Source organism: Variovorax raffinosi (genome assembly GCF_051216615.1).
GTDB lineage: Bacteria > Pseudomonadota > Gammaproteobacteria > Burkholderiales > Burkholderiaceae_C > Variovorax.
The window spans coordinates 187,789-242,290 of sequence record NZ_JBPJZR010000007.1 but is presented as its reverse complement, the minus strand read 5'-3'; the positions used below and the strand labels follow the sequence as shown (position 1 = coordinate 242,290).

Here is a 54,502-nt window from a genome sequence, read left to right as displayed (position 1 = left end):
AGCGATCTGGCGGGGAGACCCCTTCTCAGGACAATCGGCGCAGCTCCGCCCGCGCGATCTCGCGATGCGGGTACGAAGGCGAGAGGCCGATGAAGGTCGAGTACTTCTCGCGCGCCGCCGCCGTGTTGCCGGCGTCTTCCAGCTCCAGCGCCTCGATGGTGAACTGGGTGAAGAGCCGGTTGGCGTCTTCCTCCCTCGGCGAGGCCGCCAGCGACTTCGGCTGCAGCTCGGGCTGCAGGGCGTAGATGCGCCGCTGCACTTCGATCAGCTCGATCAGCGCGCGGCCGATGCCTTCGATGTTGTCGGAGACGGGTTCCAAATCTGTCGTGCGGACATCGGCCGCGGCCTGGTCCAGAAGGTGCGAAGCAACGCGCAGCAATTGGTGAAGAGACTTGAGCGTCGTCATTGGCAGGCGGCCCGTCGTGGGGTGGCCGTGGTGGCGGGCGCGCGCTGGCTGTCGGGCTTCGCGGCGTTGGCTGCGAAGCCGGTTCGGTATCGATCCATCAGTTGTCCTGTTTGGCGCCGGCGGCTGAGCGACCGGGCTTTTTCTTTGGAGGTGTTTGTTGTTGCTGCTGTTGCCGCTGCCGGCCGGCAGCGGCGGACGACGGCGATTCCTCGCCGCGCAGTTTTTCCGCGAGCTGCTTCGCGCGCTCGGCAATCGCCAGGCTCTTGGCCATGTCGGGGCCGTGCTCCTTCACCGAGAACGCCTTGCTCACCGAGCCCTTGCCCGCCGTGTAGGTGATGGCCAGCCAGTAGCCGGGATGCGCCGCGTGCGGCGACTTGAAATGAACGCCGCTCACGCCGCTGGTGTTGTTGCGCCGGGTGATCTCGGACTTGGAACGCTTGGGCGAGCGCGGGCCGTGCGCATGCGCCGACAGCCCCATGCGGATTGCCTCTTCAGCCGGATGCAGCCGCGCCAGTCCGGTCATGTGCTTGAGTTGCTGCGCGCGTTCGCGGATGGCCAGCGCCTGCGCCGCATCGCCCAGGCCGTCGACGGGAAAGTCGGCGCGCAGGATCTCGTCTTGTGCGATGTAGGTCTTGGCCATCCATCCGCGCACCTTGCCGCCGGCCGCGATCTGGTGGAACACGCCGGGTATGCCGGTGGTGTTGTTGGCCCGGGGCTTTTGCGCCCGCACGCGCCGCTCGACCGGCGGCACGCTCCTGACGATGAAATCGCGCCAGTCCTGCGCGTGAAGCAGCGCCTGCTCGACGCTGCCGTAGCTGGCCTTGCCGAACAGCTTGTGGTGGCGGATGCCGTTGCGAACCAGGGAAACTTCGAAACCCCAGGACCTGGGGTAAATGCCATACATGGCGGCCGGATTGGGGATACCTTTTGGCATTCTCGACGCGCTGATTGCTTCAGCCTTGCTGCTTCTCATGAACTCCCCGGTCCGCGCGGGGCTCATTGGCGCTCGCATTTCGCAGCTATTTTGGCCGAAGCCCGATGACGGTTTTGCGGGCTTCTGTTTTTTGGAAACAAAAGCGGGGGCAAGGCACGGAACTGTCACACGTCCTGCCTTGCTCCGGAGGTGGCCGCGTGTTGCTGGCGAAGCTCTTGCCGGGGCGCAAGACTGGATACGCCTGTAGCGTTCAGTTTCTGTTCGAGCTGCCGTTCGCGCTCGGCGATGGCCATGCGCTTGGCGGTGTCGGGGCCGTGTTCCTTGATGGAAAAAGCCTTGCTCACGCTGCCCTTGCCCGCGGTGTAGGTGATGGCGAGCCAGTAGCCCGGGTGCCCGACGTTGGGCGACTTGAAGTGCACCCCGCTGACGCCGCTGGAGTTGGTGCAACGCCTGATTTCGGACTTCGAGCGCTTGGGCGAGCGCGGCTCGGCAGGGTAGGCCGCAGGGGCCGTGCGGATCGCTTCTTCAGCCGGATGCAGCCTCGACAGGCCCGCCATGCGCTCCAGTTGCCGCGCGCGTTCCTCGATGGCCAGCGTTTGCGCCGCCTGGCCCATGGCGTCTACGGGGAAGTCGGTGCGAAGCACTTCGTCCTGCCCGATGTAGGTCTTGGCGACCCACGCCCGGACCTTGCCGCTGGACGTGACCTGGCAGAAGACGCCCGACACGCCCGTGGTGTTGTTGATGCGCAGCTTTTCGGCCCGCGTGCGCCGCGCCACCGGCGGCACGCTGCGCACGACGTCGTCGCGCCAGTCCTGCGCCTGCAGCAGCGCCTGTTCTTCGCTGCCGTAGCTGGCCCGCCCGAACTGCTTGTAGTAGCGGGTGCCGTTGCGCACGATCGACACCTCGAAACCCCAGGCACGGGGCGAAATGCCATACATGGCGGCGGGGTTGGGAATTCCTCTGGGCATGGTGGCTTCGTGCTTTGCAGCGCTCTCGACGTGAACAACTCCCCGAACCGGTGACCGGGCCCGCTGGCCGAACGATTCCACTGCCGCTCCGGAAGGCCGGTTTGGCGGGTGGAAGACTTGGCTCTCTGAGAGGAATGCTAGGGATTGCGCGGGGGCGGCGGTATCACCGGAATCCGTAGTAGTTGCGGTGGCGGGCGGCCCGGGCGGGTGCACCTACCCAGTTTGCGAAGCCACCGGTTTCAGGATGTATGCCGCGTTCAGGGCACCGCGCGGCGCGGCAGAGTCAGCCTCTAGCGGATCACGCCGAGCTTGCGCGCGATGGCCACCGCCTGCGTCCGGCTCTTCGCATCCAGCTTCATGTTGATGTTTCGCAGGTGCGTGCGCACCGTGCTGTCGGACACAAAAAGTTTCTCCGCCATCGCGTTGTTGGAGTACCCCTCGGCCAGCAGTTGCAGCACGCGGATCTCCTTGCGCGTGAGCGGCTCCTTCATCGCGTCGCCGGTCGGCGCCTCGGCATCGGCCGCTGCCGCCATCGGCCCGATCAGTTGCAGCAGCCGCTGAAGATAGTCCGCCAGGATCGGATCGCTGTTGCCGCCGCGCGACGATGGAGCTTCCTGCATCGCCGTGGCGTAGCGGTGGATCAGCGTGCCCACGGCCGTGCCTTCGTCCAGGATCAGCCGCACGAAACCTTCTTGGCTCGCGGTCTGCAGCACTTCGCCGATTTCTTCGATGGCCGCGGCCATGTCGCCCGCGCGTTGCAGCGCCATCGCGCGCAGCACCTTGAGCTTGAGCACGCGGCGGTTGTGCGCGCAGGCGCGCGCGGCATGGATCTCGGCGTCGAGCACGGCCAGCGCCGCGCGCGGGTCGCCGAACGCGATGTCCCAGCGTGCCCTGGCCAGCGCCAGATAGTCGAGGTCGTGCGCGGGCAGGCGCTGGCGGCGCTCGCGTTCCCACAGCGCGGGGTCGTCGGCGCGCATCAGCTCGTCGCGCGACGCGGGGCCGTTGCCCTGCAGCAGCAGCATGCGCGAGCGCTCCAGCTTGGCGCTGGCCACCACACGCGGCAGTTGCCGGTGGTGGCCCAGGTATTCGAGTTCGGTCAGCGCCTGGAAGGCCGCGTCGATGTCGCCGGCATGGAACGCGATGCGCGAGCGCATCACGTGGCTCAGGATCATGTGGTCGGGCAGGCCCACGTCGCGCGCCAGCGGCAGGTACACGTTCAGCAGATGGTCGGCCTGCACGAGCTGGTGGGTCTCGTACACGGCGCCGGCATACAGCACGCCGGCCCAGGCGTTGCCGTGGCTGTGGTTGTACGACACGGCATGGGTCGAATCGACCGCCATGCGCAGGCGCGCGGTGGCTTGCCGCAGCCGGCCTTCCTGCAGGTCGAACAGGCCGGCCAGCGACTCGGTGTACATGCGGTTGAAGGTGCTGCTGCCTTGTTCGCGCGCGGCTTCGAGCATGCGCCGCGCCTCGTGCTGGTCACCGCGCACGGCCAGGATGTGGGCCATGGCATTGAGCAGCACGCTGTCGGCAAAGGCCAGGCCGGTGGGCAGGCGCGACAGGCTCTGGCGGCCGATTTCATAAGCCTCGTCATGCCGGTCCTGCATGGCCAGCAGCAGCGGCACGAGCGTGTGCGCGCTCGCCCGCACTTCGGGAATGGGGCTGTCGAGGCAGCCCGATTGTTCGAGCATGCGCATCGCATCCCACGGGCCGTGCGTGAAGCAGGTGGCCCACAGCGCGATCGGCTGCAGGAACGGGTGTTCGCGCAGCTGGTGTTCGGGAATGGCCGAGAACCAGCGCGCGAGCATGCGCATGCGGCCCTGTTCGAGGAACTGCGCCGCATAGCTGTCGAGCAGGGTCAGCGCATACGGATGGTCGCCGCCTTCGATGGCATGGTCGATGGCGGGCACCGGGCGGTCCTGCGATTCGTACCAGCCCGAGGCCGCGAGATGCAGGCGTTCGATTTCGCCGGGTTGTTCGCGCGCCAGTTGCGCGCGCAGGAAGTCGGCGAACAGGCTGTGATAGCGCCATGCGCGGCCGTCGCCATCGCCGCCCACGGGCGTGAGAAAGAGGTTGGACGCCGCGAGCTGTTCGAGGATGGCGGCGCAGTCCACGCGCGGGTTCAGCGCCTGGCACACCGAGGCATCGAGCTGGCGCAGGATGCTGGTGCGCAGCAGAAAGTCGCGAATCTCCTTGGGCTGGTGCGCGAGCACGTCTTCGGCCAGGTACTCGGCCACCGCGCGGTCGGAGCCCGAGAAGCGCTCGACAAAACCGGTCTCGGTGCCGTGCCGCTCCAGCGCCATCGACGCGAGCCAGATCGCGGCCACCCAGCCTTCGGTCTTGCGGTGCAGTTGCGACAGCATGTCGGCGGGCAGCGCCTGCATGGCTGGGGCCGTGCGGAGGCCGAAGAAGGCGCTGGTTTCTTCCAGGCTGAAGCGCAGGCGGTCGGTATCGATCTCGATGAGCTGCCCGCGCGCGCGCAGCCGTCCCATGCCCAGGTCGGGCAGGCCGCGCGAGCCGATCACGATCTGCCCGCGGCGAGGCAGGTGCTCGACGATCTCGCGCACGAGGCCCAGCACCGCCGGCTCCTGCACCACCTCGAAGTCGTCGAGAAAGAGGGTGAAGGGCGCGTCGTGCGCGGCCAGCGCCGCCACCGCATCGAGCGGGCCGTTGGCATGCGGCTCTTCCACGCCCAGGCGCAGCGCGGCTTCGGCCAGGCAGTTCAGAAAGCGCGAGACGTCGTTGTCGGCGCGGTCCAGCGTGAGCCAGGCGGTGGCAATGCCCTGCGCCTCCATGCGCTCGCGGATCTGCGCCATGGCCGTGGTCTTGCCGAAGCCGGCGGGCGCGCGCACCAGCACCAGCTTGACGGTGGCCGCGGCGGCGATCTCTTCGCGGATCGCGGTGCGCGGCACCTGCGTGGCGGTGAAGGCCGGCGGGTTGAGCTTGGTTTCGAGAATCCTGGCGGTGGGAGGCGACATCGCGAACGGAAAAGGACAGAGGCGGCGCAAGGGCCGAAGCGGCCCGGATTTCCGTCGTTTCCGACGATGCCGCCGCCGATTCTGCTTCCTAAACTGGCTGGCGACAAACCCATTGCTCCATCGCCAACCACACCTCGCAAGGACCCTTGATGCAACTCGATTCCAGCATTGCCGCCGTCGTCACGGGCGGCGCATCGGGCCTGGGCGCCGCCACCGCGCGCCGCCTGGCCAGCCACGGCGTGAAGGTCGCGCTGTTCGACCTCAACGCGGAGCAGGGCGAAGCGCTGGCCAAAGAACTCGGCGGCGTTTTCTGCAAGGTCGACGTGACCTCCGAAGAGCAGGTCGATGCGGCCTTTGCCAAGGCCCGCGCCGCGCATGGGCAAGAACGTGTGCTGGTCAACTGCGCCGGCACCGGCAACGCGGTGAAGACCGCCAGCCGCGACAAGGCCACCGGCGAGATCAAGCACTTTCCGCTCGCCAACTTCGACCGCATCATCCAGATCAACCTGGTGGGCACCTTCCGCTGCATCGCCAAGTCGGCCGCCGGCATGCTCACGCTCGACATGCTGCAGGACGGCGAGCGCGGCGCCATCGTCAACACCGCCTCGGTGGCGGCACAAGACGGGCAGATGGGCCAGGCCGCCTACACCGCATCGAAGGCCGGCATCGTCGGCATGACGCTGCCGATTGCGCGCGACCTGATGGGCGAGGGCATTCGCGTCAACACCATCCTGCCGGGCATCTTCGACACGCCGCTGCTGCAGGGCGCGCCGGACAACGTGAAAGCGGCGCTGGCGGCGTCTGTGCCTTTCCCGAAGCGGCTGGGCAACCCGGCGGAGTACGCGACGCTGGCCGAGCTGATGATCACCAATGGGTATTTCAATGGCGAGAGCGTGCGGCTGGATGGGGCGATCCGCATGGCGCCGAGGTGAACGACGTGCGCGGGCGCGAATAGCCCACGAAAAGACAAAGGGCGTCCCTTGAATATGGGATGCCCCTGCTTCCTGGCTGTTACTACGATCGCCCAGCGATCGGGGGATCGCGTCAAGGAATGCCATGAGAACAAGAAACGGTGGGAGTTGCGTGTGGGCGCGTCGCGTGCTGCCCGTCTTCGTGGTCGCGGCACTGGCAGGGTGCACCTCGATGAAGCCCCCCACGCCCGAAAAGACCTTCGCCCAAGTTTCCAGGCTGGACAGCACCTCCAAGCTGCAAAAGACGGTGCTCTCGAGTGCCACGGACGATTTCTACGGTCGATACGAAAGCAGCGCGGACCCCACCAGAGCCAGCCCCGAAAATGCCCAGGCGATGCTCAACGCGGGGCGCGTCTTGATCGAGCTCAACTGCGAAGAGTACCTGGATGCCATCGGGCAGAGCGCTCAGGCGGCCGGCAACCTGCGGCAGCAGACCAACCTTGTCGGTGGGCTGTCATCGGCATTGATGGGCGTCGGTGGAGCTTCAGCCGGGGGAATTGCAGGCGTTGCTTCCACCTTCAGCTTTCTGGGGGCGAGCATGGATGCATATTCGGCGGCCTACCTTTTCGCAGATGCGGGGACTTCGGTCATCAAGCTGGTTCATTCCGCGCAAGAACTCTTCATGGACGAAGTCAACAGGAACTTGCAGAACACCGTGTTGGACCATACGGGTGCCATGCACATACTGATGGGCTATCAGTCGATATGTCGGCCCGCAAAGATCCGCGCGCTCGTCAACTCTGCCATCAGCAAGGCCCAGGTCGTGGCTGAAATTGCGCCCGACAACGGTGTCGATGTCGAAGTCACGAACGTGCTCGGACAGCTGAGGAGTGCTCTGAACACACCCGTCTCGGAAGCTGAGGCGATCAAGCTCTACGCTCGCATGCTGAAGCCGGATACAAAAGCTCCGCTGCCTGAAAATGAAAGAAAGCTCAGCGCGGCCCAGCTCGCGGAAATCTCCAACATTTTTCTTCCGCTGATGTTGCAGAACTCCAGGGTGGGACACCGCTGGAGGCTGGCGATTGCGGGTGCACAGCCTGAAACTCCTCTGGCGGTGCAGCAAGTGGCAATCTCTGCAAAAAGTGAAGCCAAGGACGCAGGACCCAAGGGGGTCGCCGCGAATACCGCAGGTGCGCTCGATGTTGCGCGCCAAACGGCAGACGTCGTCGTGAAGTCGAATGAAGCCATCAACGAGGTCCTCCGGGGCGGTAGCCTGGAGAAGGCCAAGGACATCGCAGACGCTGCAAAGATTGCTGCCGACAAAGCCTCGGAATCGCAGGAAACAAGCAGTACGACCCCTCGCGTTGCGCAGGCAGCGAAGACTGCCGCCGATGCGGCCCAACGGACAGCGATTGCCGCGCAGGGCGTGGTGGACAAAGCCATTGCGAGCAGGAACAGTCAGCCGCCCCGAATGAGCCAGTTCTCCTTGCCGATCATTGGCATTGCCCGTTGACGCGCTGAGCCTGTCTTGCGCCGCGGGCGCGCTCTCCAAAATCGTCCATTTCGACGACGCTGCGCATGGGCGCGGCATCAACAATTCTCCGAACCCCTCACGTCCACGGAGAACACCCCATGCCCGAAGCCTATATCGTCGCCGCCGCGCGCACCGCCGGCGGCCGCCGCAACGGCCGCCTTGCCGGATGGCATCCGGCCGACCTTGCCGCGCAGGTGCTCAACGCACTGGTCGAGCGCACCGACGCCGATCCCGCGTTGGTCGAAGACGTCATCATGGGCTGCGTCGGCCAGGCCGGCGAGCAGTCGGCCAACATCGCGCGCAATGCGGTGCTGGCCTCGCGCCTGCCCGAGTCGGTGCCGGCCACCTCGGTCGACCGGCAATGCGGCTCGTCGCAGCAGGCGCTGCACTTCGCGGCGCAGGCCGTGATGTCGGGCAGCATGGACATCGTGATTGCCGCCGGCGTCGAAAGCATGACCCGCGTGCCGATGGGCCTGCCCACCACCTTGCCGCTGAAAAATGGCCTGGGCTTCTACGTGGGCCCGCTCATGCAAAAGCGCTACCCCGACATCCAGTTCAGCCAGTTCACCGGCGCCGAGATGATCGCGAAGAACTACGGCATCGAGAGAGCCGAACTCGACGCCTATGCGTTGCACAGCCATCGCAATGCCATCGAGGCCACCAAGGCCGGGCGCTTCGAGCGCGAGATCGTGCCGGTGGCGGTGCGCATGGCCGACGGCACCGAGCCGGGCGAGTTGCACACCACCGACGAAGGCATCCGCTACGACGCCACGCTGGAGAGCATCGCCAGCGTCAAGCTCATCGCCGAAGGCGGGCGCTGCACGGCCGCCACCGCCAGCCAGATCTGCGACGGCGCGAGCGGCCTGATGGTGGTCAACGAACGCGGCCTGAAGACGCTGGGCGTGAAGCCGCTGGCGCGCATCCATCACATGAGCGTGATGGGGCACGACCCGGTGATCATGCTGGAGGCCCCGATTCCCGCCACGCAGCGCGCGTTGCAGAAGGCCGGCATGAAGATCGAAAACATCGACCTGTACGAAGTCAACGAAGCCTTCGCGCCGGTGCCGCTGGCCTGGCTGCAAACGCTGGGCGCCGACCCGGCGCGGTTGAACGTGAACGGCGGCGCGATCGCGCTGGGCCATCCGCTGGGCGCCTCGGGCACCAAGCTGATGACCACGCTGGTCCATGCGCTCGGCCAGCGCGGCAAGCGCTATGGCCTGCAGACCATGTGCGAAGGCGGCGGCATGGCGAACGTGACCATCGTCGAGCGGCTCTGAACCGCGGCGTGGCGCGGGCTATGCTCGCGGCCACATGCCGTCCACCGACTTTTTATCTTCTTCGCTGGCCACGGGCGTTCTTGCGCTCGTGCTGGCTTTCAGCGGCAATGCATCGGCCATGTCGGGCTGCCTCGACACCGCCGTGCAGATTCCGTCGCCGCCGCGCGCACTGGCCATGGCCGATGCGGCGCTGCTGGAGCACCAGGCCTTCGGCGGCCAGACCATGGATGCCGAAGGTCGCCTGACCGAAGTAGGCGACTACGAGGCCGAAGACACGCGGCGCACGGCGAAGGCGATGCCACCCTGGCAGCGTGTGCTCGGCTACTGGCGGGCCATCGATCCGCAGGACAGCAGGCTGCCGTCGCTGGTGCGGTTCGGCGGCGCGCATCCGGCGGACCGACGGCTGCTGACGCAGGCGCTGAACCAGTCGGCTACCGCCGCCGTCTCCACGCAAAACCCTGGCGGCGGACCCGACCAGGGGCTCGACGACGTTGGCCTGCGCGCCGTCGAAGTCGCGGTGAACCGAGTGGCCGTGATCGACTCGCCCTGGTCCGCCGCGTTCATCAGCTGGCTTGCGCGCCGTGCCGGGCTCAGCGACGAGGAGTTCGTTTTCTCGGAAGCGCATGTCGACTACGCCGGCGCCGCGTGGCAGGCCGGTGTGGCCGAGTCGCTGGGGCAGCCCACGCGCTCCGCGATGCGCGCCTGCGACCTGATGCGAACGCCGCCGCGCGTGGGCGACCTGGTCTGCCAGGCGCGGGGCGACGGTGCCGGGCTCGACACCTACGACAAGATCGGCGAGGTGCTGGCCACGCGCCCCACCGGCGGCGATGCGCTGCCGATGCATTGCGATGTGGTCGTGGCCGTCGATGCCACGGGCTTCGATACCGTGGGCGGCAATGTGGTCCAGTCGGTCACCCTGCGGCGCCTGGACTTTGCGCGCGGAACGAACCTGCTGGACCCGAGCTATCTGCCTGAGGGGTGCGCCGTGAGCGGTGCGGCGGGATGCGTCGACCGGCATATGAGCCGCCAGCCGTGGTCGCTGCTGCTGCAGTGGCGCTGAAGACAGGCCACTGCCTTGCCATGAATGAAGGCTATCGGTAGAACGCTTCGACCTTGCCCTTCAGCTTGAGCAGCAATGGGTGGCCCTTGCGGTCCACGGTCTTGCCCGACGGCACCTTGATCCAGCCTTCGCTGATGCAGTATTCCTCGACGTCGAGGCGTTCCTTGCCGTTGAACCGGATGCCGACGTCATGCTCGAAGACAGCCGCCACATGGTGCGGGCTGCGCGGGTTGGAGGACAGGTGGTCGGGAAGGGGTGGGAGGGGAGTGGCTTCTGTCATGGCGCCCGATGATAGGACCTGACGGCCAGCCGTTTCGCCGGGCGGCCGCGCTAACGCCGTTTCTTTTTCTTCATGACTTTGGCGGCCGGCTTGGGCGCAAAGCCCAGCGCGGCACGTGCCAGCGCGTCGGCCTCGCCATTGCGATGGCGCGGAATCCACCGGATGCTGGCCTGCTCGAAAGTGCCGAGCAGCGCGCGGGCGTCGTCGAACAGCTCGGCCATGCGCGCGATCGGCCTGGCGTGTGCCGCGCCGAGCTGCTCGACCAGGATGCTGTTGTCGCTGTAGGCCAGCACGGCCGTGGCGCCCTGGGCCCGCAACTCCTGCAGTGCCAGGGTCAGCGCCCTCAGCTCGGCTTCGTTGTTGCAGCCCGTGGTGTGCGTGGCCTGCGACAGCGTGCGGCGGCTGCCGTCAGGCGCGGTGATGACGGCACCGATGCCCATGCGGCCCGGGTTCGGCATGGCGCTGCCGTCGCAGTAGACGACCCACGGAAGGCTCTCGCTCATTCGTTCGCTTGTTCGTTCAGCAGTTGCTGCGCTTGATGCCCGCGAGGTTGCAGGGCCGCTGGCCCGGCGGCGGCCCGGGGTCGTGCGCATGCGGCGGCGGTGGCCGGCGCGCGGGGCGCCAGCCGTCGTAGTACGGGTCCGGGCTGAGCACGACGATGCCGGGGTCTTGCGCGGGTTCCTGCGCGGGGCGGGCATCGGGGTTGCGCGGAATGATGGACGGACCCGACGGCGTGGTCTGGGCCAAAGGGGGCGCAGCGTACGGCGCCGGTTGCGGCGCGGCGGCGGGCCGGCGTGCCTCGTCGGAGGGCGCGCGCTGCGCCGGCGGTGGTGGCGATTCGAGGATCGGCACCGGCCGCGACTGCCGGTTGCCCGCCGGACAGGCGCCATCGGTGTACGAGACGGCACCGTTGGCGTCCGTGCAGCGCACCACGTCCGCGTGCGCGCCCGACGCCATCGCGAGGATGGAGAAAAGGAGCGAGAGGGCCGGGATGCGCATGGGCAGAGGTTAGCGGGGATGCGGGGCTGGGGCAATCGGATCGAGGCGCTTCACCGGTCGCTGCGCGGCTACCAGTCCACGAGCTGCGAGGCGAGAACGACGAAGGTGCTTTCACCGGCAGAGGACGCCACATCCCATGGACGGGTCGTGCTGACGCGCGCCAGTGAACGTCCTGCCGCGTCCGTCAGCTCGGCTTCGATCTCGCAGGCGATCGAACCCGGACGCGGGTAGCTGCTTTCCGGACCCAGGGGCTCGGCCGTGACGACGGGGCCTTTCTCGACGAAGAGATGAACCCAACCCTTGGCGTCGACCAGCTTGCATTCAACCCAGCCGGGCTGCGCGTCATCGACCCAGCGGGAGATCTCGATGGCGATGGCTTTCGTCCCCGCTTCCGCGCAGGAGCGGGTCGCAACGCGCGCCGCGCCGCAGGCCGCGCAGTAGTTGGCAACGGGCGTGCGAAGCGGCTTGCCGCACGCGTGGCAAGGCGCTCCGTAAAGACTCAACCGGTGATGCAGAAGTGCATTCGGATTGGTCTCCTTGAAGCCGGTGATGCGCTCATACGCCGCCAACGATTGGTAGCCCAAGCCTCGCTCCTTCGCCTCTGACAGCGTACATCCGGTTTCTTCGCGGTATTGCTTCACTTGGGCGATGAAGCCCATTGGATTGACGATCTGCCATTCGTCTTCCGTGAGCATCGGCATGTCGGCGTTGCAGCGCCAGCAGTAGATCGTTCGGGGCATTCGGGATGGGCTATTCAGGTGTGGTTTGAACGAGGCGTTTCGACACGGGCATCGAAAGCCGCGCCACCAGCGTATCGCACACCTGCGCATAGTCCGCCCAGAACCGATGCATGCCTGCTTCTCCCCGCAACCCGCGCCGGCGTGCATAGGGTGTCTGTTCGATGTACGCGGCGACCTTGCGTGTCCAGTCCGGACCGCGAAATTTGGCGGTGGCTTGCGAATGAACCATGGCGTTGGCAGGTCGCAGGTAGATGAAGCTCGGCTGCAGTGGGCTGACGATTTCTTCGAAGCGCGCGAAGTAGCCCGGGATGCCTTCCCGGTCTTGCTCCAGCATGAAGCGCACCGTGCTTTGAAAGGCACTGCCTTCGAGAATGTGCAGCGTGTCTTCGGATCGGGCCCGGTCTGCAAAGCGTTGCCAGCCTTGCAGGCAGAGCAAGGGGAAGTCGTCATGCGCCTTGCATGCGCCGAGCGCGTGAGGATGCACCGGGTGGTCTGCCGCTTCTTCCAGATGCCATTCGCTGGCGCGGCCGGCCAGCCGTTCGACTTCACACAGGTGCTTGGCCAGCGTGGTCTTGCCGCTTCCGGGCAAGCCTTCGATGAACACTACGCGCTTCACGGTTCACTGCGCCAGGCAGGCCTGGGTCACCGAAAGGATGCGCTTGTCCATGTGTGCCTCGAAGTGATTTTCTGGGGCGCATTCTGCCCGGGCAGCTGCTGCCTTCCGCATCAGGACGGCCTTGCGCGAATTCGCACGGCACCGCTCGCAAGCACGACGCCCGGCACGACAAGTGCCAGAGCCAGCAGCACCGCACCGGTGACCGGTTCGTTCATCCAACACGCGGCACCGAGCGTGGTCAGCACAGGCACCAGCGCGGCTGACAGCGACGCACGCGACGCACCCAGCCGCGCGACCGCCACCATGTAGACCACCAGCCCCAACAGGCCCGCGACCAAGCCTTGCCCGACAGCCTGCAGTGCAACGTCCGGCCATGGGGCGCTGAGCAGCTTCGGCGCACCGGCAAAGAAAAGCACGGGCAGCAGGAGCAGGCTCGACCATCCGTTGACGAACGCCGCGCCCTGCCACGGCGTGAGCCCGCAATGCGCGAAGGCCAGCGAGTGCACTGCCCACAGCATGGCCGCAGCAAGAAAGAGCAGGTCACCCCGCCAGTCGAGCGAGCCGGAACGGAAGCTGCCCGCTGCAAACAGCAGCATGCCGATCGCAATGCAGGCCAGCCCCAGCAAGCGGATGCCGCCGATCTTCTGCCCCTTGTGAAGCCACGCGCCGAGAGCAGTGAAGAGCGGCAGGCTGCCCGCCATGAAGATGCCCATGTGGCTCGCGGGTGCCCAGCGTGCACCGGCCAGCACCAGCAGGCCGAAGGGCAGGCCACCGCCGATGACGAGCAGAACGAGCACGATGCGCGGGGCCTTCGGTGGAACCATTCCTTTGCCGAACCACAGCGGACTGAGCAGCAACGCGGGGATGCCATAGCGCATCAGTGCCAGCTCCATCGGGCCCAGCGTGGTGGTCACGCCGTGGCGCGAGACGAGTTGCCATGCGCTGCCGACGAAGGCAGCCGTCAGTGCGGCGATAAAGCCTGTGAAAAGGTTGCGGTCCATTGCGGCGAGTCTCGCGACCGCGCCGCGTGGCGGCTATCAGATTCGTGCGCCCAGCGTCCGCCGCGCTTCGCCGAGTGTCACGCCAACCTCTTGCCTGAACACCGCGCCCAGATGGCTCTGGCTGCAATAGCCCAGGTCGTGCGCGATGCCCGCCAGCTCATGGTCGCCGTCGACCAGCCGCTCCATGGCCGAGGCCAGCCGCAGGTGCTGGCGGTACTGGTGCAGGCTCAACCCGGTTTGTTGCCGGAAGCTGCGCGCCAGATGAAATGGCGAGCGCGATACCGCGTCGGCGACATCGTGCAGCGACACGCGCGTGCCGCGATCGGCGGTTTCCGCCACCAGCCGCCGCGCACGGGCGACCGCACCCGTCAGTGGCACTTGCGGGCGCGAGGTGCCGAGTGCTTCGACCAGTGCCGCGACGTCCGCTGCGCCTGTGCCGTTCACCAGAAGCTGTCGCTGTGCGACATGGAGCCTGTACAGCGACTTCGGCCGCAGAAAGCTGAAGCAGGGCGCGGCATCCGCAGGCAGCGGTGAAGCGTGTCCGCTGACCACCATGCTTTGCCGTGCGGCGTGGGCGTCGGGGCGCATCTGGTAGACCGTCGCATCGGCGAAGTGCATGGCGGTGAGCCCGTCGACCAGCCAGGTGCCGGTCCCCGAGCGCACATCGAACATGGTGCGGCCCATCGGGAAGACGATGCGTTGCGAGGCCACGGTGTAGAGCGCGCTCCACTCGGCGCGCTGCGCGTGGAAGCGCACGTGCTCCACCGCGAACTCGTGTCCGGTGTAGAGGAGCGTTCGTTCCTTGGGCATCGTGTGGTTTGGCGTGGCGTGGGCGATGGGTTCCGGGCGCATTCTCCTGCCGCGCGGGCCGCACCGCCATCAGGCAAATGGATAGGGGCCTTCCATCGCGCCGATGTGGCTCACATGGCTCACCATGCCGTGCACCTCGTCCCACAGGTGCAGCATGCAGCCCGGCCGTCCCTTGTACGAAGTCGGAGCCGCGTCGGGCGCCAGCCGCAGCGCGATCTCGGTCGTGCTGCTGGGGCAGGAGCACACGACAGTGCCGGCCCAGCGCCGCAGCATCGTGCGATGCACATGCCCGCACAGCACACGCTCCACGTTGTCGAATGCACGCACGATGGCTTCGAGCGGCGCCGTGTCCATGTAGCGGTATGCGTCCATGTAGGGAATGCCGCTCATGAACGGCGGGTGATGCAGCATCAGCAGCGTGGGCTTCTTGCGGTCGGTCGCCAGCGTGCGTTGCAGCCATGCAAGGCCTTCGGCATCGACGCCGCCGTGATGCAGGCCGGGAATGCAGGAGTCCAGCGCGACGATGCGCACCGGGTGGTCGTCGATGCAGTAGTGCAGCGCGCCGGTGCGCGGCAGGTAGGCATGGTCCGCGAAGGTCGCGCGAAAGTTCTCGCGGTGGTCGTGGTTGCCGGGAATGACGAGGTATGGAATCTCCAGCCTGGCGAGCCGGGTACGCACTTCGGCGTATTCCTCCAGCCGCCCTTCATCGACGAGGTCGCCTGTCAGCAGCACCAGGTCGGGTCGACGGTCCAGTGCATGCAGGTGATCGATGGCCTCGTCGAACATGCGGTTCGAGTCGGCAACGCCCTGGTAGAGCTGCCCGGCGGGCCGGACGTGGGGGTCGGAAATCTGTGCGATGAGCATGGAAAGGGCGCCTTGTGGTTTCCCATCATCAAGCAGGTTCCGTTCCTTCCTGCGCCCGCGCGCAGGTTCAGAGTTCAGACCCCGACGAACTGCGCTACGTCGGCCAGCGGCGCGCGCTCGGTCACCAGTGCATCCAGCGGCCTGCTGCGGTCCGCGTAGCCGATGGCCATGCCGGTGAACAGCATGCGTTCGGGCGGCAGCGAGATGAATTGCCCGATGGTCTGCGGGTAGATCGCCCAGCATTCCTGCGGGCAGCTGTCCAGGCCTTCGGCGCGCAGCAGCAGCATCACGTTCTGCAACATCATCCCCAGGTCGGACCACTGCGGCGGCCCCATGCGGCGGTCGACGCTGCAGAACAGCGCGAGCGGTGCGCCGAAGAACTGGTAGTTGCGCGCAAACCATTCGCGCCGCGCCGCCTTGTCTTCGCGCGGAATGCCCAGGCGCGCATACATCGCCTCGCCCACCGCGAAGCGGCGGTCGCGGTAGGGCGCGACCAGCTCGCGCGGGTAGATGTCGTACTCGCTGCCTTCGCCGGCCGGCGCTTCATGCACGCGGGTGCGCATGAGCGCCTTGAGTTCAGCCAGGCTGTCGCCGCCCACCACGTGCAGGTGCCAGGGCTGCAGGTTGCCGCCCGAAGGCGCACGCAAGGCCTGTTCGACCACGCGGCGGATGACGTCGCCCGGTACCGGCGTGTCTAGAAAATCGCGCACCGAGCGGCGGGTGGCCACGGCGTCCTGAACGTTCATGAAAAAAGGTCCTCGTGATGCCCCGGCGCTGGGTCTGGTCCGGCATGGCGCAGCCATGTTAGGGGCAACCCTCGGGTGGCTTCAATCGTCCGTTCCGACGATGGGGCGCACGATGGGGGCTGCCTACCATTTCCGGCGCACAGGAGACACACACATGCTCGGATTGATGCAAGACCGCCCGCTGCTGATCTCGTCGTTGATCGACCACGCAGCCACCTTCCACCCGCACGCGGAGATCGTCGGACGCACCGTGGAGGGGCCGGTGCATCGCACCAACTACGCGGAGCTGCGGCGCCGCTCCAAGCAGGTGGCCAATGCGATGAAGGTGCTGGGCATCGAGCCCGGCGACCGCGTCGGCACGCTGGCATGGAACACCTACCGCCACCTGGCGCTGTACTTCGGCGTCTCGGGCGCGGGCGCGGTGCTGCACACGGTCAACCCGCGGCTCTTTCCGGAGCAGATCGACTACATCGTCAACCACGCCGAAGACAAGGTGCTGTTCTTCGATGCCAACTTCGCGCCGCTGGTCGAGAAGCTCGCGCCCGGCCTGAAGTCGGTGCGCGCCTTCATCGCCATGACCGACCGCGCACACATGCCCGCCATCGACGTGCCCAACCTGCTGTGCTACGACGAGCTGATCGGCGCGCAGAGCGAGGACTACGCCTGGCCCGAATTCGACGAGCGCACCGCCTCGTCGCTTTGCTACACCTCGGGCACCACCGGCAACCCCAAGGGCGTGCTGTATTCGCACCGCTCCACCGTGCTGCATTCGCTGATGGAATGCGCGCCCGACACCTTCGGCGTCAACTCGCGGATGACGCTGTTGCTCGCGGTGCCCATGTTCCATGCCAACGCCTGGGGCATGCCCTATGCGGCGGCGATGACCGGCATGAAGCTGGTCATGCCCGGCCCGCACATGGACGGCCAGAGCCTGTACGAGCTGATGCGCGATGAAAAGGTGGGCTTCTCGCAGGCCGTGCCCACCATCTGGATGATGCTGTTCCAGTACTTCGATGCACACCCTGAAATCGACACGCGCGCCCTGGGCCTTCAGCGCATCGGCGTCGGCGGTGCCGCCACGCCGCGCGCCATGATCGAGCGCTTCGAGCGCGACTTCGGCGCCGACTTCGTGCAGGGCTGGGGCATGACCGAAACCAGCCCCATCGGCGTGATCGGCAACCTGCTGCCAAAGCACTACGCGATGCCGAAGGAAGAGCAGATGCGCGTGAAGATGCGCCAGGGCCGCGGCGTGTGGGGCGTGGAGCTGAAGATCGTCGGCGAAGACGGCCAGCGCCTGCCGCACGACGGCAAGGCCTTCGGCCACCTGCACGTGCGCGGTCCGTGGATCGCGAGTGGTTACTTCAAGAGCGAAGGCGGCCCGGTGCTCGACGCCGAGGGTTTCTTTCCGACAGGCGACGTCGCCAACATCGACGAAGACGGCTATGTGCAACTGGTCGACCGCGCCAAGGACGTCATCAAGTCGGGCGGTGAATGGATTTCGTCCATCGACCTGGAGAACGCCGCGAGCGCGCATCCGGCCGTGGCCGAGGCGGCGGTGATCGGCATTGCGCATCCGAAGTGGCAAGAGCGCCCGCTGCTCATCGTGGTCAAGCGCCCCGGCGTGGAAGTGACGGGCGAGGAACTGCTCACTTTCCTTTCGGAGCGAGTGGTGAAGTGGTGGCTGCCGGACGACGTGGCTTTCGTCGACAGCCTGCCGCATACAGCCACCGGCAAGCTGCTCAAGACCAAGCTGCGCGAACAGTTTCATGGGTATGTCGCAGCCAAGTCAGTTTGATGACTTGTTCGATTTTTCTGTGGACAACTCTGTGGGTTGTCGGGGGAGGCGGGGTGGCAGAGCGAGGATTGACGGGGCTTCCCACCACGTTGCCTGTTGAATAGGCAGTCCCTCCGGCTGGGGAAAAAAGCGTTTGCCGAGGGGCGCGGGTATTCAGGAAAGCGTGATAGGGGATGGGCGTATCAGCTTCTGGCCGATGGTGACCTGGCCCGCGCCAGCGTCGCCCGTCCGAACGGCGTGATGCGCCTGACGATGGCCAGCTCGCACGCAGCGGTGTTGCCTTTCCAGCTCAACACAGGGCTGATCGACGCATCGATGAATCCGGCCTGCTTCAGCGCCTCGACGCAGTGGATCTCTTCGGAGGCTTCCACGCGAAGGGGGAACGCGGAGCGTTCGATGTCGTGCAGGTAGTCCATCGGGACAAGGCTTTTTTTCGCGGGCTTGGGTGGCGGTTCCGCATCGCCGCCGCGCAATCTTGCGATCTCCGCGTACCCCTCGTCGGTGATGCACACGACCAGCGCCGCCTGCGCCAGCCGGTAGTTGCCGTCCGGGTCCAGTGCCGGGTCGATCGCGGCCTCGATGAGGTTCGTCGCCTTCAGGACAGACACGCGCCTGACGTCGTGCGCGTCGGTCACGTGCATCGGCAGTCGAGCGTGCTCCAGATGGAGAAGGTAAGTAAGCGGCACCGAAGACCCCCTGTCTGCGCCTCCCCACTGCCATCGATGCTGTTGCGCATCGCCTTGGTTGAATTGTCAAGAATTGTTATCTGGTGATGATTTTTGTAGGGAGGGTGTGCGGGCGCCATCCCCTGAACTGGGTATACGGGCGGGTGGGTTGCTGGCCGTGGGGGCGTGGAATGTAAAGCCGGCGCCATTGGTGCGGGCAACGACCGCTCAACCGAACGGCACCGCCGTTCGTCGACAAAGGCTTCGATACGGTCAGTCGCCGGTCAGTACGGTTTAGAAACAATTGTTACGACTGACTTCCATCTCGGGACACTGTTCGCAGCAGTGCCTGAGTGCCCATGCAAGCGAAACGCCCATGAACTCGTCGCATCGACAACAGACCGGTTTCACACTCATCGAGATGATGGTCGTGGTCGCGTTCGTGGCCATTCTGGTGGCGCTCGCCACGCCGTCGCTCGTCGGGTTGATGCAGAGCAATCGCGTGAGCGCGGAGGTCAACTCCTTCGTCGGTGATCTGCAGTTCGCGCGCTCCGAAGCGATCAAGCAAGGCATACCAGTCAGCGTGTGCGCGTCTTCCGACGGCCTCAACTGCCTGGGCGCCAACACCTGGCAAAGCGGGTGGATCGTGTTCCTCGACCTGGATGCCTCGGGCACCGTCACCACCGGCGACCAGGTGCTGCGCAAGCGTCCCGCATGGACGGGCGGCGACACCTTTGCCGCCGCGCCTTCGATCACGGCGGTCACCTTCAGCCGGGACGGATTCGCCAACCTGCCGGTCGCCGCCACCGGTGCTTCGATCCTGCTTGCCCTGCGCACCGAGCCTGTGAATGCCAACGCCACGCGCTGCGTTTCCATCAACAGGGTCGGGCACCAGACGGTGGTGGCGGGCGGAACCGGAGCCTGCGCATGACGGCCCGCAACCGACGCCGCGTCCAGGGCTTCTTTCTGCTGGAGATGCTGGTCGCGGTGCTGATCGTTTCACTGGGGCTCTTCGGCCTGTCCAAGATGCAGGCCGCGGCGTTGTCGAACACGCAGACCGCGCGCGTGCGTGCGCTGATTGCCTTGCAGGCAGCCAGCCTGGCGGAGGCGATGCACGGCAACCGTGGTTTTTGGGCCGTCGGTGGCACGGCGCCGTCGAGCGCAACGGCCACCGGCACCACGGTGACCGATGCCTCGGGGGTCCTGAACACCACGGCGGATTGCAGCCCCACGGCCGCTGCGACCTGCACGTCCGCGCAACTGGCGGCCTACGACTTCCAGCAGTGGGCGTCTCGCATGAACGACCGCTTTCCCTCGTACACGGCAGCCATCCAGTGCACCACCGCGGTCGGTCAGCCGACCAGTTGCGTGATCAGCCTGGGCTGGGCCGAGAAGTACATCGCGATCAACCGCAGCACGGCCGCCGCCGCCGGTGCGACGCAGACCGTGGCTGCATCCGCGATGCAGTACAGCCTCTACGTCGAACCATGAACCGCGCAATGCCTTGCCTGTCCGAAAGCTCGCACCGCCAGGCCGGCCTTGGGCTGGTCGAGTTGATGGTCGCGCTTCTCATCGGCCTGTTCCTGCTGCTGGTCATGGGCTCGGTGTTCCTGAACATGAAGCAGGCCTTCACCTCGCAGGACCAACTGGCGCAACTGCAGGACAACGAGCGGCTGGTGCTCACGGTGCTGACCACCACGATCCAGACCTCGGGCTACTTCCCCGACCCGCTGGTGAACACGGCCGCCACCGACCTCCCGGCCGCAACCGGCACCGGCTACGGCAGCTTCCTGGCGGGGCAGGGCGTGGTGGGGTTGGGCAATGCCACCAGCGCAAGCGACACCATCACCTCGCGCTACATGACGGCGAGCGGCGACGGCATCATGGACTGCCTGGGCAATGTGAACCCGGCCACCTCGGGCGCCAACAAGCTGGTGATGAACACGTTCACGGTGAGCGCTGCCCACGAACTGGTGTGCTCCACCGATGGTGGAACGACGACCACGCCGCTGGTCGGCGGCGTCACGTCGCTGAAGGTTCTCTATGCCACCGACACCGCCGGCGATGGCAAGGCCCTGCAATACCTGGACGCGGCCACCGTGACGACCAATGCGTGGTGGCCGCAGGTGCACACCGCGCAGATCACCGTCACGCTGGACAACCCCTTTGCCACCCAGGCGGGACAGCCGCCCACCATCGCCTGGACCCAGATCGTCAACCTGATGAACAAGTCATGAGCCTGCGCGCGCGCCCGTCACCACGTCCTGCCCGATCGCGAGAGCGCGGCTTCGCGCTGATCGTCGGCATGCTGTTCCTGGTCATCCTGACGGTGCTGTCGATCGGCATGTTCCGCAGCTTCAACCTGCAGGAGCGCATCGCAGGCAACACGCGCGAGAAAGAGCGGGCGGTGGAGGCCGCGGAAAGCGCACTGCAGTACGGCGAATGGTGGCTGAGCCAGGGCAACGGCAGCACAGGTGCGGCCTGCTCGGGGGCGCTCAACGCCAACACGCTGTCGCAGATGCAGGTGTGCACCAACATGATCGCGAAACCGGCGGCCCTGCCCTGGACCAACCGTGCCGACTACCTGCCTCCCAGCATGACGGTGGCCGAAGGCGGGGGCATCGTCGCGGCCACCGGGGACATCAACTACTACAGGAAGCCGGGCCTGAGCATCGGCTACCTGGGGCTGTCGCCCAACGGCCAATCGCTGCTGTACCAGGTGTCGGCCTTCGGTTATGGCGGCAGCACGACAGCGGCGGCCGTGGTGCAGAGCATCTACCAGGTCACGGGTGGCAACAAGCCGCTCGACCAACCTTGAGGGACGACCCGAATGAATCGATTGCGCACACTCCTTGCCTGCCTGGTCTGCATGCTGGCCGGCGCGCCGTGGTCGGCCCATGCGCAGCTGATCATCAGCGACACGTTGACGGGGGCTTCGTCCACCTATGACTGGACCGCGCTCAACGGCGCATGCCTGACGGCGGGGAACGACACGGGCCCCATTCCGGCGTGCATCGGCAAGCTGACTTACTACACCGACAGGAACTCGCTGCTCGTGGGCGGCACCACCGGCCGCCTGCCCGACGCCGTGGGCTCCGGTGCGCTGCGCCTGACCAATGGCGACACGCAGAACGGCGGCTCGAACGGCGACAACCAGACCGGCGCCGTGGTGGCGAACAAGCCCTTCTATACCAACCAGGGGCTGCAGGTGACGTTCACCACCGTCACCTATGGTGGGGACGGCAACAACGGGACCGGTGCCGACGGCATCAGCTTCTTCCTGGCGGACGGCGCCAAGGCCCCCTCGGTCGGCGGCCTCGGCGGCAGCCTGGGCTACAGCTGCTCCAACACCAACAGCAGGTACGAAGGCGTGGTGGGCGGCTACCTGGGCATCGGTATCGACGAGTACGGCAACTTCTCGAACCCGGGCGACAACACTGCCACGGGCCCCGGTTTCAAGGCCGGGCGCATCAGCGTGCGCGGCGCGGGCAACATCACCTGGGCGTCGCTGAACGCGCTCGACCCGGTTCACTATCCGTCCTCGCTTTCGTCGGACCAGCAGACCGCCGCGGTCAAGGCCACTTGCAAGAGCGGTGTCGTGATGGACTACAGCACCACGACAACGACGACCTGCAAGAAGGGCAAGTGCACCACGACCACCACGGGGCCGAGCGGCAACGCCACCACGACCTCGCTGCCCGACTACCCCCTGCTCCTCAACGGCACCGCCTACAGCGACCTGCCCTCGGGTGTTTCGATCTCCAACCAGCAGGGCATCAGCAAGCCGCTGCGCGGCAACGCCACGCCGATCACCTACGGGTTGCAGATCACCCAGGACGGGCTGCTGAGCCTGTCGTACAGCGTCAACGGTGGCGCGGCACAGACGGTGATCAACAAGCAGTCGATCACCGAGTCCAATGGGCCGCTGCCGGCTTCGTTCCGCTTCGGCTTCTCGGGCGGCACCGGGGGCTCGAGCAATGTGCACGAGATCACCTGCTTCAAGGCTGCGCCGGTCAACCAGTCGAGCAGCTCCGCCGGCACCAACGTGCAGCAGTCGGCGCGTGTCGAGGCCGGCACGCAGGTGTACCTGTCCTACTACCACCCGACCAATTCATGGGGCGAGCTGACGGCGCAGGACCTGGTGAGCGACCCCACCACCGGCATCGTGTCGATCAACCAGGTGGCCAACTGGGACGCCAGTTGCGTGCTGACCGGTGGCACTTGCCAGGCCACGAGGGGGACCAACACCGCGCAGGCATCGGGCAGCCGCAACATGCTGAGCTGGAGCGGGACCGCAGGCATTGCATTCAAGTGGGACCAGCTCACCGCCGCGCAGACGGCAGCGCTCACCGCGGGCGACAGCAGCCAGACCGACATCCGCCTGCGCTACCTGCGCGGTGACCGAAGCAACGAGCTTGCAAGCACCGGCGGAACCCTGCGCACGCGAACCGGCGTGCTGGGCGATATCGTCGATTCGAGCCCGACCTGGGTCGGCCCGCCTTCGTTGCCCTACAAAGGGGCATGGCTCGATGCGCTGCATCCGACGAGCACGGCGCCCGAAGCGGCGGGCAGCTACGCCACCTTCGCAGGTGCCACCGGCGCCACGGCACAGGGCGGTCGCCAGAACGTGGTCTACATCGGCGCCAACGACGGCTTTCTGCATGGCTTTCGCAGCGGCACCTACGATGCCACCGGCGCGTTCGTCAACACGACCAACGACGGCACCGAAGTCCTGGCGTACATCCCCGCGGCGCTCCTGAACATCATCCACTCCACCACGCCGGCGCTGGATTTCAGCTCGACGCAGTATTCGCACAACCTCTATGCCGACGCCACGCCCGGCACCGGCGACCTCTACTACAACGGCGCCTGGCACACATGGCTGGTGAGCGGCGTCGGGCCCGGCGGCAATGCCACCGGCCCGATCGGCGACAAGACCAGCATTGCCAACGGCGTGATCTACGCACTGGACATCACCGACCCGACACAGTTTTCCGAAGCCAACGCCAGCACGCTGGTGCGCGGCGAATGGACCTCCGGCACGGGCACCGGTGCCATCACCTGTGTCGGCAACGCGAACTGCGGCAACAACCTGGGCAGCACCTACGGCACGCCCATCATCCGCCGCCTGCACAACGGGCAATGGGCCGCGCTGTTCGGCAACGGCCTGAACAGCAGCACCGGCACGGCGGGGCTGTTCATCATGCTGGTCGATCCGGCCAGCGGGGCCATCAGCTTTCGCTTCATCGACACCGGCGCCGGCCCCACCAAAAGCGGCACCACCATCACGGCCCGCAACGGCATGGCCTACGTCGCCTCGGCCGACCTGGACGGCGACCACGTGACCGACTACGTCTACGGCGGCGACGCGTTGGGCAACCTCTGGCGCTTCGACCTGACCGACATCGATCCGGCCAAGTGGGCCGTGTCCAGCACGCCCATCTTCAAGACGGCGACCGGCCAGCCGATCACGACGCGCGTGACGGTTTCCTCGGTGCAGGGCATCGGCCCCGGCGGTCAATCGGGCGTGGTCCTGAGCTTCGGCACCGGCCAGCAGTTTCCGCAGACGCAGACCGGCGGCGTGACCTATCCGTCGGCCACGCAGGCCCTGTACGGCGTTTGGGACTGGAACATGAGCGCATGGAACGCCATGGGCGGCGCGTCGGCCCAATACGCGTCGCTCGTTGCACCGCAGACCGTCGACACCACCACCTTGCGTGCGCAGAGCATCACGGCAACCGCACCTGGCAGCGGCACCATCTCGGGCTACCGCACGATCAGCACCAACAAGGTCTGCTGGAAAGGCTCGAGCAGTTGCAGCGGCGGTGCCAGTGCCAATACGCAGTTCGGCTGGACGCTGCCGCTGCCCAGCACCAACAACGAGCAGGTGATCTACAACCCGACCACGGCGTACGGCATGTTCCTAGTCAACACCACCATCCCTGCCGTGTCGCAGGCATTGACCTGCGACACGCAACCGGCGGCGGGCTACACGATGGCGGTGTCGCTCGACACCGGCGGCGCACCCAATGCCTCGTTCTTCGGCGACCAGAACGGCAACTTCGTGGCCTACAACGGCGGCATCGTGAGCGGCATCGGCTTGAGCGCGACCGGCACGCCGTCCATCGTCACGGCGAACAAGTGGCCCTACCTGGTGCAGCAGACCACCGGCGGCACGGGTGTCGTCACCAAGATCAACCCCGCGGCCAACGGCAAGGGCAGCCGTTTGACGTGGGTCAAACTGCGCTGACTCACATGAAGACGCTTCAACACACCATGGGCAGCCGGCGCACCGGCGCGGGTTTCACGCTGATCGAATTGATGATCGTGGTGGCTGTCGTGGCCATCCTCGCCGCCATCGCCTATCCGTCGTACGTGCGCTATGTGCAGAAGGCGCGCCGCACCGATGCCAAGACCGCCTTGCTGGACCTGGCGACGCGGGAAGAGCGTTTCTTCAGCATCAACAACACCTACGCGGGCACGGCCGCGCAACTGGGCTACGGCGGCACCTTTCCGATCGACGTGCTGACCAGCGGCACGGCCTTCTACCAAATCGCGGTCACGGCTTCCACGGCAGCGGCATTGGCAACGGGATTCACCGCCACTGCCACGCCGGTGGGCGCGCAGACTGGCGACACGCTGTGTGGCAGCTACTCCATCGATCAGATGGGCACCCAGGGCAGCACTGGAACCCTGGGGGCCGCCGGCTGCTGGTAGTGCGCCGCCCGCGCCACCCGCAACGGGCCGATGCGATCAGTGCTTGTGATCGCCGTGCGCCGAAGCACCAGCAGGCTGCGCCGACGCATTCAGTGCCCGCACCGGCGCCTTCACCTCGACCGTTTCGCGCTTGCCGTCTTTCCCCTCGAACACCAGCGTCAGCGGCACCGTGTCGCCTTCCTTCACCTGCTGCTTGAGGTCGAGCAGCATCACGTGGTAACCGCCGGGCTTGAGTTCGACGGTCTTGCCCGCGGGCACTTCAAGGCCCGGGATCTGCCGCATGCGCATCACGTTGTCCTGCATCGCCATTTCGTGGACTTCGACGACCGGCGTGACGGGCGAGCTGGCCGAAACCAGCTTCGTGTCTTTCGCGGCGCTGAGCTGCATGAAGGCGCCGGTGGCCTTTTGCTGCGGAACGGTGGCGCGGACCCACGCCTCCTTGACGGTGACTTGCGCGTGGGCCGTGGCCACCACGAGGAACGAGGCGGCCGAGAGGGCGAGGATGCGTGCGATGGGGGTCATGGAAAGAATCTCCTTGATGATGAATGTGTGGATCGTGTTGTTGAAGCTCAGGCGGACGTCTTGAGAATCTGCCGCAGGTCTTGCGCGCATTCCTCGGCGCTCTGTTCGTGGCGCAGCACCAGCCGGATCTTTCCTTTCGGATCGAACACGTAGCTGAAGGCCGAGTGGTCCATGGTGTACGAAGAGCCGGTGGGCACCTTCTTGTAGAAAACCTTGAAGTCCTTCGCGGTCTCGCTGGTCCTTTGCATGTCGCCGTACAGCCCGATGAAGCTCGGATCGAAGGCCTGGGTGTAGGCCTTGAGCACCACGGGCGAATCGCGCTCCGGATCGACGGTGACGAAGATCACCTGCAGGCGCTCGCCATCGGCGCCCAGCAACCGGCGGATTTCCGCGGCGCGCACCAGCGCGGTGGGGCAGACGTCGGGGCATTGCGTGAAGCCGAAGAACATCATCACGGCCTTGCCCTTGTAGTCGGCCAGCGTGCGCTCGTGGCCGTCGGGATCGGTCAGGCGAAAGTCCTGTGCGTACTTCGCGCCGCTGATGTCGACGCCGTTGAAGCTGGCGGGCAGCACCTTGTCGCAACCCGCCAGCGACAGCGCGGCCAGGCCGCCACCGGTCAACAGCAACAGCAGGTTGCGGCGGCGCAAAGGCGCGCCTGCCCGGGGAGATGCCGCACACGACGGTGCGCGCGGCCATAGGGTCTTGTTCATGAAAGCTATCTCCAGCGCCCGCAAGGGGGCGCCGACTCATTGCAGGAACGCGCGATGCAACGTCCGCCCATGCGGCGGCATCACGCGCTGATGAAGAACCGAAGCAGAGTCAGGAGAAGGCAGGAGGCCCGCGCGCCGGCATCGGTGCGGCGGTGACCGCGGCGATGTGCGTGGACGGAATCGGCCGGGCCGCCTGGGCCATCGGCACGAGCACGGGAAGAGACGACACGGCCGGTGCGGCAGGCGGCGCGCCGGACAGCACGCACAGCGGGCAGTCCATGTGGCCGGCACCCAGCTCCTGCACACCGTCGTCCGTGTAGACGATGGCCTTGATCGAACCGGCACTTGCGCAGACGAGTTCCACGGTCTGCGGGTGCACCATGGGCGATGCCACCGCCACGCCGATCGACAGCGTGAACCACAGCAGCACCCAGCGGATCAGGCCCACGCCCGGACGACGCATGCCTGCGCGCGCGGCGGGCATGGTGCGTGGGGCAAGGGCAAAGGAGCGCATCGGCGCGGATTATCGGCCACCGCCTGAATGAAAGCCCCTTGTTTCAGCGAGGCGGGTTCGCGACATGCCCCAATGCTTCGGGGTCTCGCACCGTCATGGCGTTGTACTCAAGACCGATCGAACCAGAGGCCGCCAATGCCTTGAGTTCCCTGTTCACCGCTTGCCGGTTGGCCTGCAGCAGTGTTGCAAGGCTGGCCTGCGATATCTGCAGGCGAACCACGGCGCCACCTCCTGCGACGGGCGCGCCGTAGAGCGCGGCCAGCCGCTCGATCGTGGAAGCCACCCGCCGCCGCAAGGAGCCTTCGATCTGGCTGCGCAGCGTGCGAACGTGAGCCGCATGCTGGCCCAGCATCATCAAGGCCATCTCCTTCCACAGGGCCGGTTCCTTGTCGAGTGTTTCAACGATCAGGGGTGTGGGCATGTGAACCGCCACGACTTCGTTGTGCGCGCTGAAGTCGAAGGCCGTGCGGTCGGCCTTGCCGAAGACCTGGGTAAGGCCCATGACCACGCCCTGCCCCAGGAGCATCACGACGAACCGTTCGCCTGCCGGCCAGACACGGGCTGCCATGACTTCGCCCGAGATGATCAGAAAGGTCTCTGCCACCGGGTTCAGTTCGCTCGACAGAACATGCCCGCGTGGATGGCGGCCGACGTAGGACGACGAAAGGAGGTGGCTCATCGCCGCGAGCGGCCAGGGCGAAAAGGCCTGCGTTGCGCGCAGTGCTCTTTCCATGAGCATCAGGTCTGCGGCGGAGTTGCGCTTGCGGGGGCCGATCATGTCGCGACACCATCGCCTTGCGGTGCAAGGGGGGTGGACATTCTCTTCAACGCTGCCGGGTCAAGGATCACCACCGCGTTGTATTGCATCCGGACCACGCCCGAGGCGGCCCATGCCGACAGTTCCTTGTTCACGGATTGGCGGCCGACGCGCAGGATGCTCGCCAGGTCTTGCTGGGTCAGGCGCAGGTGGGTCGCGCCCGTCTCGGTGGTCCGGACACCGTAGAGCGCGGCAAGCTGCTCGATGGTGCTGGCAAGCCGTTGCCGGAGTGCGCCGACGATCTGGCCGATGACCATGTCTATCTGTGTGCGCTCCTGGTGCAGCAGCATGCGCCCCATGTGCTTCCATCGCACGGGGTCGCTGTCGAGCAGTTCGAAGACCAGGCGGCCGGGCATGTGAATGGCCACCACATCGTCGTTCGCGAGGTATTCAAGGACGCGGCCCGCAATGTTGAGCATGTAGGCAAAGCCGAGGATGTGGCCCGGCCCGCGAAGCGCCCAGCTCAGGCGGCCGCGCTCCAGAGAGGCTTCCGCGTGCACCACGTGCCCCGACACGATCACGAAGATTTCGGGCGCATCGGCCTGCGTTTCGGCGGACAGCAAATTTCCGCGTGCATGCCAGCCGAGCCTGCAGGACGTCAGCAGTTGGCTCATGGCCGTGGGTGGCCACGACGCAAAACCCTGCATTTTGCGCAATGTGCGCTCTATCAGCTCCTTGTCGCTCTGGCGTGGCTCGACATCGGTCATTTGCATCCCTCTGCGCTCATTGAAGTTAATGGGCAGAGCGGCTGTGTTGCGATGCGTTCCATATCGGCGAAAAGATTCCCGCCAACGCTGCATTCCTTGTTCACCGCTGGCGCGGTGCTCGATGCGTATGACCAGTCAGAAACAAGTGTGTGCCAGAAACTTCACTCGGGCAGCGTTGCGATATGCCTCAACGCTTCGGGGTTCAGCACCGTCATGGCGTTGTATTCGAGGCCGATGGCACCCGCAGCGGCCAGTGCCTTGAGTTCCTTGTTCACCGCTTGCCGGTTGGCCTGCAGCATCATCGCGAGGCTGGCTTGCGACACCTGCAGGCGCACGACGCCATCACCTTTCGCACGCGTTCCATGAAGCGCCGCGAGCCGCTGCACGGTGAACGCCACGCGCTGCTGCAGCGAGCCCGCGACCTGGCCCTGCACCGTGTGGGTGTAGGACACGTGCTGGCGTTCGGACATCAGCAGCGCCTCTTTCCACAGCATCGGTTCGCTGTCGAGAATCTCTAGCAGCAGGGCCATCGGCATGTGGATCGCCACGACGTCGGTGGTCGCGACATAGTCGTAGTGGCCATGGCGAAACGCGGGCAAGGCCTCTTCGCGCACCGGCTTGATGTACGTGAAGTCACCCGGCCCCCAGAGCAGCAGGGAGAAGCGATCGCCCTCGGGCGACACGCGCCCGACCGATGTGTGGCCCGAGACGAAGAGGATGTATTCGGAAACGCCACCCAGGTCGGTCCAGACCACAGACCCGCGCGGATGCCGGCCCACGCGCGACGAACGCAGCAGCCGCGTCATGGTCGTGAAAGACCAGGGCGCAAAGGCTTGCCTGGTGCGCAATGCCCTCTCCATGAACGCGACGTCCTCCAGCGAGTTTTGGCCCCAATTCACGCGGGCAACTGCATCGGTTGCGTGCGGTGCCAGGGCAGGGCGGGCAATGTTCTGCAGTGCCACCGGATCGAGGACAACGATGGTGTTGTACTTCAGCTTGATCACGCCGGAGGCGGCCAGGGCAGCCAGTTCCTTGTTCACGGATTGACGGCCGACGCGCAGGATGGAGGCCAGGTCGTGCTGGGCCACTCGCAGGTGGACATGGCCGTCTTCGCTGCTGCGGGTGCCGTGGAGCGCGGCCAGCTTTTCAATGGTCTCGGCCAATCGCCGTGAGAGCTTTCCGGCCATCTGGCTGGTCGTCAGCTGGCCCTGCTCCACGTCTTGCGATATGAGCATGTGGCCCATGTCGACCCATCGCGCGGGATCGCTGTCGAGCAGTGTGAAGAGTTGATGGCCGGGGATGTGAAGGGCCACGACGTCGTCGCTGGCGATGTACTCGAAGGGGCGCTCTTCGAGTTCGAGCATGTGCGCAAAGCCGAGCAGCACGCCTGGGCCCAGAAGCGTCCAGGTCAACCCGGCGTTGCCGCCAGAGGGCCTTGTGTGCAGCACGCTCCCGCTCACGAGCGTGAGCATTTCGGGCCCGGTGGCCTTGTCGGACAGCAGGTCGCCTCGCGTGTGCCACTGCAACCTGGAGAACGCCAGGAGCCGGCTCATGTCGACCTCGACTTCCACTGGTATCAGCAGCCTTTCGACCTCGACGTCGACGAGCTTGAGTACAACGAACAGCAGCGTTGCGAGCTTGTCAACTTCGGCATCGACTGGCCTAAGCACTGCAACGAGCAGCATCGGCAGCCTGTCGACTTCGACCTCGACAGGCTTGAGCACTGCGACCAGCGGCATCGGCAGCCTGTCTACTGGCCTGAGCACGGCGACGAGCAGCATCGGCAGTTTGTCGACGGGGCTTGCCAACTCATTGCAGTACGACGATGCCACCCATTCGAAGGTGACCCTAGGTGGCGTTGGGGCGCCCAGGCCGGTGATCCTCACCAATGTCGCGGATGGCGTGAGCCAAACCGACGCGGTGAACTTCGGTCAATTGACTTCGTTGTCGACGACGATGTCCAACGGGGTTGCGAGCCTGTCCACCGGCTTGAGCACCACCAACAGCAGCGTCAGCAGCTTGTCGACTTCGACATCGACTGGCCTGAGCACCGCGGCGAGCAGCATCGGCAGCCTGTCGACTTCAGCCTCGACAGGTCTGAGCACAACGAACAGCAGCGTTGCGAGTTTGTCGACTTCGACCTCCACCGGCATCAGCAGCTTGTCAACTTCGGCATCGACTGGCCTAAGCACTGCAACGAGCAGCATCGGCAGCCTGTCGACTTCGGCCTCGACGGGCCTGAGTACAACGAACAGCAGTGTTGCCAGCCTGTCGACGTCCACCTCCACTGGGATCAGCAGCCTTTCGACTTCAGCCTCGACAGGCTTGAGCACAACGAGCAGCAGTGTTGCGAGCTTGTCGACCTCGACCTCCACCGGCATCGGCAGCCTGTCGACCTCGACTTCGACAGGTCTGAGCACGACGAACAGCAGCGTTGCGAGTCTGTCGACGTCGGCCTCCACCGGCATCAGCAGTCTTTCGACTTCGACGTCGACTGGCCTGAGCACGACGAATAGCAGCATTGCCAGCTTGTCGACGTCGACCTCCACCGGAATCAGCAGCCTGTCGACCTCGATGTCGACCGGCCTGAGCGCGACGGCCAGCAGTGTTGCCAGTCTGTCGACGTCCACCTCCACCGGCATCAGCAGTCTTTCGACTTCAACCTCGACGGGCCTGAGCACCACGAACAGCAGCGTTGCCAGCTTCGGTAAACGGCAAGCGGCGTCGTGTCAAAAGACCGGCTTCCGTGCCAAGGGTTTTTCAACTGACTCCCCCGTTCGCCATCAAGCTCACATTGAGCTTGATATTTGCTGTCCCGATCTTGACGACGAGCAAGTCGGTGCAGGCACAGACACTTGGCAATGGCTCATTGATGCTGTGTCGGGCGCCGGGGACTGGGACGAGTGGTGGTAGCTATGGAGTAAGTGCATCGACCTATTCGCTGGCCTGCAGCAATAGTTTTGCTTTCCACCTCGGAAATGCCGGCGCGAACGACGGCAGTCGAGGATTGGGTAATTCCACGGCCTTCGTTCAGGGTACGCAAGGCGGAGCGCTCACCCTGGTGGGGAGTACCGTTTCCGTTGGAGGCCCCACAACATTCAACAGCACTGTAAATGTCGATTCCGGCAGCTTGGGTCTGGGCGGCGGCACCCTCGGCCTTCCCAATAGCGGTGCCATGCGCATTGGCAGCGCAGCCACTCTGGCTGGCGCTTCAGGCCCCCAATCGGTGGCGATCGGAGGGGGCGCAACGGCAACGGAGGCCCGCGGCCAAGACTCGATCGCTGTCGGTACCGGGGCGATAGCGGGGGACGCTGCTGCCATAGCAGTCGGTCTTAACGCCAGTGCAGCTTTCAAGAATGACACGGCTTTCGGCCGCAATGCGACGGCTTCTGGTGACGCGTCCGGGCTAGGCGGTTCAACAGCGTTTGGCAATACCGCAAGCGCCAGGGCTGGCGGTACGGCGTTCGGGTCCTTTTCGAATGCCAACGGCGCGAACTCCGCCGCATTTGGCAGCAGCGCGTTCACTGGTGCCAATGCGGAGAATGGTTTGGCAATGGGGGTCCAGGCGCAATCCTGGGGAGAGCGCAGCATTGCCGTTGGTTCGGGGGCCAATGCTTTTGGTAGTTTCGCTTCCGCCCTTGGCTGGAAGGCGGCCGCTGCCAGCGATGGCGCCACCGCGATCGGTGCGAACTCCAGCGGCGGTGCGTCGGCCGCTGCAAAGGACGCGATTGCGATTGGCGGGCAGGCCACGGTCACTTCGGGCGCCACTTCGGGTGTGGCGATTGGCGTGGGGTCCAACGCCAGCGTTGCGGGGTCGGTTGCCCTCGGGCCGAACGCGACAACCACCGGCACTGCAACGGCGGCCACCGGCGGCACCGGGTCTGTCGGCAGTGCGTCCATTGGTGGCACGACGTTCGGCGGCTTTGCAGGAGCCGGTTCGTCGGCCGGGGTGGTGAGTGTGGGCGCTCCGGGTGCGGAGCGCCGCATCCAGAACGTTGCAGCCGGCCTGGTCGGTGCCGGCAGCACCGACGCCATTAATGGCAGCCAGTTGTTCTCCACCGTCAGCACGGTGACCAGCAACATCGGCAGCCTGTCGACTTCGACCTCGGTGGGTTTGAGCACGACGAACAGCAGCGTTGCGAGCCTGTCGACCTCGACTTCGACCGGCATCAGCAGCCTGTCGACTTCAACCTCGGTGGGCTTGAGCACGACGAACAGCAGCGTTGCGAGCTTATCGACGTCGACTTCGACCGGCATCAGCAGCCTGTCGACCTCAACCTCGGTGGGCTTGAGCACGACGAACAGCAGCGTTGCGAGTTTGTCGACATCGACCTCCACCGGCATCCGCAGCCTTTCGACTTCGACCTCAACGGGTTTGAGCACTACGAACAGCAGTGTTGTGAGCTTGTCGACGTCTACCTCCACCGGTATCAGCAGCCTGTCGACTTCGACGTCTTCAGGGCTGAGTACCGTCAACAGCACTATCAGCAGCATTTCTACCGGCTTGAGTACGTCGGCAAGCGGCATTACCAGCCTTTCCACTGGCTTGAGCACTACGAACAGCAGTGTTGCGAGTCTGTCGACGTCGACCTCCACCGGGATCAGCAGCTTGTCGACTTCGACCTCAACGGCTCTGAGCACGACCAACAGCAGCGTCGCGAGTTTGTCGACCTCGACCTCGACCGGTATCAGCAACTTGTCGACTTCGACGTCAACTGGCCTGAGTACGACCAGCAGCAGCGTCGCGAGCTTGTCGACCTCGACCTCCACCGGTATCAGCAGCTTGTCGACTTCGACGTCGACTGGCCTGAGTACGACCAGCAGCAGCGTCGCGAGCTTGTCGACCTCGACCTCCACCGGTATCAGCAGCTTGTCGACTTCGACATCGACTGGCCTGAGTACGACCAACAGCAGCGTTGCGAGCTTGTCGACCTCGACCTCCACCGCTATCAGCAACTTGTCGACCTCGACGTCGACTGGCTTGAGTACAACGAACAGCAGCGTTGCCAGCTTGTCGACTTCGGCCTCCACCGGTATCAGCAGCCTTTCGACCGGCCTGAGCACGGCAACGAGCAGCATCGGCAGCCTGTCCACAGGCCTGAACACCGCCAACAGCAACATCGGCAGTTTGTCGACGGGGCTTGCCAACTCGGTGCAGTACGACGATGCGGATCACTCGAAAGTAACCCTGGGCGGAGCTGGGTTGAACAAGCCGCCGGTGACTCTCTCCAATGTGGCCGCGGGCGTGAACCCGAACGATGCGGTGAATGTCGGTCAACTGACCTCGTTGTCGACGTCACCCTTCAAGACAACCTCAGTGTCCTGTCCGACATCGGCAAGTCGTTCCTGGCTTCCGGCAGCGTCGACGTGGTGCCGTTGTCCTGCAGCGATCGCGAACTCGAATGGCGACTGCAATTGCTGATGCAGCGAAAGACGGCAATTCAGGTTGATGGTGACGATCTGGTCTGCGGGCCCTATCGTTTTGAAACGAGAAGGCGCGCTGCATGGATCAATGAAAAAAAGGTGTCGCTGAAGCCGTTGGAATTCGAGCTTGCACTTGAATTCTTCCGGCATATGAATTCCATGGTGACGCGTGAGAGGCTCTACGCGGTGCTGTGGGGCGACTCACCCAGTTCGCCGAAGTCCAGAAAACTCGATGTCTGTGTTTCCAATGTCCGTAGAAAGCTGGGGCTGGGAGCCGACAGCGGCTTTCTCTTGAGGTCGATCTACCGGCGCGGCTACGAACTCAATGAAGTGTCGCCGCAAGCCAGGAGCTGAAGCAGGCATCCGGCGTGTCGACCATCATCGCCGGGGACATCGCGAAGACGCCACCGGCCAACGACCTGGCCGAGATCATCCTGATCACGCCAATGAAAAAAGCCTTGCAAGTCGTTGACTTGCAAGGCTTTTTGATTTTGGTGGCTCTTCACGGATTCGAACCGCGGACCTGTGGATTATGATTCCATCGCTCTAACCGACTGAGCTAAAGAGCCGTTCGGAGCAGTTTTGCACCGAGCCCAAGATTATAGCCCAGGCTTTGGGTCGACTTCAACTCCATGCGGGAAAGTTGCCCAAATCTTCTGTCGACCCCGCGCTGTTTTTTGCCGGCGCCAACCCCGATGGCCCCCGCCGCCCGTACAAGCTGAGGTGAAAATCCTCCGATGTCCGCGCTTCCCCGCGCCCCTTCCGCCAAGAACGCCCCCGAGCGACAGGCCATGCCCGACGACCAGTTGATGCTGGCCTACGCGCACGGCGACGCCGCCGCGTTCGATGTGCTCTATGCGCGCCACGAGGGCGGGTTGTTCCGCTTCGTCAAGCGTTTGCTCGGCGCGCGGCTCGTGGCGCAGGCGGATGAAGTGTTCCAGGACACCTGGGTGCGGATCATCTCGGCGCGCGAGAGCTTCTCGCCGCAAGGCGCCACCTGGCGCACCTGGGCATTCACCATCGCCCACAACCTTGCGATGGACCGTCTGCGGGTGAGCGGGCGTGAAGTGGCGCTCGATGCCCACGCGGACGACGACAGCGACCCCGTGCCCGCGCTCGACCGCGGCGTGCGCGGCGCCCTCGATGCGGCAGCGCATCCGTCGGCCGAAGAACTCGCGTTCTGGCGCGCCGCCGGCCGCCGCCTGCTGACCTGCCTCGACGAACTGCCGGCCGACCAACGTGCCGCCTTCCTGCTGCACCACGAAGACGGGTTGACCGTCGAAGCATTGGCGGCGAGCCTGGAGATCGGCTTCGAGACGGTGAAGAGCCGTCTTCGCTACGGACTGCAGAAACTGCGTGGCTGCATGGAGCGCTACCTGTCGGTGCTGGAGCAGAAGGCATGAGCGGCAACGACACCCTCGCCAATTTCGACGGCGATGACGCTCTGCGCGATCCCGCGCTGCGCCGCGCGCTCGACCATGCGCCCGACAGCGAAGCAACGCCCGATCCCCGCACGCGCGAGGCCATCCGCAAGATGGCGCACAACCTGGCCACAACGCCTGTATCGGCGGCAGTTTCGGCCGCCAACAGCGCGAGCGGCGCGCCGTGGTGGCGCCGGTTGCTCGGCGGCGGTGAGCCGCGTTCGCGCATGCCCTGGAATGCGGCCTTTGCGACCGTGCTCGTCGCCACTTTCGTGACGGTGCTGTGGCATCGCGAACCGGTCCCGGATGCACAGCTTGACGGCGAAGCGCGTGTCGCAGGGGCGGCCGCGCCTGCTCAGGCACCGGCGCCGATTCAGTCGCCTGCGGAGATCACGCCGCAGGCCAGTCAGCCGGCAACCTCTGTAGCACCGGAGCCGACGCCACCTTCGGTCGCCGTGCAGCAAGCGCCGGCATCGCCAGCGGCTGTGCCACACGATTCACGCGCCAAAGAGTCGGCCAATGCAAGCACGGCGGATGAGGTCCGACGGCCCGCCGCTGCGCAGCCTTATGCCAGGCAAGCGCCCCGGGCGCCCGAGAGCGATCAGAAGAAGTCGGTGGAAGCATCGGCACCCGTACCTGCACAAGCTGCACCCGCACCCATCGCGCCTTCACCGCCGCCCGCCATTGCCGCCGAGCAATCAGCAGCCCCCGCGCGCGACGAGCAACATGAAAAGCAACTGGACGGCGAGCGGCGTCGCGCGTACAGCGCGGCACCGCCGGCCGCATCGGTCGCCCCTCCACCCACCGTCGACCTTGAGAGAAGCCCGTCTTCACCGCCAGCTCCCGCAGCCGCGCCGCGCCCAGCGATGACGCGCAAGGAAGCGCAAGGCAACAACACATCGTTGCTCGCCGGCCAGGCCAATGCAGATGCACAAGCAACCGGGTCGCTGCGCCAGGCGCCACCACTTGCCGCAGCCAAGGTGGCGAAGCCATCAGGTGCCGCATCTTTCGCAGCGCTGGACCAGTGGACTTCGTTCGACTTCGCGCGCTCCGGCCCTGGCGTGCGCAAGGCGCGCGGTGATGTCGAAGGGCTGGCGGCGCTCGTGAACACCGTGGCCCGTTCGGCCACATCCGCCGATCAGCCGCTGGCCGCGCCGGTCGAGGCACGGCTGGCGCTCTATCGAGGCGACGCGCTCGTCGCCGTGCTCGAGATCGCCGGCGATCAGGTGCGCTGGACGCCGCAGCCCGATGGCATCGCAACCGTCGGCACGCCGCCGGCCCAGGCGCTCGCCGCACTGCGCGCCTTGCTGATGCGCTGACTGCCGGCGACGGCAGCCGCGCGTCGCATTGTTCCCGCGATCAAGCCGATCAGGCGTTCTTGAAATCTGGCTGGCGCTTGTTCAGGAAGGCGTCCATGCCTTCCTTCTGGTCGACCGTGGCGAACAGCGCGTGGAACAGCCGGCGCTCGAACATCACGCCGTCGCTCAGGCCGCTCTCGAACGCGCGGTTGACCGATTCCTTGGCCGCCATCACCGCGATCTGCGAGTAGCCCGCGATGATCAGCGCAGCGCCGAGTGCTTCGTCGGCCAGCTTTTCAAAAGGCACCACGCGGCTCACGAGGCCCGCGCGCTCGGCTTCGGCGGCGTCCATCATGCGGGCGGTGAGCGCCATGTCCATCGCCTTGCTCTTGCCCACCGCGCGCGGCAGGCGCTGCGTGCCGCCGGCGCCGGGGATCACGCCGATCTTGATTTCGGGCTGGCCGAACTTCGCGTTGTCGGCCGCGATGATGAAGTCGCACATCATCGCCAGCTCGCAGCCGCCGCCCAATGCGAAGCCGCTCACCGCCGCGATCACCGGTTTGCGGATCGAGCGGATGGTTTCCCAGTTGCGCGTGATGTAGTCGCCCTTGTAGGTGTCGATGAAGCTGTACTTGGCCATCGCGGCGATGTCGGCGCCGGCAGCGAAGGCGCGCTCGCTGCCCGTGAGGATGATGCAGCCGATGGCATCGTCGGCGTCGAAGGCCTTCAGGGCCTGGCCCAGTTCGGTCATCAGTGCATCGTTCAACGCATTGAGTGCCTTCGGGCGGTTGAGGGTGACGATGCCGACCTTGCCTGCTTCGGTCCGCACTTCGATGTTTTCGTAGCTCATGGTGTCTCCGGGGGAAGGGGAAAAAACGCGCTTCACTATACCCAGCATGGCCACGGGCCGCAGGTTTTGCGCGCGGCGGCGAGTTTCCCTAAAGTCGGCGCCAATGACATCCAACTACGCCTATCTGTTCGTCGCCATCGTTGCCGAGGTGATCGCCACCAGCTTCCTCAAGGGCTCCGACGGCTTTACCCGACTCTGGCCCACGGTGGCGTCGGTGGCCGGCTATGTGGTCGCCTTCTTTTTCCTGTCGCTGACCCTGCGGACCATTCCGACGGGCATCGCGTACGCGATCTGGTCCGGTGTCGGCATCGTGCTGATTTCGCTGGTCAGCTGGCTGTGGTTCGGGCAGAAGCTCGACGGGCCGGCGATTGCGGGCCTCGGGCTGATCATTGCGGGCGTGGTGGTCGTGAATGTCTTCTCCAAGTCCGTCGCGCATTGAGCGACAAGGCAACGCGGGAAATGCATTCCATTTGAGAATTGTTCTCAACTAGAATGCGCCGCATGGAGTTCCCGATGCAAGAACATGCCGTGTTGCTGCGGGCCTATGCCCGCGTGCAGGAGCGTTGCTCGCGCCTGCTGGTCGAGCAGGCCGCGCTCGTCGAAAGGCTCGAAGCGCAGATCGTGCGCCTGCGTGGCGCGCTGGTGGCGCGCGATTCGGCCATTGCCATCGTGCGTGAAGAGCTGGCGGCCCGCGCCGCCGCAGGTGGCGCGCTGCCCAAGCGCCTGCATGCGCTGCTGGCGCCGGCCAGTCGCCGCCATGTCATGCCGCCCGAACAGGATGTGCCCGCCGACCTGCGCGAAAAAGCCGTGCTGTGCGTCGGTCGCGAAGAAGAGGCGCCATCGCTGGCGCGGCAGCTGGTCGAAATCGCCGGTGGCCGCTACCTGCAGCACGACGGCGGCGACGATGCCGACGACCCCGCGCTCGAAGCCGGCCTGCGCGCCGCCGACCTTGTGATCTGCCAGACCGGCTGCGTGAGCCACGGCGCCTACTGGCGCGTGCAAGACCACTGTCGCCGCACCGGCAAGCCATGCGTGCTGGTGGGCGAGCCGCAGCCGATGCTCTTCGTGCGGCACCCCGCCACGGCGGAGCAACCTAGCTAGCTTTTCTGTTCAGCGCTGCGCCACCGGCGCCAGCCAGGCGGCCACCTTCGCGGCATCGTGTGCGAACAGCCGCCATGTGGTCACGCCCGTGGGCAACACCAGCGGCAGCCTGATCAGCTTGCGATCGCGCGCGACGATCGCGGTGAACTTCGTCGCATCGCCCAGGTACAGCGCCAGGTCGTCGAGCTTGGCGATGCGCCAGGCCTGCGCCGGCCGCTGCTGGCCCTTCTTGCCGACGGCGGGCAACTCGATGCCGATCCATTCGTCGTTCGCGGAAAAGCCGGCCTTCTCGGCCGCGCCACCGCGCAGCACCACCTTCACTTGCACGCTGCCATTGGCTTCCGCCACGCGCAGGCCCAGCACCTGTGCCTGTTGCGACGGGTCTTCCAGCGTGGCGACGCCGTGCGCGCGCAGCAGTTGCGCCAGCGGCAGCTCTTCGGTCGAGTGCACCCAGCGCGCGAGTTCCGCCGCATACGAACGGCCGCTCACGGCTTCGAGCGCCGCGGCCACATCGGCTTCGCTGATCGGTCCGCCGCCGCTGTGCGTCCACAGGTGGCGCATCACGTCGTCGAGCGTGCCCTTGCCTTCGTGGCGCAGCGTGAGGTCGAAGCACAGCGCCACCAGCGCGCCCTTGGTGTAGTAGCTCACCGTGCTGTTGGGCGTCTGCTCGTCCTGGCGGTAGTACTTGACCCAGGCATCGAAGCTTGCATCGGCCACCGGCTGCACGAGGCGGCCCGGCGTCTGCATCACCTGGTTGATGGTCTTGTTCAGCAGGCGCAGGTAGGCCGCATCGTCGATGCGTCCGGCGCGGCGCAGCAGCAGGTCGTCGTAGTAGCTGGTGAAGCCCTCGAAGAACCACAGCAGTTGCGTGTAGTTCTCGCGGCTGTAGTCGTAGCGCGCGAACTCCGCCGGCCGCATGCGCTTGACGTTCCAGGTGTGGAAGTACTCGTGGCTGATCAGGCCCTGCAGCGTGGTGTAGCCCTCGGGCTGCTTCTTCTTTTCGCCGCGCTGCGGCAGGTCGCGGCGGTTGCAGATCAGCGCCGTGGAATGGCGATGCTCCAGCCCGCCGTAGCCGTCGTCGACCGCGTTGAGCATGAAGACGTAGCGGTCGATCGGCGGCTTCGGGCCGCCGCGCTTGCCGACCTTGTCGCCATGCCAGAAGCGCATCTCGGCCTCGCAGATGGCCTTGGTATCGGCGATCAGCCGCTCGCCGTCGAACGACGCCGCGGCACCCGCGATCACGAAGCGATGCGGCACGCCGCAGGCTTCGAATTCGGCGCTCCAGAAGGCGCCCATCTCGACCGGGCTGTCGGCCAGCTCGTCGTAGCCCGAAGCCTGGTAGCTGCCGAAGCCGTGCTTGTCGACCTTCGAGGGCACGAGGGCGGTGGCACACGACCAGCGCACGCCGTCTTCGGCCGACCGTGCCGGCGCCACGATGTCGATCGCGTGCGGCGCATCGGTCTGGCCTTCGACCCGCAGGCACACGCTGGTGCCGTTGAAGAAGCCGCGCTCGGCGTCGAGCCAGGCGGTGCGCACCGAGTTGTCATACGCGCAGACCTGGTACTGCAGCACCAGCGGCTGGCCCGGCGTGCATTCGACCACCCAGCTGCACTTGTCGAGCTGCGTCAGCACCGTCTTGCGACGGCCCTGAGTGGCGCGCAGGCCCTGCAGGTTCTTGGCGAACTCGCGCACCAGGTAGCTGCCCGGAATCCACACCGGCAGCGTCACATGCTGTTGCGCGGCGGGCGCGTCGATGGTCAGCGTGACGGAAAAGAGGTGCGCATGCAGGTCCGCGCATTCGACGCGATAGCGCACGCCTGCCACAGGCGCTGCAACGGCCGCGCGCCGCGAGATGGCTTTCGTCGCCATCAGCTGGACGAAGCGGCGAGTTGCTTCTCGACCTGCTCTGCGGGAATGGCACCCGGCGTGCGCGTGCCGTCGCTGAAGATCAGCGTGGGCGTGCCGGTGATGTTGTACTTGCGGCCGAACTCGACGTTGCGCTGCAGCGCGGTCACGTCGCAGCTGCTGGCTGCCGTGGAGGGCTTGGCGCTGGCTTCCATCCAGTCGCTCCAGGCCTTGCCCTTGTCCTTGCTGCACCAGATGTCACGCGACTTGACGGTCGAGTCGGGTCCGAGCACCGGATAGAGGAACAGATAGACGGTGACGTTGTCGACCGTCTTCATGTCTTTCTCGAAGCGCTTGCAGTAGCCGCAGTTCGGGTCCTCGAACACCGCCAGCTTGCGCTTGCCGTTGCCGCGCACGATCTTGATCGAGTCCTTCAGCGGCAACTGGTCGAAGGCGACGGCGGTGAGCTTGTCCACGCGCTCTTCGGTCAGGTTCTTGCGCGTCTTCACGTCGATCAGGTTGCCTTGCAGCAGGTAGTTGCCCTGTTCATCGGTGTAGAAGATCTGCGAGCCGTTCACGCGCACCTCGTACAGGCCCGGCACCGGCGACTTCGAGACTTCATCGATGGCCGGGAACTGCGGAATGCGCGCGGGCAGGTTCTTGCGGATCTCGGCTTCGCCGGCGGTGGCGGCCACGACCGCACCCAGCGTGCAGGCGGCGAGAAGAAGGTTGCGTACGAGTGTCATCGGGAGATCCGTTGAAGAGTTTTGCATCATGCCTTCAGGCCCATGGCCTGGGCGGTGATCCAGTGCTTGACGAGGCGCGTGCGGTCGAAACCGCGCATGCCCCAGTTGCGCAAGGCAGGGAGTGGACCCACGTTGTGCGAGAAAAGTTGCTGCAATCCGTCGGTCGCCAGGCTCATCTGCAGCACGTCGGCGCGGCGGGCGCGTTCATAGCGGCGCAGCAGGCGGGCATCGCCCACGCTGCGCCAGTAGTCGCGGTTGCGGATCACCTCGGCCAGTGCCGCCGCATCGGCCAGGCCGAGGTTCAGCCCCTGGCCCGCGAGCGGATGCACCGTGTGCGCGGCATCGCCTGCAAGCGCCCACGACCGCGCAGGTTGCTCTGGCATCGCGCCGGTCCAGCGATCGGCAATGGCGCGTTGCAGCGGCCAGGCCGCGCGCTCGCTCGTGAGCCGCAGCGCACCGAGCGAGCCATGGCTGGCTTCGCTCACGGCGGCGTTGAATTCCTCATCACCTTGCGCCAGCAGGGCCGGCGCACGCAGTTGGTCGACCGACCACACCAGCGCGAGCGACTTGCCGTGCGTGCCGCCGAGCGGCAGCAGCGCGAGCACTTCGCCCTTGTCGTTGAACCACTGGCGGGCGATGCCGTCGTGCGACTGATCGGCATCGAGGCGGGCAGCCACCGCATGCTGCGGGTAGCGCGTGACTTCGTAGCTCACGCCAAGCGCCGCGCGGCTGGCGCTGGCCTTGCCCTCGCACACCACGGTCAGCGGCGCGGGCACCGGCTCGGTCACGACCTCGATCAGGGGCTGGAAGCGCACCGCGTCGGCCAGTTGCTGTTCGAGCGCGGGCACATCGACGATCCAGGCCAGCGCATCGACCTTCTGGCGCGCAGCGCTGAACTGAACACGACCGCCTTCGTCGCCATGCACCAGCATCTCGCGCACGGCCGTGGCATGGGCCGCATCGGGCCAGGCGCGCAGCGATTCGAGCAGCGTGCGCGAGGCGGTATTGAGCGCATAGGCGCGGATGTCTTCCTTGCCCTGCGTGGCCGGCGGCACCACCAGTGCGACACGCACACGCTCGCGCGCGAGCAGCAGGGCCAGCGTGCGGCCGACGATGCCGGCGCCGCGAATGCAAACTTCTGGGGGGAGGGCCATTTCACAATTGTAGGAGTTGCCCGTTCGCGGGCGGCCGGCGCCTGCCCCCCGGTGCGCGAAGGTCTTCCCGTCGAGGCGATGCGGGACAATCGCAGCCGATTTCCAAGGAACCCCCACCGTGTCCCAGTCCGCTTTCGATCTCGAAGCCACCATCGCGCGCCTGTTCATCTACCCGGTCAAGTCGTGTGCCGGCGTGGAGCTTCCCGAAGTGCTGCTGACCGAGACCGGCCTCGAATTCGACCGCGCCTGGATGGTGGTCGACGCCCAGGGCGAATTTGTCACCCAGCGCCAGTTGCCGCGCATGGCGCTGATCCGGCCGCAGATGAAGCACATGGAAGTGGTGCTGCGCGCCCCCGGCATGCTGGCGCTGCACCTGGCTTTCGACCGCGTCGAAAAGCCCGTGCGCGTGCGCGTGTGGAAAGACGAAGTGGCCGCCTACGACATGGGCGACATCGCCGCCCAGTGGTTCAGCGACTTCCTCTCCGAGCCGGGCAAGCCGCAGACCTTGCGCCTGGTGCGTTTCGACCCGGAGCACAAACGCCTGTCGAGCATGAAGTGGACCGATGGCGTCGAGGCGCAGAACCAGTTTGCCGACGGATTTCCGCTGCTGGTGGCCAGCGAAGGCTCATTGGCCGAGCTGAACGACCGGCTCGCGGCCCAAGGCCATGATGCCGTGGGCATCGAGCGCTTCAGGGCCAACATCGTGCTGGCCGGCATCGAGTCGCACGACGAGGACCGGGTCGACGCGCTGCACGTCACCACGGGCGAAGGCGAGGCCGAACTGCGCCCCGTCAAGCCTTGCACACGCTGCCCGATTCCCGACATCGACCCGGCCACTGCCACCAGCAGCCCGGAGGTCGGCAATACCCTGCGTACTTACCGCGCGGATGCGCGTGTTGATGGCGGCATCACCTTCGGGATGAACTGCATCGTCATTCAGGGCGTGGAGCACATGCTCAAGGTGGGGCAGGCTGTGGGGGCGAATTACCACTTCGAGTGACGGGCGTTCTGGGGGCGGGTTCATTCAGGGCTTGTGCGAATGACACCAGGAGCTCCCCTCCGCGAATGTCCCCCGCTTCGCTCCTCCTTTATTTCGCTGCGGGGAGCACCTGGTGTCATTCGCACAGGGGCACGCTGCTATTGATCCAGCGATCAACGACTGCTCTGTTCAACGCTCGCGCCGATACGGGGCTCTTTTTCGCGAAATAAAGGAGGAGCGAAGCGGGGGACATTCGCGAAAAAGAGCACCGTGTCGGCGGGAGCGTCGCCCCGAACGGTGCGCCCCAATACGAACCTCAGAGCCTCAGAAGCTCACACCCGCAACAAGAATGATGTTGGCGTAAGGCGTGCACTCGCCCGTGCGCACAATGGCGCGAGCCTTCGCACTGCGGCGCTTGAACTCCTCGTGCGACACGGTCTGTGGCGAGAGCCCGAGCGACTGCGGATACCAGTCCGGCAACTTCTTCGCATCGCCCAGTGCTTCGTCAGCCACCACGATGCTTTCCACCTGCATCTCCGACAGCACGGCCTTCAGCACGTCGGTGATCAGCGGCACGCCGCGCATGAGCGCCAGGTCGATGCGTCGTGGTCCATCGGGAATCGGCAGGCCGGCGTCGCCGATCACGAGCATGTCGCCATGGCCCATCGCGGCAATCACTTGGGAGAGTTCGGCGTGCAGCAGCGGGGAGCGTTTCACAGCGTGATCCAGTCGGGTGGCATGGGGCTGCGCAGCACGGCGTCGCGCTGCGGAATGGAGGGCTGGGCGCCAGGTTGCTGGATGCACAGCGCAGCGGCGCGGATGCCCAGGCGCACGGCCTCGTCGAAGGACTGGCCTTCGCCCAGCGCCACGGCGAGCGCGCCCAGGAAAGTGTCGCCGGCAGCTGTGGTGTCGACTGCCTGCACCTTCGGCGCGGGATGATGGCGCGCGCCATCTGCGTCGACTGCCACGGCCCCTCGCGCGCCGAGCGTGACGACCACGCGCGCGATGCCTTTGGCGCGCAGCGCCTGCCCTGCGACGGCCGCTTCCTGCGGGCTGTCGGCCGGCTGGCCGCACAGCGTCTGCGCTTCGATTTCGTTCACCACCAGCGTGTCGATCTGTGGCCACAGTGGTTCGGCAATGGCCTGCACCGGCGACGGGTTGAGCAACACCTTGCAGCCCGCACCGTGCGCCACGCCGATGGCACGCGCCATCTGGTCCATCGGCGTCTCGAACTGCGTCACGAGGAAGGCCGCGCCTTGCACCTGCTGGCGCAGGGCGGCCTCGTCGATCTCGACCTTCGCATTGGCGCCCTGAATCATCACGATGCGGTTCTGGCCGCTGTCCTCGACCAGGATCAGCGCGGTGCCTGTGGGCTCGCCTGCCACCGTGCGCAGCGCAGTGGTATCGATGCCGTCACGCTGGAGCGCATCGCGCAGCGCCGCACCGTGCGCGTCGTCGCCGACACAGCCGATCATTTGCACCTGCCCGCCTTCGCGCGCACAACTCACCGCCTGGTTGGCGCCCTTGCCGCCGGGAATGGTGGCGATCGAATGGCCCAGCAGGGTTTCACCCGCGGCCGGCGCGTGCGGCACGCGCAGCACCAGGTCCATGTTGAGGCTGCCGAGCACCACGATGCGCGGTGGGCGGCTGCCGGTAGTGGGGTTGCTGCTGTGGCTGGAAGAGGACTGCGGACTCACGGGGTGCGGGACTTTCGGGTTTCCGTTGAAGGCGTTGCGGCAGCGGCTGCCGCAGACGAAGCAGAAGCAGAAGAGGGCGCGATGGCTTCGCGAAAACTCGCATGCCGTGCCGTCGATGCGCGCACGCAAAGTTCGGGCTGCAGCACCACCTTGCGCGCGTCGCGGCGCTTGCCGCCCACGCGCTCCAGCAGCATGTCGACCGCCAGCGCGCCGATGCGCTCCTTGGGCTGCGCGACGGTGGTGAGCGGCGGGCTGGTGTAGGCCGAGAGCTCGATGCCGTCGAAGCCGACGATGGAGAGTTCGTCCGGCACGTGCACGCCGCCTTCATGCGCGGCACGCAGCGCGCCGATGGCCATCAGGTCGTTGCAGACGAACACGGCCGAGGGCTTTTCCTCGGTGCGCAGGATGGCGTGCATCGCTTCATAGCCGCCCTGGCTGGTGAAGCCGCCGCGCCACAGCAGCGCATCGGCGTTCGCAATGTCGGGTGTGGCGCCGGTCTCGGCCAGCGCCATGCGCCAGCCTTCGATGCGCTGCTCGCTCGGCATCACGCCCACCGGCCCGCCGATGCAGGCGATGCGCTTGTGGCCCAGCGACAGCAGGTGCCGCACCGCGAGCAGGCCGCCCTGCATGTGCGCGGTTTCCACCAGGTCGCAGGCCGGGTCGGCGATCTCGCGGTCGACCAGCACGGTCGGCACGCGCAGGCCGTGCAGTTGCCTGACCAGCGAGTCGTCGTCGCCCGCACCGGTCGACACCACGATCAGCCCGTCGATGCGGCGCTCGGCCAGCACCTGCAGGTAGACGCTCTGGCGATGGGGCTCGTCGTCGGTGTTGCACAACACCAGCGTGTAGCCGGCGCCGAAGCAGCGGTCTTCCACGATGCGCACGATCTCGGCGAAGTAGGGGTTGGAGCTGTTCGGAATCAGCATGCCCAGCGTCGACGTGGTGTTGCTCTTCAGGCTGCGTGCCATCGCATTGGGCACGTAGCCCAACTCGCGGATGGCGAGTTCCACGCGCTCGCGCACCTTGGCGCTCACATGGCGGGTGTCGTTGACCACGTGCGACACGGTGGTGACGGAAACGTCCGCCTTGAGTGCGACGTCCTTGATGGTGGCCATGGTGCTTGTCTGCTTCCGTTTCGGTTCGGTTCTGTTCTGTTCGATGAATCGTCAGGCCAGGCGGCGATCGGCCCGGCGCTGGCGCAGGGTGTCGATGATGACCGCCACCACGATCACGGCGCCGGTAATGATGCGTTTGCTCGGCTCGCTCGCGCCCACCTGCGCCAGCCCGGCTTCAAGCACCGCGATGATCAGCACGCCGAAGAAGGTGTTGACCACCGAACCGCGCCCGCCCATGAGGCTGGTGCCGCCGATGACCACGGCCGCGATCACCTGCAGCTCGATGCCGACGCCGGCATTCGGGTCGGCCGCTTCCAGCCGCGCCGACTGCATCAGCCCCGCGAGGCCCGCCAGCAGGCCGGTGACGGCGAACACGATGATGCGGATGGGGCGCGGGTCCACGCCCGCCAGGCGCATGGCTTCTTCGTTGGTGCCGATGCCCACGACGTGGCGGCCGAACACCGTGCGCGTGAGCACCATCTGCCCCACGACCACCAGCACCACGGCCAGCACGAAGGCGGCCGAGATGCCGCCGATCCACGGCGCGGCCAGGCCGGAGATGGCGTCGCCCACGTACTGCGTGCGCGAGTCGGTGACAAGGTAGGCGCCACCGCGAACCGCCTCGAGCATGCCCAGCGAGACGATGAAGCTCGGCAGCCGCCATGCGACCGACACCGCGCCCGTCACCGTGCCGCACACGAGTCCGGTGGCCAGGCCGAGCGCAGCGGCCAGCGGCACCGAGAGCTTCCATTCGAGGATCGCGGCGGCCGTCACGGCCGCGCTGAGTGCGAGCACCGAGCCGACCGACAGGTCGATGCCCGCGATGATCAGCACGAAGGTCATGCCGATGGCCATCACGGCCAGCGCGGGGATTTCATTGGCGATCGAGATGAAGGTCTCGCGCGTCAGGAAGTATTCGCTCATCGAGCCGAAGAGCGCGATCATGCCGACCAGCACGACCGTCAGGCCGAGGTAGGTGCCCAACTGGCCCTTGAGCGCGGAAGGCGAGGTGGATGTCGAGGCGGGTGCGGTCATGGTGTGTCTGCGGTGGCCGGGGTCGGCGCGGAGGAGATCGGGGCTGGCGTGAAGGGCGTGGCGGCGCGTCCTGTCGCATCGCTGAATGCGGCGGCCAGCAGCGATTGTTCGCTCCATTCGCCGCGCTCGAACACCGCGACCAGCCGGCCGGCGCTCATGACGCCGATGCGGTCGCACATGGCCATCAGCTCGCGCAGGTCGCTCGACACCATCAGCAGCGCCTTGCCGGCGTCGGTCATGCGGTCGAGTTCGGCATACAGGTCGGCGCGCGCGCCGACGTCCACGCCGCGTGTCGGCTCGTCGAGCAGCAGCACCTTGCATTCGCGGTGCAGCCAGCGTGCGAACACCACCTTCTGCTGGTTGCCGCCGCTCAGGGTGGCAACGGGTTGTTCGATGCTGCGCGAGCGGATGCGCAGCAGCTCCACCAGCCGCTGCGCGATGCCGCGTTCCTTGGCGCGCAGCAGCCAGCCAGCATGCGAGATCGCGCCCAGGTCGCTCAACGTCGCGTTGACGCGGATCGATTGGGTGAGCAGGAGGCCTTGCGACTTGCGGTCTTCCGTGACCAGGCCGATGCCGGCGCGGATGGCCTGCATCGGCGAGCGCCAGCCCTTGCGCACGTGCTGCACCGGCTGCGTGCCGCTCGCTGCGTCATAGAGGGAGATGTCACCGCGATCCGCACGGTCGGCGCCGAACAGCAGCCGCACCAGTTCGGTCCGGCCCGAGCCGACCAGTCCGGCCAGGCCCATGACTTCGCCGGCGCGCAGGTCGATGTCGACATCGCGCACCACCTGTGCCCGGCCCAGGCCGCGCGCACTCAGCAGCACCGGCCCGGCGACACGGCGGTCGCGCCCTTCGTGCTCGTGCACCTCGCGGCCCACCATGCGCTGCACCAGCTCGGATTCGCGCACGCCGGCCATGGCGCGCACGTCCACCAGCTTGCCGTCGCGCAGCACCGCCACGCGGTCGGCGATGCGCTGCAGTTCTTCGAGGCGGTGCGACACATAGACGATGGCCACGCCGCGCGCCTTCAGCAGTTCGATCTGCTCGAACAGGTGCGAGGTCTCGCGCGGGGTGAGCATGGCGGTGGGCTCGTCGAGCACCAGCACGCGCGTGTCGTCCTGCAGGTTGCGCGCGATCTCGACCATCTGCTGCTGGCCGATGCCCAGCCGCGCCACCGGCGTGGCGGGGTCGATGTTCTCCATGCCGATCTTGGCGAGTTGGCGCGCGGCCAGCTCGTGCAGTCTGGCCTTGCGTATCCAGCCGGTCTTGTTGGGCAGGCGGTCGAGCAGCAGGTTCTCGGCCACCGACAGCGTGGTGACCAGCCCCAGCTCCTGCATGACCATGCGCACGCCGAGCCGCTCGGCATCGCGGCGCGAGCCCGGCTGGAACGGCTTGCCGTCGAGCAGCATCTGGCCGCGCGTAGGCTGCACCAGGCCGCAGACGATCTTCGACAGCGTGCTCTTGCCGGCGCCGTTCTCGCCCGTGAGCGCGAGCACCTCGCCGGCATTGAGCAGGAGCGAGACGTCGTCGAGCACCGGCGCCGCATAGTCCTTGCCGAGCGCGCTCAGCGAGAGCACGGGCACGGCGGGACCGGAATTCATGGCGGGTGCTGCATTCAACGTCTTTGCTCTCTCGGTTTACTTGGAGTCTTTGGTGACCAGCACCACGTCGGTCTTCACTTCGGCGGGCATGGCCGACTGCGCCTTCTTGTCGGCGATGGCCTTCAGCGCGGTCTCGATGCCGAACACGGCCTGCTTGGCGGCGAACTGGTCGGCGGTGGCGAGCACGCGGCCGTCTTTCAGCATCGGCTTGATGGCGCCGATGTTGTCGTAGCCCACCACCAGCACCTTGCCGGTCTTGCCGGCGGCCTTGACCGCGGCGACCGCGCCCAGCGCCATGCTGTCGTTGCCGGCCAGCAGCGCCTTGAGGTCCGGGTGTTCGCGCAGCATGCCGGCAGCCACGGTGTTGCCCTTGTCGATTTCCCACTGGCCCGACTGCACGCCCACCACCGTCACGCCGGCCGCCTTCATGGCATCTTGATAGCCCAGCGTGCGCTGCTGCGCATTGAAGGTGGTCGACACGCCTTCGATGATGCCGACCTTGTCGCCCGACTTCAGGTCCTTGGCCAGCGCGTCGCCGACCAGCTTGGCGCCGGCGCGGTTGTCGGGGCCGACGAAGGGCACCTGGATGCCCTTTTCCTTGAGCGCGGCGGCATCGAGCTGGTTGTCGATGTTGACCACCAGGATGCCCTTGTCGATGGCCGCCTTGATCACCGGCACCAGCGCCTTCGAATCGGCGGGCGCGATGACCAGCGCGTTGATCTTCTGCGCCATCATCTGCTCGACCATCTTGATCTGGGCCGAGGTGTCGGTCTCGTCCTTGATGCCGTTGGCCACCAGCGTGTACTGCGAGGCGTTGGCCTTCTGGTGCGCCTTGGCGCCGTCTTCCATGGTGCGGAAGAACTCGTTGGCCAGCGACTTCATGACCAGCGCGACCTTCGGCTTGTCCTGGGCGAAGGCGGGCGATGCGGCAATCGCGCCCAGCAGCGTCAGTGCGGCAGCGCTTTGCAGGGTACGGCGGGTGAACTTCATGGTGTGTGTCTCCTGAGGTGGTTGAGCGGTACGCCGGTCTCTGGCCGGGGCTCCGATGTTAACCACCGGAAACGTTTGCGCAAACGTTTGCTAATCGGTGCTAACCCTGAGATTTCAGGGCTCTGAAAAGCGGCCCGAAGACCTCCCGGGCGGGGCTGAAACCTTGCTCGCCTAAAATCTCGGGTTACCCAAGAGGACCCCCCATGAGTTTGCAATGCGGCATCGTCGGCCTGCCCAACGTCGGTAAATCCACCCTTTTCAATGCGTTGACCAAGGCCGGCATCGCAGCGGAAAACTATCCGTTCTGCACCATCGAGCCCAATGTGGGCGTGGTGGAAGTGCCCGATCCCCGGCTCGCGCAACTGAGCGAGATCGTCAAGCCCGAGCGCGTGGTGCCCGCCATCGTCGAGTTCGTCGACATCGCCGGCCTCGTGGCCGGTGCCAGCACCGGTGAAGGCCTGGGCAACAAGTTCCTGGCCCACATCCGCGAGACCGATGCCACCGTCAACGTGGTGCGCTGCTTCGACGACGAGAACGTGATCCACGTGGCCGGCAAGGTCGACCCGATCTCCGACATCGAAGTGATCCAGACCGAACTCTGCCTGGCCGACCTGGCCACGGTCGAGAAGGCGCTGCACCGCCACACCAAGGTCGCCCGCTCGGGCGACAAGGACGCGCAGAAGCTCGTCGGTTTGCTCGAACGCTGCCAGGCCGCGCTGAACGAGAACACCCCGGTGCGCGCACTGGAGTTCACGAAGGAAGAGCAGCCGCTGGTCAAGTCGTTCACGCTCATCACGGCCAAGCCCGCGATGTTCGTCGGCAACGTGGCGGAAGACGGTTTTGAAAACAACCCGTACCTCGATCGCCTGCGCGAATACGCCGCCAAGCAGGGCGCGCCCGTGGTCGCCATCTGCGCCAAGATCGAAGCCGACCTGGCCGAGATGGACGACGAGGACAAGAAGATGTTCCTGGCCGAAATCGGCCAGGAAGAACCGGGCCTGAACCGCCTGATCCGCGCGGCCTTCAAGCTGCTGGGCCTGCAGACGTACTTCACCGCCGGCGTGAAGGAAGTGCGCGCCTGGACCATCCACATCGGCGACACCGGCCCGCAGGCCGCCGGCGTGATCCACGGCGACTTCGAGAAGGGCTACATCCGCGCCCAGACCATTGCGTTCGACGACTACATCGCGTTCAAGGGCGAGCAGGGCGCGAAGGACGCGGGGAAGATGCGTTCGGAAGGCAAGGAATATGTCGTGAAGGATGGCGACGTGATGAACTTCCTGTTCAGCTCATAACAGGCTCGCCCCCAGGCTGCGCGCACTTCGTGTCGCTGCGCCAACCCCCTACCGGGGGCAACACCTGAGGCCCGGCGAAGCTGGTTCCTCGGTGTTTCGCGAAAAGAAATCCGCGGGTTCTTTGGGGTGTTGTTGGGTAGACTCCGCGCGCCCCGAATTCTTCTCAAGGCCCGCCTCCATGCTCACCGTCCACCACCTCAACAACTCGCGCTCGCAGCGTGTGCTCTGGCTGCTCGAAGAACTCGAGCTGCCTTACGAGATCGTTCACTACCAGCGCGATCCGCAGACCATGTTGGCGCCCGCTTCGCTGCGGGCCGTGCATCCGCTGGGCAAGTCACCGGTGGTAACGACGGATGACGGCATCACGCTCGCGGAATCGGGCGCGATTGTCGAGACGCTGATCGAGCGCTACGGCAACGGCCGCCTGGCGCCTGCGGCCGGCACGCCGGACGCGATCCGCTATCGCTACTGGCTGCACTTTGCCGAAGGCACGGCCATGTCGCCGCTGCTGCTGAAGCTGGTGTTCGACCGGATCGAGACGAGCAAGATGCCTTTTTTCGCGAAGCCGGTCGCCAAGGCGATCGCTGCGAAGGCCAAGTCGGCGTTCATCCTCCCGAACATCGCGAGCCATCTGAACTTCATGGAGGCAGAGCTTGGCAAGAGCGAGTGGTTCGCCGGCGATGCGTTCACGGGCGCGGACATCCAGATGAGCTTTCCGGTCGAGGCCTCGCAGGCGCGCGGCGGGCTCGATGCCAAGCGGCCCAAGCTGATGGCCTACCTGGAGCGCATCCACGCGCGTCCTGCGTACAAGCGCGCGCTGGAACGCGGCGGCCCTTACGGCCTGTTGAGCTGACGCTTCGGCGTCAGGGCGGGAACACGTAGAGCAGCGCGACCGTCATGGTCACGTAGCGCAGGAATTTCCCGATCGCCATGTAGGCCACGCAGGGCCAGAACGGCAGCTTGAGCCAGCCCGCCACCGCGCACAGCGGATCGCCCACGATGGGCAGCCAGCTCAGCAGGCAGGCCTTCGGCCCCAGGCGTTCGAGCCAGCCGAGCACGCGCACATGGTGTTTCGAGTGCGCGTACTTGTCGGCCACCTTGTGGGCGGCGTAGCCCATCCACCAATCGACCGCACCCCCCAGCGTGTTGCCGACGGTCGCCACCGCGATGGCTTGCCAGAACAGGTCGGGGTTGAGCTTGAGCAGGCCGAACAGAATGGGTTCGGAGCCCACCGGCAACAGGGTCGCGGAGATGAACGCTGCGACGAACAGGGTCGAAAGACCGTACTGCGGCAGCGCCAGCAGTGCCATGAGGGAGTCGAGCCAGGCTTGCATAGAGTCGGCGCAGTATAGGCAGCGCTCACGTCGCAACCACGTGGGAGAAAGCCCCGCGAACTACTGGTGTTTACGCCTGTGCCAAAGGCGCAAATCGTTTCAGTCGCTGAAATGCAGGGTGGCTACAATCGTGCCTCATTTTTCAGCAGCCGAGCTCGCACCGCTTCCTTCCAAATGACCTTGCAGATCGGCACCCACACGCTGGAAAACCGCCTGTTCGTCGCGCCCATGGCCGGCGTGACGGACCGGCCCTTCCGCATGCTGTGCCGCGAACTCGGGGCCGGCTACGCGGTCAGCGAAATGGTCACCTCGCGCAAGGAACTGTGGGGCACGCTCAAGACTTCGCGCCGCGCCAACCACGACGGCGAGCCGGGCCCCATTGCCGTGCAGATCGCCGGCACCGATGCGGCCATGATGGCCGAGGCCACGGTCTACAACATCGAGCGTGGCGCGCAGATCATCGACATCAACATGGGCTGCCCGGCCAAGAAGGTCTGCAACAAGTGGGCCGGTTCGGCGCTGATGCGCGACGAGCCGCTGGCGCTTGAAATCGTGCAGGCCGTGGTCGATGCCGCGCAGCCGTACAACGTGCCGGTCACGCTCAAGATGCGCACCGGCTGGAGCGAAGACAACCGCAACGCGGTGAAGCTTGCGCGCGATTTCGAATCGGCCGGCGTGCAGATGCTCACGGTGCACGGACGCACGCGCGAGCAGGGCTACAAGGGCCACGCCGAGTACGACACCATCGCCGCAGTGAAGGCGGCAGTGCGCGTGCCGGTGGTGGCCAACGGCGACATCCGCTCGCCCGAGAAAGCACGCGATGTGCTCGCGGCCACCGGCGCCGATGCGGTGATGGTCGGCCGTGCCGCGCAAGGCCGCCCCTGGATCTTTCGCGAGATCGCGCACTTCCTGGAAACCGGCGAGCACCGCGCGCCGCCGCTGGTGGCGGAAGTGCGGCGCTTGCTGCTCGACCACCTGGTGGAGCACTATGCGCTGTACGGCGACTACAGCGGCGTGCGCACCGCGCGCAAGCACATCGGCTGGTACGTGCGCACATTGCCCGACGGCGAAGCGTTCCGCGGGCGGATGAACACCATCGAGGACTGCGGCGAGCAACTGCGCGCCGTCGGCGACTATTTCGACGGGCTTGCGGACCGTATGGACCGCATGCCTGCACACCAGGCAGACGAAGATCTGTCCGGTGAAGAGGAGGCGGCCTGCGCCGTCGATTGAGAAGAAGAGAAGAAGCAATGAGCAAGAAACACATCGAGGACTGCGTGCGCACCAGTCTTGACAGCTACTTTCGCGATCTGCGCGGCACCGAACCCGACGGCATGTACGAGATGCTCGTGCGCGTGGTCGAAAAACCTTTGCTCGACGTCGTCATGACGCGCGCGGAGGGCAACCAATCCAAAGCCGCGCAATGGTTGGGCCTGAATCGCAACACCCTTCGCAAGAAGCTGGTCGAGCACAAACTTTTGAAATAACTCCACGGCATACCCCATGGCCCAGACTGCACTCATCTCCGTCTCCGACAAAACCGGCATCCTTGAATTCGCCCAGGCGCTGCATGCGCTGGGCATCAAGCTGCTGTCCACCGGCGGCACCGCCAAGCTGCTGGCCGACGCCGGCCTGCCAGTGACCGAAGTCGCCGACCACACCGGCTTTCCTGAAATGCTCGATGGACGCGTGAAGACGCTGCACCCGAAGATCCACGGCGGCCTGCTCGCGCGCCGCGACCTGCCCGCGCACGTGGCCGCCATCAAGGAACACGGCATCGACACCATCGACCTGCTGATCGTCAATCTCTATCCGTTCGAAGCGACCGTGGCCAAGCCCGGCTGCACGCTCGAAGACGCGATCGAGAACATCGACATTGGCGGCCCGGCCATGGTGCGCAGCGCGGCCAAGAACTGGAAAGACGTGGGCGTGCTGACCGACGCCTCGCAATACGCCGTGGCGCTCGCCGAGCTGAAGGCCGACGGCAAGCTCAGCGACAAGACCAAGTTCGCGTTCTCGGTGGCTGCGTTCAACCGCATCGCCGAC

The 54,502-nt window shown here is 66.1% G+C and carries 53 protein-coding genes, 1 tRNA gene and 2 pseudogenes (1 of these 56 cut by a window edge); 24 read left to right on the top strand and 32 right to left on the bottom strand.

Translation table 11 applies throughout. The features are described 5' to 3' along the window. Nucleotides 1-25: 25 nt before the first annotated feature. The 4 genes from ACSFB7_RS21740 to ACSFB7_RS21725 all read right to left on the bottom strand — a co-directional run bounded on the left by ACSFB7_RS21740 (nt 26) and on the right by ACSFB7_RS21725 (nt 5,286). Nucleotides 26-406 carry a hypothetical protein gene (locus ACSFB7_RS21740; protein ID WP_435473826.1) on the bottom strand — a complete coding sequence of 127 codons (381 nt, stop codon included), beginning with the start codon at nt 404-406 and terminating at the stop codon, nt 26-28. A 97-nt stretch (nt 407-503) separates the two neighbouring features. After that, nucleotides 504-1,340, bottom strand: a complete 837-nt coding sequence (locus tag ACSFB7_RS21735) for an AP2 domain-containing protein (RefSeq protein WP_435473824.1) — start codon at nt 1,338-1,340, stop codon at nt 504-506. 164 nt (nt 1,341-1,504) lie between these two features. After that, nucleotides 1,505-2,308 (bottom strand): AP2 domain-containing protein, encoded by an 804-nt coding sequence (locus ACSFB7_RS21730; protein ID WP_435473822.1) that lies wholly within the window; start codon nt 2,306-2,308, stop codon nt 1,505-1,507. A gap of 290 nt (nt 2,309-2,598) precedes the next feature. Then, a complete protein-coding gene (locus ACSFB7_RS21725) occupies nt 2,599-5,286 on the bottom strand; it encodes a winged helix-turn-helix domain-containing protein (RefSeq protein ID WP_435473820.1) in 2,688 nt (895 codons plus the stop codon). 149 nt (nt 5,287-5,435) lie between these two features. Between ACSFB7_RS21725 and ACSFB7_RS21720 the strand changes: the two genes are divergently transcribed. The 4 genes from ACSFB7_RS21720 to ACSFB7_RS21705 all read left to right on the top strand — a co-directional run bounded on the left by ACSFB7_RS21720 (nt 5,436) and on the right by ACSFB7_RS21705 (nt 10,068). Beyond that, the gene (locus ACSFB7_RS21720; protein ID WP_093246642.1) at nt 5,436-6,218 is read left to right on the top strand and encodes an SDR family NAD(P)-dependent oxidoreductase; all 783 of its coding nucleotides are present in this window, start codon (nt 5,436-5,438) and stop codon (nt 6,216-6,218) included. A gap of 211 nt (nt 6,219-6,429) precedes the next feature. Then, complete coding sequence (locus tag ACSFB7_RS21715; protein ID WP_435473818.1) at nt 6,430-7,710, top strand: hypothetical protein; 1,281 nt, start codon at nt 6,430-6,432, stop codon at nt 7,708-7,710. A 119-nt stretch (nt 7,711-7,829) separates the two neighbouring features. Further along, a complete protein-coding gene (locus ACSFB7_RS21710) occupies nt 7,830-9,008 on the top strand; it encodes an acetyl-CoA C-acetyltransferase (protein WP_435473816.1) in 1,179 nt (392 codons plus the stop codon). A gap of 34 nt (nt 9,009-9,042) precedes the next feature. Beyond that, on the top strand, nt 9,043-10,068 hold the full coding sequence (locus ACSFB7_RS21705; protein WP_435473814.1) for a DUF2272 domain-containing protein: 1,026 nt from the start codon (nt 9,043-9,045) through the stop codon (nt 10,066-10,068). 31 nt (nt 10,069-10,099) lie between these two features. On the opposite strand, the gene ACSFB7_RS21700 is transcribed toward ACSFB7_RS21705, so the two are convergent. From ACSFB7_RS21700 to ACSFB7_RS21660, 9 genes are all read right to left on the bottom strand, one after another. Further along, nucleotides 10,100-10,348 (bottom strand): DUF3297 family protein, encoded by a 249-nt coding sequence (locus tag ACSFB7_RS21700; protein ID WP_187112304.1) that lies wholly within the window; start codon nt 10,346-10,348, stop codon nt 10,100-10,102. 50 nt (nt 10,349-10,398) lie between these two features. Next, nucleotides 10,399-10,851, bottom strand: a complete 453-nt coding sequence (locus ACSFB7_RS21695) for a ribonuclease HI family protein (RefSeq protein ID WP_435473811.1) — start codon at nt 10,849-10,851, stop codon at nt 10,399-10,401. A gap of 16 nt (nt 10,852-10,867) precedes the next feature. After that, a complete protein-coding gene (locus ACSFB7_RS21690; protein WP_435473810.1) occupies nt 10,868-11,347 on the bottom strand; it encodes a DUF4124 domain-containing protein in 480 nt (159 codons plus the stop codon). 68 nt (nt 11,348-11,415) lie between these two features. After that, nucleotides 11,416-12,087 (bottom strand): hypothetical protein, encoded by a 672-nt coding sequence (locus ACSFB7_RS21685; protein WP_435473808.1) that lies wholly within the window; start codon nt 12,085-12,087, stop codon nt 11,416-11,418. Between the two features lie 10 nt (nt 12,088-12,097). Continuing rightward, nucleotides 12,098-12,703: a P-loop NTPase family protein gene (locus tag ACSFB7_RS21680; RefSeq protein ID WP_435473806.1), complete on the bottom strand. Its 606-nt coding sequence runs from the start codon at nt 12,701-12,703 to the stop codon at nt 12,098-12,100. 110 nt (nt 12,704-12,813) lie between these two features. Further along, nucleotides 12,814-13,704, bottom strand: a complete 891-nt coding sequence (locus ACSFB7_RS21675; protein WP_435473804.1) for a DMT family transporter — start codon at nt 13,702-13,704, stop codon at nt 12,814-12,816. Between the two features lie 36 nt (nt 13,705-13,740). Further along, entirely contained in the window at nt 13,741-14,514 is a 774-nt protein-coding gene (locus ACSFB7_RS21670) for a helix-turn-helix domain-containing protein (protein ID WP_435473802.1), read from the bottom strand. Nucleotides 14,515-14,583: 69 nt separating this feature from the next. Next, nucleotides 14,584-15,378 (bottom strand): phosphodiesterase, encoded by a 795-nt coding sequence (locus tag ACSFB7_RS21665; protein ID WP_435473800.1) that lies wholly within the window; start codon nt 15,376-15,378, stop codon nt 14,584-14,586. Nucleotides 15,379-15,452: 74 nt separating this feature from the next. Then, the gene (locus tag ACSFB7_RS21660; protein WP_435473798.1) at nt 15,453-16,124 is read right to left on the bottom strand and encodes a nitroreductase; all 672 of its coding nucleotides are present in this window, start codon (nt 16,122-16,124) and stop codon (nt 15,453-15,455) included. A 154-nt stretch (nt 16,125-16,278) separates the two neighbouring features. Between ACSFB7_RS21660 and ACSFB7_RS21655 the strand changes: the two genes are divergently transcribed. Beyond that, nucleotides 16,279-17,919: a 3-(methylthio)propionyl-CoA ligase gene (locus ACSFB7_RS21655; protein WP_435473796.1), complete on the top strand. Its 1,641-nt coding sequence runs from the start codon at nt 16,279-16,281 to the stop codon at nt 17,917-17,919. Nucleotides 17,920-18,101: 182 nt separating this feature from the next. Here the strand turns inward: ACSFB7_RS21655 and ACSFB7_RS21650 are convergent, their stop codons facing one another. Further along, a complete protein-coding gene (locus tag ACSFB7_RS21650; protein ID WP_435473794.1) occupies nt 18,102-18,560 on the bottom strand; it encodes a hypothetical protein in 459 nt (152 codons plus the stop codon). A 400-nt stretch (nt 18,561-18,960) separates the two neighbouring features. On the opposite strand from ACSFB7_RS21650, the gene ACSFB7_RS21645 reads away from it, so the two are divergent. From ACSFB7_RS21645 to ACSFB7_RS21620, 6 genes are read left to right on the top strand one after another with little or no spacing between them, the layout of a single operon-like run. Next, nucleotides 18,961-19,515 carry a GspH/FimT family pseudopilin gene (locus tag ACSFB7_RS21645; RefSeq protein WP_435473792.1) on the top strand — a complete coding sequence of 185 codons (555 nt, stop codon included), beginning with the start codon at nt 18,961-18,963 and terminating at the stop codon, nt 19,513-19,515. Then, nucleotides 19,512-20,075, top strand: a complete 564-nt coding sequence (gene pilV / locus ACSFB7_RS21640) for a type IV pilus modification protein PilV (protein ID WP_435473790.1) — start codon at nt 19,512-19,514, stop codon at nt 20,073-20,075. The genes ACSFB7_RS21645 and pilV overlap by 4 nt, the downstream gene beginning before the upstream one ends. Continuing rightward, on the top strand, nt 20,072-20,821 hold the full coding sequence (locus tag ACSFB7_RS21635; RefSeq protein WP_435473788.1) for a PilW family protein: 750 nt from the start codon (nt 20,072-20,074) through the stop codon (nt 20,819-20,821). Before pilV ends, ACSFB7_RS21635 begins: the two co-directional genes overlap by 4 nt. Next, nucleotides 20,818-21,402 (top strand): pilus assembly PilX family protein, encoded by a 585-nt coding sequence (locus tag ACSFB7_RS21630; protein ID WP_435473786.1) that lies wholly within the window; start codon nt 20,818-20,820, stop codon nt 21,400-21,402. The genes ACSFB7_RS21635 and ACSFB7_RS21630 overlap by 4 nt, the downstream gene beginning before the upstream one ends. A 12-nt stretch (nt 21,403-21,414) precedes the next feature. Then, the gene (locus tag ACSFB7_RS21625) at nt 21,415-24,834 is read left to right on the top strand and encodes a PilC/PilY family type IV pilus protein (protein ID WP_435473784.1); all 3,420 of its coding nucleotides are present in this window, start codon (nt 21,415-21,417) and stop codon (nt 24,832-24,834) included. A gap of 5 nt (nt 24,835-24,839) precedes the next feature. Then, nucleotides 24,840-25,301 (top strand): type IV pilin protein, encoded by a 462-nt coding sequence (locus ACSFB7_RS21620; RefSeq protein ID WP_435473782.1) that lies wholly within the window; start codon nt 24,840-24,842, stop codon nt 25,299-25,301. Between the two features lie 36 nt (nt 25,302-25,337). Here ACSFB7_RS21620 and ACSFB7_RS21615 read toward each other — a convergent pair whose 3' ends face one another. The 6 genes from ACSFB7_RS21615 to ACSFB7_RS21590 form a co-directional block, all read right to left on the bottom strand. Beyond that, a complete protein-coding gene (locus ACSFB7_RS21615) occupies nt 25,338-25,823 on the bottom strand; it encodes a copper chaperone PCu(A)C (protein WP_435473780.1) in 486 nt (161 codons plus the stop codon). A 47-nt stretch (nt 25,824-25,870) separates the two neighbouring features. Further along, the gene (locus ACSFB7_RS21610; protein ID WP_435473778.1) at nt 25,871-26,533 is read right to left on the bottom strand and encodes an SCO family protein; all 663 of its coding nucleotides are present in this window, start codon (nt 26,531-26,533) and stop codon (nt 25,871-25,873) included. A 109-nt stretch (nt 26,534-26,642) separates the two neighbouring features. Continuing rightward, nucleotides 26,643-26,996, bottom strand: coding sequence for a DUF2946 family protein (locus tag ACSFB7_RS21605; RefSeq protein ID WP_435474127.1), 354 nt, complete (start codon nt 26,994-26,996; stop codon nt 26,643-26,645). A 94-nt stretch (nt 26,997-27,090) separates the two neighbouring features. Further along, entirely contained in the window at nt 27,091-27,825 is a 735-nt protein-coding gene (locus tag ACSFB7_RS21600) for a Crp/Fnr family transcriptional regulator (protein ID WP_435473776.1), read from the bottom strand. Beyond that, complete coding sequence (locus ACSFB7_RS21595; protein WP_435473774.1) at nt 27,822-28,577, bottom strand: Crp/Fnr family transcriptional regulator; 756 nt, start codon at nt 28,575-28,577, stop codon at nt 27,822-27,824. The genes ACSFB7_RS21600 and ACSFB7_RS21595 overlap by 4 nt, the downstream gene beginning before the upstream one ends. 155 nt (nt 28,578-28,732) lie before the next feature. Continuing rightward, nucleotides 28,733-29,758 carry a Crp/Fnr family transcriptional regulator gene (locus tag ACSFB7_RS21590; protein ID WP_435474125.1) on the bottom strand — a complete coding sequence of 342 codons (1,026 nt, stop codon included), beginning with the start codon at nt 29,756-29,758 and terminating at the stop codon, nt 28,733-28,735. 121 nt (nt 29,759-29,879) lie between these two features. On the opposite strand from ACSFB7_RS21590, the pseudogene ACSFB7_RS21585 reads away from it, so the two are divergent. The 3 genes and pseudogenes from ACSFB7_RS21585 to ACSFB7_RS21575 form a co-directional block, all read left to right on the top strand. Continuing rightward, nucleotides 29,880-31,274: pseudogene (locus ACSFB7_RS21585) on the top strand (hypothetical protein); the annotation flags it as partial. A gap of 523 nt (nt 31,275-31,797) precedes the next feature. Beyond that, nucleotides 31,798-33,939: pseudogene (locus tag ACSFB7_RS21580) on the top strand (beta strand repeat-containing protein); the annotation flags it as partial. Continuing rightward, a complete protein-coding gene (locus ACSFB7_RS21575; RefSeq protein ID WP_435473772.1) occupies nt 33,939-34,349 on the top strand; it encodes a winged helix-turn-helix domain-containing protein in 411 nt (136 codons plus the stop codon). The pseudogene ACSFB7_RS21580 and the gene ACSFB7_RS21575, both read left to right, overlap by 1 nt. 138 nt (nt 34,350-34,487) lie before the next feature. Here ACSFB7_RS21575 and ACSFB7_RS21570 read toward each other — a convergent pair. Then, nucleotides 34,488-34,564, bottom strand: a tRNA-Met gene (locus tag ACSFB7_RS21570). 168 nt (nt 34,565-34,732) lie between these two features. Here ACSFB7_RS21570 and ACSFB7_RS21565 point away from each other — a divergent pair. Then, on the top strand, nt 34,733-35,398 hold the full coding sequence (locus tag ACSFB7_RS21565) for a sigma-70 family RNA polymerase sigma factor (RefSeq protein ID WP_435473770.1): 666 nt from the start codon (nt 34,733-34,735) through the stop codon (nt 35,396-35,398). Beyond that, a complete protein-coding gene (locus ACSFB7_RS21560; RefSeq protein WP_435473768.1) occupies nt 35,395-36,735 on the top strand; it encodes a hypothetical protein in 1,341 nt (446 codons plus the stop codon). Before ACSFB7_RS21565 ends, ACSFB7_RS21560 begins: the two co-directional genes overlap by 4 nt. Before the next feature lie 49 nt (nt 36,736-36,784). On the opposite strand, the gene ACSFB7_RS21555 is transcribed toward ACSFB7_RS21560, so the two are convergent. Further along, nucleotides 36,785-37,564, bottom strand: coding sequence for an enoyl-CoA hydratase (locus ACSFB7_RS21555; RefSeq protein ID WP_435473766.1), 780 nt, complete (start codon nt 37,562-37,564; stop codon nt 36,785-36,787). A gap of 103 nt (nt 37,565-37,667) precedes the next feature. Here ACSFB7_RS21555 and ACSFB7_RS21550 point away from each other — a divergent pair, with 103 nt between their 5' ends. Further along, complete coding sequence (locus ACSFB7_RS21550; protein ID WP_435473764.1) at nt 37,668-38,003, top strand: SMR family transporter; 336 nt, start codon at nt 37,668-37,670, stop codon at nt 38,001-38,003. Nucleotides 38,004-38,077: 74 nt separating this feature from the next. Continuing rightward, nucleotides 38,078-38,665: a DUF2325 domain-containing protein gene (locus ACSFB7_RS21545; protein ID WP_435473763.1), complete on the top strand. Its 588-nt coding sequence runs from the start codon at nt 38,078-38,080 to the stop codon at nt 38,663-38,665. A 9-nt stretch (nt 38,666-38,674) separates the two neighbouring features. Here ACSFB7_RS21545 and ACSFB7_RS21540 read toward each other — a convergent pair whose 3' ends face one another. From ACSFB7_RS21540 to ACSFB7_RS21530, 3 genes are read right to left on the bottom strand one after another with little or no spacing between them, the layout of a single operon-like run. Continuing rightward, nucleotides 38,675-40,534, bottom strand: a complete 1,860-nt coding sequence (locus ACSFB7_RS21540) for a M61 family metallopeptidase (protein WP_435473761.1) — start codon at nt 40,532-40,534, stop codon at nt 38,675-38,677. Continuing rightward, the gene (locus ACSFB7_RS21535; RefSeq protein WP_435473759.1) at nt 40,534-41,256 is read right to left on the bottom strand and encodes a DsbC family protein; all 723 of its coding nucleotides are present in this window, start codon (nt 41,254-41,256) and stop codon (nt 40,534-40,536) included. The genes ACSFB7_RS21540 and ACSFB7_RS21535 overlap by 1 nt, the downstream gene beginning before the upstream one ends. A 26-nt stretch (nt 41,257-41,282) precedes the next feature. Then, nucleotides 41,283-42,410, bottom strand: coding sequence for an FAD-dependent monooxygenase (locus ACSFB7_RS21530; protein ID WP_435473757.1), 1,128 nt, complete (start codon nt 42,408-42,410; stop codon nt 41,283-41,285). A 118-nt stretch (nt 42,411-42,528) separates the two neighbouring features. On the opposite strand from ACSFB7_RS21530, the gene ACSFB7_RS21525 reads away from it, so the two are divergent. Continuing rightward, complete coding sequence (locus ACSFB7_RS21525) at nt 42,529-43,410, top strand: MOSC domain-containing protein (RefSeq protein WP_435473755.1); 882 nt, start codon at nt 42,529-42,531, stop codon at nt 43,408-43,410. Between the two features lie 303 nt (nt 43,411-43,713). On the opposite strand, the gene rbsD is transcribed toward ACSFB7_RS21525, so the two are convergent. The 6 genes from rbsD to ACSFB7_RS21495 are packed head-to-tail and all read right to left on the bottom strand — an operon-like array spanning nt 43,714 to nt 49,827. Continuing rightward, nucleotides 43,714-44,106 carry a D-ribose pyranase gene (gene rbsD / locus ACSFB7_RS21520; RefSeq protein WP_435473754.1) on the bottom strand — a complete coding sequence of 131 codons (393 nt, stop codon included), beginning with the start codon at nt 44,104-44,106 and terminating at the stop codon, nt 43,714-43,716. Continuing rightward, entirely contained in the window at nt 44,103-45,086 is a 984-nt protein-coding gene (rbsK, locus tag ACSFB7_RS21515) for a ribokinase (RefSeq protein WP_435473753.1), read from the bottom strand. The genes rbsD and rbsK overlap by 4 nt, the downstream gene beginning before the upstream one ends. Beyond that, nucleotides 45,083-46,201 carry a LacI family DNA-binding transcriptional regulator gene (locus tag ACSFB7_RS21510; RefSeq protein WP_435473751.1) on the bottom strand — a complete coding sequence of 373 codons (1,119 nt, stop codon included), beginning with the start codon at nt 46,199-46,201 and terminating at the stop codon, nt 45,083-45,085. Before ACSFB7_RS21510 ends, rbsK begins: the two co-directional genes overlap by 4 nt. A gap of 51 nt (nt 46,202-46,252) precedes the next feature. Next, complete coding sequence (locus ACSFB7_RS21505) at nt 46,253-47,236, bottom strand: ABC transporter permease (RefSeq protein WP_435473749.1); 984 nt, start codon at nt 47,234-47,236, stop codon at nt 46,253-46,255. Continuing rightward, nucleotides 47,233-48,837: a sugar ABC transporter ATP-binding protein gene (locus tag ACSFB7_RS21500; RefSeq protein WP_435473747.1), complete on the bottom strand. Its 1,605-nt coding sequence runs from the start codon at nt 48,835-48,837 to the stop codon at nt 47,233-47,235. Before ACSFB7_RS21500 ends, ACSFB7_RS21505 begins: the two co-directional genes overlap by 4 nt. 36 nt (nt 48,838-48,873) lie before the next feature. Then, entirely contained in the window at nt 48,874-49,827 is a 954-nt protein-coding gene (locus ACSFB7_RS21495) for a sugar ABC transporter substrate-binding protein (RefSeq protein WP_187112277.1), read from the bottom strand. Between the two features lie 203 nt (nt 49,828-50,030). Here ACSFB7_RS21495 and ychF point away from each other — a divergent pair, with 203 nt between their 5' ends. After that, nucleotides 50,031-51,122 carry a redox-regulated ATPase YchF gene (gene ychF / locus ACSFB7_RS21490; protein WP_116909484.1) on the top strand — a complete coding sequence of 364 codons (1,092 nt, stop codon included), beginning with the start codon at nt 50,031-50,033 and terminating at the stop codon, nt 51,120-51,122. Nucleotides 51,123-51,300: 178 nt separating this feature from the next. Beyond that, nucleotides 51,301-51,975 carry a glutathione S-transferase gene (locus ACSFB7_RS21485; protein ID WP_435473744.1) on the top strand — a complete coding sequence of 225 codons (675 nt, stop codon included), beginning with the start codon at nt 51,301-51,303 and terminating at the stop codon, nt 51,973-51,975. Between the two features lie 10 nt (nt 51,976-51,985). On the opposite strand, the gene ACSFB7_RS21480 is transcribed toward ACSFB7_RS21485, so the two are convergent. Continuing rightward, entirely contained in the window at nt 51,986-52,456 is a 471-nt protein-coding gene (locus ACSFB7_RS21480; protein WP_435473742.1) for a YqaA family protein, read from the bottom strand. A gap of 174 nt (nt 52,457-52,630) precedes the next feature. Between ACSFB7_RS21480 and dusB the strand changes: the two genes are divergently transcribed. The 3 genes in view from dusB to purH are tightly spaced (at most 17 nt apart) and all read left to right on the top strand, a layout consistent with a single transcriptional unit that may run on beyond the window. Beyond that, entirely contained in the window at nt 52,631-53,689 is a 1,059-nt protein-coding gene (dusB, locus tag ACSFB7_RS21475; RefSeq protein ID WP_435473740.1) for a tRNA dihydrouridine synthase DusB, read from the top strand. Nucleotides 53,690-53,706: 17 nt separating this feature from the next. Next, a complete protein-coding gene (locus ACSFB7_RS21470) occupies nt 53,707-53,943 on the top strand; it encodes a Fis family transcriptional regulator (protein WP_007838304.1) in 237 nt (78 codons plus the stop codon). 16 nt (nt 53,944-53,959) lie between these two features. Then, nucleotides 53,960-54,502, top strand: partial view of a bifunctional phosphoribosylaminoimidazolecarboxamide formyltransferase/IMP cyclohydrolase gene (purH, locus tag ACSFB7_RS21465; protein ID WP_435473738.1) — the beginning only. It continues 1,065 nt past the right edge of the window; only the first 543 of its 1,608 coding nucleotides appear in the window; the start codon lies at nt 53,960-53,962; its stop codon lies beyond the right edge, outside the window.

What these genes read in the sequence shown, in the direction of transcription:
- ACSFB7_RS21740 (WP_435473826.1), bottom strand. Translation starts at nt 406, where the DNA reads ATGACGACGCTCAAGTCTCTTCACCAATTGCTGCGCGTTGCTTCGCAC.
- ACSFB7_RS21735 (WP_435473824.1), bottom strand. Translation starts at nt 1,340, where the DNA reads ATGCCAAAAGGTATCCCCAATCCGGCCGCCATGTATGGCATTTACCCC.
- ACSFB7_RS21730 (WP_435473822.1), bottom strand. Translation starts at nt 2,308, where the DNA reads ATGCCCAGAGGAATTCCCAACCCCGCCGCCATGTATGGCATTTCGCCC.
- ACSFB7_RS21725 (WP_435473820.1), bottom strand. Translation starts at nt 5,286, where the DNA reads ATGTCGCCTCCCACCGCCAGGATTCTCGAAACCAAGCTCAACCCGCCG.
- ACSFB7_RS21720 (WP_093246642.1), top strand. Translation starts at nt 5,436, where the DNA reads ATGCAACTCGATTCCAGCATTGCCGCCGTCGTCACGGGCGGCGCATCG.
- ACSFB7_RS21715 (WP_435473818.1), top strand. Translation starts at nt 6,430, where the DNA reads ATGAAGCCCCCCACGCCCGAAAAGACCTTCGCCCAAGTTTCCAGGCTG.
- ACSFB7_RS21710 (WP_435473816.1), top strand. Translation starts at nt 7,830, where the DNA reads ATGCCCGAAGCCTATATCGTCGCCGCCGCGCGCACCGCCGGCGGCCGC.
- ACSFB7_RS21705 (WP_435473814.1), top strand. Translation starts at nt 9,043, where the DNA reads ATGCCGTCCACCGACTTTTTATCTTCTTCGCTGGCCACGGGCGTTCTT.
- ACSFB7_RS21700 (WP_187112304.1), bottom strand. Translation starts at nt 10,348, where the DNA reads ATGACAGAAGCCACTCCCCTCCCACCCCTTCCCGACCACCTGTCCTCC.
- ACSFB7_RS21695 (WP_435473811.1), bottom strand. Translation starts at nt 10,851, where the DNA reads ATGAGCGAGAGCCTTCCGTGGGTCGTCTACTGCGACGGCAGCGCCATG.
- ACSFB7_RS21690 (WP_435473810.1), bottom strand. Translation starts at nt 11,347, where the DNA reads ATGCGCATCCCGGCCCTCTCGCTCCTTTTCTCCATCCTCGCGATGGCG.
- ACSFB7_RS21685 (WP_435473808.1), bottom strand. Translation starts at nt 12,087, where the DNA reads ATGCCCCGAACGATCTACTGCTGGCGCTGCAACGCCGACATGCCGATG.
- ACSFB7_RS21675 (WP_435473804.1), bottom strand. Translation starts at nt 13,704, where the DNA reads ATGGACCGCAACCTTTTCACAGGCTTTATCGCCGCACTGACGGCTGCC.
- ACSFB7_RS21670 (WP_435473802.1), bottom strand. Translation starts at nt 14,514, where the DNA reads ATGCCCAAGGAACGAACGCTCCTCTACACCGGACACGAGTTCGCGGTG.
- ACSFB7_RS21665 (WP_435473800.1), bottom strand. Translation starts at nt 15,378, where the DNA reads ATGCTCATCGCACAGATTTCCGACCCCCACGTCCGGCCCGCCGGGCAG.
- ACSFB7_RS21660 (WP_435473798.1), bottom strand. Translation starts at nt 16,124, where the DNA reads ATGAACGTTCAGGACGCCGTGGCCACCCGCCGCTCGGTGCGCGATTTT.
- ACSFB7_RS21655 (WP_435473796.1), top strand. Translation starts at nt 16,279, where the DNA reads ATGCTCGGATTGATGCAAGACCGCCCGCTGCTGATCTCGTCGTTGATC.
- ACSFB7_RS21650 (WP_435473794.1), bottom strand. Translation starts at nt 18,560, where the DNA reads ATGCACGTGACCGACGCGCACGACGTCAGGCGCGTGTCTGTCCTGAAG.
- ACSFB7_RS21645 (WP_435473792.1), top strand. Translation starts at nt 18,961, where the DNA reads ATGAACTCGTCGCATCGACAACAGACCGGTTTCACACTCATCGAGATG.
- pilV (WP_435473790.1), top strand. Translation starts at nt 19,512, where the DNA reads ATGACGGCCCGCAACCGACGCCGCGTCCAGGGCTTCTTTCTGCTGGAG.
- ACSFB7_RS21635 (WP_435473788.1), top strand. Translation starts at nt 20,072, where the DNA reads ATGAACCGCGCAATGCCTTGCCTGTCCGAAAGCTCGCACCGCCAGGCC.
- ACSFB7_RS21630 (WP_435473786.1), top strand. Translation starts at nt 20,818, where the DNA reads ATGAGCCTGCGCGCGCGCCCGTCACCACGTCCTGCCCGATCGCGAGAG.
- ACSFB7_RS21625 (WP_435473784.1), top strand. Translation starts at nt 21,415, where the DNA reads ATGAATCGATTGCGCACACTCCTTGCCTGCCTGGTCTGCATGCTGGCC.
- ACSFB7_RS21620 (WP_435473782.1), top strand. Translation starts at nt 24,840, where the DNA reads ATGAAGACGCTTCAACACACCATGGGCAGCCGGCGCACCGGCGCGGGT.
- ACSFB7_RS21615 (WP_435473780.1), bottom strand. Translation starts at nt 25,823, where the DNA reads ATGACCCCCATCGCACGCATCCTCGCCCTCTCGGCCGCCTCGTTCCTC.
- ACSFB7_RS21610 (WP_435473778.1), bottom strand. Translation starts at nt 26,533, where the DNA reads ATGAACAAGACCCTATGGCCGCGCGCACCGTCGTGTGCGGCATCTCCC.
- ACSFB7_RS21605 (WP_435474127.1), bottom strand. Translation starts at nt 26,996, where the DNA reads ATGCGTCGTCCGGGCGTGGGCCTGATCCGCTGGGTGCTGCTGTGGTTC.
- ACSFB7_RS21600 (WP_435473776.1), bottom strand. Translation starts at nt 27,825, where the DNA reads ATGATCGGCCCCCGCAAGCGCAACTCCGCCGCAGACCTGATGCTCATG.
- ACSFB7_RS21595 (WP_435473774.1), bottom strand. Translation starts at nt 28,577, where the DNA reads ATGCAAATGACCGATGTCGAGCCACGCCAGAGCGACAAGGAGCTGATA.
- ACSFB7_RS21590 (WP_435474125.1), bottom strand. Translation starts at nt 29,758, where the DNA reads ATGGCCGGAAAGCTCTCACGGCGATTGGCCGAGACCATTGAAAAGCTG.
- ACSFB7_RS21565 (WP_435473770.1), top strand. Translation starts at nt 34,733, where the DNA reads ATGTCCGCGCTTCCCCGCGCCCCTTCCGCCAAGAACGCCCCCGAGCGA.
- ACSFB7_RS21560 (WP_435473768.1), top strand. Translation starts at nt 35,395, where the DNA reads ATGAGCGGCAACGACACCCTCGCCAATTTCGACGGCGATGACGCTCTG.
- ACSFB7_RS21555 (WP_435473766.1), bottom strand. Translation starts at nt 37,564, where the DNA reads ATGAGCTACGAAAACATCGAAGTGCGGACCGAAGCAGGCAAGGTCGGC.
- ACSFB7_RS21550 (WP_435473764.1), top strand. Translation starts at nt 37,668, where the DNA reads ATGACATCCAACTACGCCTATCTGTTCGTCGCCATCGTTGCCGAGGTG.
- ACSFB7_RS21545 (WP_435473763.1), top strand. Translation starts at nt 38,078, where the DNA reads ATGCAAGAACATGCCGTGTTGCTGCGGGCCTATGCCCGCGTGCAGGAG.
- ACSFB7_RS21540 (WP_435473761.1), bottom strand. Translation starts at nt 40,534, where the DNA reads ATGGCGACGAAAGCCATCTCGCGGCGCGCGGCCGTTGCAGCGCCTGTG.
- ACSFB7_RS21535 (WP_435473759.1), bottom strand. Translation starts at nt 41,256, where the DNA reads ATGACACTCGTACGCAACCTTCTTCTCGCCGCCTGCACGCTGGGTGCG.
- ACSFB7_RS21530 (WP_435473757.1), bottom strand. Translation starts at nt 42,410, where the DNA reads ATGGCCCTCCCCCCAGAAGTTTGCATTCGCGGCGCCGGCATCGTCGGC.
- ACSFB7_RS21510 (WP_435473751.1), bottom strand. Translation starts at nt 46,201, where the DNA reads ATGGCCACCATCAAGGACGTCGCACTCAAGGCGGACGTTTCCGTCACC.
- ACSFB7_RS21505 (WP_435473749.1), bottom strand. Translation starts at nt 47,236, where the DNA reads ATGACCGCACCCGCCTCGACATCCACCTCGCCTTCCGCGCTCAAGGGC.
- ACSFB7_RS21500 (WP_435473747.1), bottom strand. Translation starts at nt 48,837, where the DNA reads ATGAATTCCGGTCCCGCCGTGCCCGTGCTCTCGCTGAGCGCGCTCGGC.
- ACSFB7_RS21495 (WP_187112277.1), bottom strand. Translation starts at nt 49,827, where the DNA reads ATGAAGTTCACCCGCCGTACCCTGCAAAGCGCTGCCGCACTGACGCTG.
- ychF (WP_116909484.1), top strand. Translation starts at nt 50,031, where the DNA reads ATGAGTTTGCAATGCGGCATCGTCGGCCTGCCCAACGTCGGTAAATCC.
- ACSFB7_RS21485 (WP_435473744.1), top strand. Translation starts at nt 51,301, where the DNA reads ATGCTCACCGTCCACCACCTCAACAACTCGCGCTCGCAGCGTGTGCTC.
- ACSFB7_RS21480 (WP_435473742.1), bottom strand. Translation starts at nt 52,456, where the DNA reads ATGCAAGCCTGGCTCGACTCCCTCATGGCACTGCTGGCGCTGCCGCAG.
- dusB (WP_435473740.1), top strand. Translation starts at nt 52,631, where the DNA reads ATGACCTTGCAGATCGGCACCCACACGCTGGAAAACCGCCTGTTCGTC.
- ACSFB7_RS21470 (WP_007838304.1), top strand. Translation starts at nt 53,707, where the DNA reads ATGAGCAAGAAACACATCGAGGACTGCGTGCGCACCAGTCTTGACAGC.